We start from the raw sequence: 55,768 nt of genomic DNA, 5'->3' as shown, positions 1-55,768 counted from the left end.
CCATCCTGGCGCTGACCTGGGGCAACGGCAAGGGCGAGCGCCGGCTGTGGTTCGGCCTGTCGTCGGACCACTACCTCGCGCTGCTGTTCGGCCTGCTGCTGCTGGCGCTGGCGCAGGTGCTGCTAGAAGCCGCGCGCGTCGCGGACGAGAACGCCGAGTTTGTATGAGCCCCTCGTCCAGTCGCGCCGCGCTGAACGCGGGCGCACCTGACCGGTCCCCCGAGGGGACGGCGATGCTCGCGGCATTGAGCCGCGAGCACATCGCCACAGGCGGGCCGGCTTGGGGCGGCCCGGCGCTCGGCCCGCAAATCCGCCACCGACTTGCTAGCGAGGTGCGTTGACATGCCCATCATCGTCACCCTCGACGTCATGCTCGCGCGGCGCAAGATGCGCTCGCGCGAGCTGGCCGAGCGCGTGGGCATCACCGAGGCCAACCTGTCGCTGCTCAAGAGCGGCAAGGTGCGCGGCGTTCGCTTCGACACGCTGTCGCGCATCTGCGATGTCCTGCAATGCCAGCCCGGCGACCTGCTGGCCTGGGAACCCGGCCCCGAGCCCGACGGCAGCGACGACCCAGCCTGAGCCGCCGAGCGCCTCTACCCCCTCAACTCACACGCCCTGCCATGCGCCCCTTGCTGCTGTCCGCCCTGCTGCTGCTCGCCAGCACCTCCCAGGCCCAAACGCCGCCCACCGAAACCGTGGTGCTGCCGCCGGTCCGCACCGAACTCAAGCGCGACGGCAGCGCGCTGCCTTATGCGCAGATCAACAGCGTCATCGCCAAGCTGCGCCGCTACGGCGAGGACTTGTTCCGCATGGACTTCAAGGTGGACGCCGAGAAGACCAAGCGCCCCCTGGCCGAGATCCGCATGGCGGTGCGCAGCGACGATGCCGACTACCCGATCAAGCTCGACGCCCAGGGCGGCTTCGAGCTGCCCATCCTGCCCGAGGCCGAGGCCAAGACGGCCGACCTCGCGACCAACGTGGCCAAGGGTGAGATGGCCGTGCGCGGCACGCTGGAGCTGAACGTGACGCCCGAACAGGTGACCATGGCCAAGGTGCGCCAGATCGTGCGCGTGGCCCGCACGTTGCGCGAGGAGATGCTGCCCTGGTACCTGCGCTGGTTGTTCCCGCGCATCGAGGGTGTGCGCGTCTGCAGCGCCACCCCCACCTGGGAGCTGGAATGGCGGGAGGACGGCAAGCTGCTGGGCCTGCCGCTGCCGGCGGCCCAGGGTGAGCGCGACCCGCTGGAGCGCAAGGCCGCCCAGCCCCGCCCCTGCACGCTGCTGACCGGCCAGGAAAGCTGGCCCGACGCCGCCCGCCTGCTGCCGCCGCCCAACAGCCGCGTCAGCGTGAAGCTGCAAGGTTCATGAACCACCGCTGGGCCGCCCGCGCCGTCGTCGCCGCGCTGCATGCGGCGCTGCTGCTGGCGCTGTGGCAGCACCGGCCGGCCCGGCTGGATGACGCGCGAGAACGACGCTCGACGACCGTGCAGCTCATCCTGCCCCGGCGGCCACCGCCGCCGCCGTCCGAGGCCGGCCGCATGCCACCGCCGGCCCGGGCACCGGCCCTCGCCGCCATCGAGCCGCGGCCTTTCAGCATCGAGGCGCCGGCCGCGCCGGAGGCCGAGCGCGTTCCCGCCAGCCCCGCACCGGCCGCGCCCACCCAGCCCGCCGAGCCGCCACGCGCCGCCCTGAGGCTGACGCTGCCACCGGGCTATGCCGCGTCCAGCGCGGCCGCGCGCAACCCGGCGCTCAGCGACCCGCGCAGCAACACGCCGCGGGCGACGCTGGAGGACCGCATTGCCGATGCCACCGGCGGCGCCGGCGCGTGGGTGGAAGAGTCCACCAGCGAGAACCGCCTGCAGTCGGTCGGCGCGCTGGGCGAGTACCGCACCGTCATGCGGCGCGGCAACACCTGCGTGGAAGTGTTCCGCTCCCGCATCGCCGACAACACCGCCTTCAACGGCAACGTGGCCCCGCTGGCGATGCGCATGGTGGGCAAGCCCTACACCTGCAGAGGGCCCGGGCGCTGATCACGCCGCCTGGTTCGCGCGCCGCTGCTCCTGCAACCTCAGCACGCGGCGCTGCACCTTGCCGGTGGTCGTCATGGGCAGCGCGTCGATGAACTCGATGTCCTTCGGGTACTCGTACGGCGCCAGCCGCGCCTTCACGTGGGCCTGCAGCGCCTCGACGAGCGCCGCATCGCCCACGTGCCCGTCGGCCAGCACGACGTAGGCCTTCACCAGCGCGCCGCGCTCCGCATCGGGCTTGGGCACGACGGCCGCATTGGCCACGGCCGGGTGCTTGAGCAGGCAGTTCTCGATCTCGCCGGGGCCGATGCGGTAGCCGGCGCTCTTGAAGACGTCGTCGGCGCGGCCCTCGTACCACAGCGTGCCGTCGGCATCGCTGCGGGCCAGGTCGCCGGTGCGGCACCAGTCGCCGGTGAACTTGGCCTTCGTCGCGACGTCGTTGTTCCAGTAGCCCAGGAAGAACACCGGGTCGGGCGTGCCATGGCGGTCGAACGCGTTGACGGCCACCTCGCCGACCTCGCCCGGCGCGCACTCGCAGCCGTCGCCGTCGATGACGGCCACGCGGTGGCCCGGGTAGGCCCGGCCCATGCTGCCGGGCTTGGCCGGCCACAGCGCCTGGCAGTTGCCGACGACGTAGTTCATCTCGGTCTGGCCGAACATCTCGTTGACGGGCACGCCCAAGGCGTCGCGGCACCAGCTGAACACCGCGTCGCCGACGGCCTCGCCGGCGCTCATCAGCGCGCGCAGCTTCAGGCCATGGCGGCGCGGCCGCGGCTCGGCCTTCATCATGGCCTTGAGTGCGGTCGGGAACAGGAAGGCATGCGTGACGCCGTAGGCCGCCATCAGCTCGAAGGCCTTGGCCGCCGAGAACCGGCCCTGCCACGCGACGATGGGGCGGCCGAAGTACAGCGTGGGCAGCAGCGCGTCCATCAACCCGCCGGTCCAGGCCCAGTCGGCCGGGCTCCAGAAGACGGCGTCGCTCGGCTGGCTGGCGTTGAACGGATCGAAGCCGAACCAGTCCTGGCTGGCGACGAAGCCGCTCAGGTTGCCGATCAGCGCCCGCTGCGGGATCAGGGCGCCCTTGGGGTTGCCGGTGGTGCCGCTGGTGTAGATGAGGATGGCCGGGTCCTCGGCGCGGGTCGCCACGCGCTGGAAGCGCGCGGCCTCAGCCTGCAGCGCCTCCATCCAGCCCAGTTCGTCGCCCTGCACGCTGCACTCGCCGACCACGATGACGCGACGCAGCGCCGGGCACTGGGTCTTGACCTCGCGCAATACCGGCATCGCCTCGCAGGCCGCGATGGCCAGCACGGCGCCGCTGTCCTGCAGCCGGAACTCCAGCGCCTCGGCGCCGAACAGCATCGACAGCGGCATGGCCACCGCGCCGATCTGCTGGAGGGCGATGTGCGCGACGGCCGTCTCGAAGCGCTGCGGCAGCACGATCGCGACGCGGTGGCCGCGCCGCACCCCCTGGGCCAGCAGCGCGTTGGACAGGCGGTTGGCAGCGCGCTGCAGCTGCGCATAGCTGTACGTTGCTCGGCAGCCGCTCTCGCTGTCGAAGTGGATGGCGGTGGCCTTGGGCGTCTCGCGCGCCCAGCGGCCGCAGCAGGCCTCGGCGATGTTGAAGTCGTCCGGCACCTGCCAGCGGAAGGCGGCGTGCAGCGGCTCGTAGCGGTCTTCAGCCATCAGCGCCCCCGATTTGATCGAGGGGCGATGCTAGCCAGCCCGTCCCGGACCGACGTCATGGATTGCCCGCAGGCGTCCGCTCACAACCCCAGCCACGCGGACGGCGACCACATGCTGGGCCGATCGCCATCGGCATAGCGCTCCAGCGCGTCGCCGGTGAGCCGGCAGATGCGCCACTCGGGCATCACGTCGGCCCCCAGCTTCTCGTAGAAGCGGATGGCGTCCTCGTTCCAGTCCAGCACGGTCCAGTCGAAGCGGCCGTACCCACGCTCGCAGGCCAGCCGGGCCAGCTCGATGAGCAGCGCCCGCCCCAGGCCGCTGCGGCGGTGGGCGGGGCGGACGTACAGGTCCTCCAGGTACAGGCCCGGCTTGGACAGGAAGGTCGAGAAGTTCTTGTAGAACAGCGCGAAGGCCACGACCTCGCCGCCCACCTCGCCCACCATGCACTCGGCCACCGGGTCGTCGCCGAACAGGTGCGGCCGCAGGCTGTCGGGCGTCACTTCCAGCAGATGCGTCAGGTTCTCGAACTCGGCCAATTCGCTGATCAACTGGACGATGTCTTTGAGGTCGCGCGGCTCGGCGGCGCGGATGTCGTGGCGGGGTGCGGGCATGATGACCCCATTGTCCGCGGACAACCGTGGCCTACAGTGCGGATATGCCCCATGTCTACCCCCTTCGTCGTCCGCACCGCAGCGAATTTCTGACCCTGCGCGGCCTGCGCCACCATCTGCTGCGCTGGGGCCAGCCCGTGCCGGGACGGCCGCCGCTGGTCATGGTGCACGGCTGGATGGACGTCGGTGCGTCGTTCCAGTTCGTCGTCGACGCTTTTGCCGAGGACCGCGAGGTCATCGCGCTGGACTGGCGCGGCTTCGGCCTGAGCGCCACCACCGGCGCCGACTGCTACTGGTTCCCCGACTACCTCGGCGACCTGGACGCGCTGCTGAACGCCATCAGCCCTGGCGCGCCGGTGGACCTGGTGGGGCACAGCATGGGCGGCAACGTGGCGATGAGCTATGCCGGCGTTCGCCCGCAGCGCATGCGTCGCTTGATCAACCTCGAAGGCTTCGGCATGCCCGACGTCGCCCCTGCTGCCGCGCCCGAGCGCCTGGCGCGCTGGCTGGACGAGCTGAAAGACCCGCCCTCGCTGCGCCCCTACGCGACGCTGGCCGATGTGGCCGAGCGGCTGCGCAAGAACAACCCGCGCCTGGCTGCCGACAAGGCCGCCTGGCTGGCCGGCCACTGGGCGCGCGAGACGCCCGAGGGCTTCCTGCTGAACGCCGACCCCGCCCACAAGCTCGCCAACCCGGTGCTTTACCGCAAGGCCGAGGTGCTGGCCTGCTGGCAGCGCATCGCCGCGCCGGTGCTGTGGGTGGAAGGCAGCGACGACCAGCTGACGCGCTTCTGGGGCACGCGCTTTCCACGCGAGGAATTCGAGGCGCGGCTGGCCGTCGTGCCCGATGTTCAGCGCGTCGTGCTGCAGGACGCCGGCCACATGCTGCATCACGACCAGCCCGCGGCGCTGGCCGAGCATTTGGAACGCTTTCTGTCCTGAGCCCAGTCGACCGCCAGACCGTACGCCGGAAAATCGGGCCCATGGCCCGTCACCCGTCCTCGCGCCCCATTGCCCGCCGGCTGCTGCTGGCCTGGGCGCTGTGCGGCGCCGCCGCGAGCGCGACGGCCGACTGCGGCCGGCCGCTGCAGGTGGCCGTGTCCGACCTGGGCGTCGGCAGCTACCAGGAGCAGGGCCAGATCCGCGGCCTGATCCCGGAGCTGGCACAGGAGCTGGCGGCCCGCAGCGGCTGCCGGCTGGAGCTGGTGTTCCTGCCCCGCGCCCGCGCGCTGCAGGACTTCGACGTCGGCCGCATCGACATCATCACGTCCATGTTGCGCACGCCCGAGCGCGATGCGCTGGGCGTCTACCTGCCCTACGGCTACACCAAGCACGACCTGCTGCTGGCCCCGGAGGCGGCCGCGGGCATCGCCAGCCTGGCCGACCTGATCCGCCGGCCCGAGCTGCGGCTGGGCGTCGTGCGAGGCATACGCACGAACAGCCGCGTCGACCTGCACCTTGAACAACTGCTGGCGACGCGCCGCGCCGAGTACTCATCGGACTTCGCCAACCTCGCCGCCAAGCTGGCCGCCCGGCGCGTGCAGGCGGTCATCATGCCCAACGCGCTGCACATCAAGCTGCGTCGCGATGGCGCGCTGGCGCCCGACATCGCCACCGTCAACATCCCCGAGGCCCGGCCGCAGGTGCTGGGCCTGTACGTGAACCGTGCCGCGGTGCCTGCTGCCGCTGCCGGCCGCCTTGGCGAGCAACTGGCCGCGATGGTCAGGACCGGCTGGGTGCGGCAGGCCTATGTGCGCCACTTCGGCGAGGCCGAGACGCGCCGCATGGAGCTGGCGGCGCTGGAGCGCTAGGGAGGGTCTGCAAACCCCTCCCTAGCCCGCATCCTCATCCAGCCGCCGCATGCGGCGCGCGTAGACGATGACGATGGCGCAGAAGCCCAGCAGCGCGCCCTGCGACGCCAGCCAGAAAGCCAGCGGCCAGCCGAACAGCTCCACGCTGAGCTCGCGTGCGAACACCACCGGCACGAAGGCCACCAGCGCCCAGGCGAGCAGCAGCCCGGCCGTCAGCCGCCGTGTGCGGCGCCAGTAGTCGCTAGTCATTCAGCAGACCCCATTGCTGCAGCATGAAGGTGTTGGTGCGCGCCGCCTCGCGCAGCGCGTCGAAACGGCCCGACGCGCCGCCGTGGCCGGCGGTCATGTTGATGTCGAACAGCACCGGCGCCTTGCCCTGGTTCAACTCGCGCAGCCGGGCCACGTACTTGGCGGCCTCCCAGTACGGCACCTGGCTGTCGTTGATCGCGGTCTTGGCCAGCACCGCGGGGTAGACCGCCGGCTTGAGGTTGTCGTAGGGGCTGTAGGCGCGCATCCAGGCGTACTCGCCGGCCTGGTTGGGGTTGCCCCATTCGATGTATTCCTCGGTGGTCAGCGGCAGGCTGGCGTCCAGCATGGTGTTGATGACATCGACGAAGGGCACCTGCGCGACGACGGCCTTGAAGAGATCGGGCCGCAGGTTGGTGGCCGCCCCCACCAGCAGGCCGCCGGCGCTGCCGCCGTGGATGATGAGCTGGCCGGGTTGCGTGTAGCCCTGCTTCACGAGGGCTTCGGCGCAGGCGACGAAGTCGGTGAAGGTGTTCATCTTCTTCGCCAGCTTGCCGTCCAGATACCACTGCCGGCCGAGGTCGCCGCCGCCACGCACATGCGCGATGGCGTAGATGACGCCGCGGTCCAGCAGCGACAGGCGGCCGCTGCCGAAGCGCGGGTCGCTGGGGTGGCCATAGCTGCCGTAGCCGTACAGCAGCAGCGGCTGCGGGCCGGTGCGCCGCTTGTCCTTGCGCCAGACGAGGCTGACGGGCACCTTGACGCCGTCGGGCGCCGTCGCCCACAGCCGCTCGGTGGCGTAGAGGCTGGCGTCGTAGCCGCCCTGCACCGGCGCCACCTTCAGCAGCTGCAGGTCGCCGGTGGCCAGCTCGGCCTCGTAGGTGCTGGTGGGCGTCGTCAGCGAGTTGTAGGTGAAGCGCACGTGCATCGCATCGAACTCACGCTGGCTGGCCAGCGTGGCGCCATAGGCCAGCTCCTGGAAGGCGATGTCGCGCGGCGCCCCGCCGCCCAGCGGGTAGATGCGCAGCTTGACGGAACCGCCCTCGCGGATCTGCGCCACCGCATGGGTCTTGAACGCCACCGCCTGCTCCACCATCGCGTCGTCGCGGGCGGCAATGAGCTCGCGCGCGCGCGCCAGGCCCTCGGCCGGGACCAGCACGCCGGCCCCCGCCTTCATCGGCAGCCGCAGCAGCCGGAAGTTGACGCCGCGGTCGTTGATGCGCAGCAGCAGCTCGGCGCCGAAGGGCGTGACGGCGTACTCCTGCCCGGCCCGGCGCGGCAGCACCTCGCGCCAGCGGCCCTCCGGCTGCGCGGCGGGCAGCAGGCGCCAGTCCATCGTGTCCTTGGAGCGCGAGCCCAGCATCAGCGTGCGGCCATCCAGCGACTTGGCCAGCATCAGGTTGAACAGCTCGTCCTTCTCCTCGTGCACCAGCGTGTCGGCCGCCGTGCCCAGGCGGTGCCGCCACAGCTGGTGCGAGCGGCGCGCATCGTTGTGGCGGATGTAGAACAGCGTGCGGCTGTCGGCCGCCCACTCGAAGGCGTCGGCGTGCGGCGTGGTCGCGACGACGCGGTCCGCGCCGGTGGCGATGTCGCGCACATGCAGCTCGAAGTCGCGCGCGCCGGTGGCGTCCACGGCGTAGGCCAGCAACTTGTCGTCGGGGCTGACGGACAGGCCGTTCAGGTTGACGAACTTGCGCGTCCTGGCCAGTTCGTTCAGGTCCAGCAGCACCTGCTCGGGCGCGCTGGCGTCATACAGACGCTGCGGCCCCTGTGCGGCGCGACGGACGTACACCGGGTACTGCTGGCCCACGTCGATGCGGCTGACGTACCACCAACGCCCCTGGCGCTGCGGCACACCCTGGTCGCGCTGCTGAACGCGCCCCTTCATCTCCTCAAACAGCTTCTGCTCCGAGGCCGCCAGCGGCTTGAACCAGGCGTCCGCGTAGGCGGCCTCGGCCTGGAGGTGGGCCTGCACGTCGGGCTGGTCCTTCTCGCGCAGCCAGAAGTAGTCGTCGATGCGGCGGTCGCCGTGGATGCTGACGTCGCGGGGCTTCTTGGCGGCGACGGGGGCGGTGGGGGCGTCCTGGGCCTGTGCGGCGCGGGTGGCGCAGATCAGGCTGGTGGCGAGCACGGCCGTGTGGGCCAGCGCGCGCCAGGCGGGCATGGATGGCATGGGCTTGTTTCTCCCGCCGGGCGCCGCCCTCGGCAGCCGACCCCGGCGGCCTGCAGTGTGCCTGCTACGCCCCATGCAAAAATCACGGCCTTTCCCGAACTGCACCGCTGTGCCCGTCATGGACATCGAACACATCAACCAAATCGGCAATTCCCTGGCCGACCTCTCAGCGCGCACCGACGCGCTAAGGGGGTATCTTTGACTTCGATCGCAAAGCACTGCGACTGAACGAAGTCAACGCCGCCCTCGAGAACCCCAACGTCTGGAACGATCCCAAGCGGGCCCAGGAGCTCGGCAAGGAGAAGCGGACGCTGGAGACCGTGGTCGACACGATCACGCACCTGACCACCTCGCTGGCCGACAACGCCGAGCTCTTCGAGATGAGCAAGGAAGAAGGCGACGAGGCCGGCATGCTGGCCATTGAGGCCGATGCGGCCACGCTACAGGCCAAGGTCGAGGAACTCGAGTTCCGCCGCATGTTCAACAACCCGGCCGACCCGAGCAACTGCTTCATCGACATCCAGGCCGGCGCCGGCGGCACCGAGGCCTGCGACTGGGCCGGCATGCTGCTGCGCCAGTACCTGAAGTACTGCGAGCGCAAGGGCTTCAAGGCCACGATGGAAGACGAGACGCCGGGCGACGTGGCCGGCATCAAGAGCGCCACCATCAAGGTGGAAGGCGAGTACGCCTTCGGCCTGCTGCGCACCGAGACCGGCGTGCACCGCCTGGTGCGCAAGAGCCCGTTCGACTCGTCCGGCGGCCGCCACACCTCGTTCGCGTCGCTGTTCGTGTACCCGGAAGTCGACGACTCCATCGAGATCGACATCAACCCGGCCGATGTGCGCACCGACACCTTCCGCGCCAGCGGCGCCGGCGGCCAGCACATCAACAAGACCGACTCGGCGGTGCGCCTGACGCACATCCCGACCGGCATCGTCGTGCAATGCCAGGACGGCCGCAGCCAGCACAGCAACCGCGACGTCGCCTGGCGCCGCCTGCGCTCGCGCCTGTACGACCATGAGATGAAGAAGCGCATGGAAGAACAGCAGAAGCTGGAAGACACCAAGACCGACGTCGGCTGGGGTCACCAGATCCGCTCCTACGTGCTGGACCAGAGCCGCATCAAGGACCTGCGCACCAACTACGAAACCTCGGCGACGCAGAAGGTGCTGGACGGCGATCTCGACCAGTTCATCACCGAGTCGCTCAAGCAAGGCATCTGATGCCACCCGGGCCGCGCTTGCGGCCCTCTTTCTTTCGATTCCCCAAGGAAGCCCCTCATGCGTGAAGGCACCGCTCCCCTGATCCAACGCCTGGACTACCAGCAACCGGCGTTCTGGATCCGCAAGGTCGACCTGAGCTTCGACCTCGACCCCGCCAAGACCATCGTCACGAGCAAGATGCAGGTGGAGCGCAACCGTGCCGTGCCGCACGGCCCGCTGCGCCTGCACGGCGAGGAACTGAACCTGCTGCGCGCCCTCATCAATGGCGCCGGCGTGTCCTTCCGCCAGGAAGGCCATGAACTGGTCATCGACAACCCGCCCGACGAAGACTTCGCGCTGGAGATCCGCAACACGATCTGCCCCGAGAAGAACACCGCGCTCTCCGGCCTGTACACCTCGGGCGGCAGCTTCTTCACGCAGTGCGAGGCCGAGGGCTTCCGCCGCATCACCTACTTCCTGGACCGCCCGGACGTGATGGCCGTCTACACGGTCACGCTGCGCGCCGATGCGACGAAGTACCCGGTGCTGCTGTCCAACGGCAACCTGGTGGACAGCGGCACGCTGGAAGAACCCGGCAACAAGGGCCGCCACTTCGCCGTCTGGCACGACCCCTTCCCCAAGCCCAGCTACCTGTTCGCCGTCGTCGCGGGCGACCTCGTCGCCCGCGAGCAGCGCGTGCGCACCCGCGCCGGCAAGGACCACCTGCTGCAGGTCTACGTGCGCCGGGGCGACCTGGAGAAGACCGAGCACGCGATGAACAGCCTCATCGCCTCCATCGTCTGGGACGAGGCCCGCTTCGGCCTGCCGCTGGACCTGGAGCGCTTCATGGTGGTCGGCGTGTCCGACTTCAACATGGGCGCGATGGAGAACAAGGGCCTGAACATCTTCAACACGGCTGCCCTGCTCGCCTCGCCCGCCACCGCGACCGACGCCGACTTCGCGCGCATCGAGTCCATCGTCGCGCACGAGTACTTCCACAACTGGACCGGCAACCGCGTGACCTGCCGCGACTGGTTCCAGCTGTCGCTCAAGGAGGGCCTGACCGTCTTCCGCGACCAGGAATTCAGCATGGACATGGCCGGCAGCAGCTCCGCCCGCGCCGTCTGCCGCATCCAGGACGTGCGCCAGCTGCGCGCGCTGCAGTTCCCCGAGGACAGCGGCGCCATGGCCCATCCGGTGCGCCCGGACAGCTACAGCGAGATCAACAACTTCTACACCGCCACCGTCTACGAGAAGGGCTCGGAAGTCGTCCGCATGTACCAGACGCTGGTCGGCCGCAAGGGCTTCGAGGCCGGCATGAAGCTGTACTTCGAGCGCCACGACGGCCAGGCCGTGACCTGCGACGACTTCGCGCAGGCCATCGCCGACGCCAACCCCGGCTCGGCGCTCGCCACGCGGCTGGACACCTTCAAGCGCTGGTACTCCCAGGCCGGCACGCCGCGCGTGAAGGCGCACGGCGAGCACGACGCCGCCACCCGCACCTACACGCTGCGCCTAACCCAGCACACGCCCGCCACGCCGGGCCAGCCGACCAAGCTTCCGCAGGTCATCCCCGTCGTCATGGGCCTGCTGGACCGCCACGGCGCCGCGCTGGCACTGAACGCCGCCGGCGACACCGAGACCGTGCTGGTGCTGGACCAGGCCGAGCAGACCTTCGTCTTCGAGAACATCGACGCCGAGCCGGTGCCGTCGCTGCTGCGTGGCTTCTCGGCGCCGGTGGTGCTGGACGACGGCCTCAGCGACGCCGCGCTGCTGGTGCTGATGCGCCACGACAGCGACGCGTTCAACCGCTGGGAGGCCGGCCAGCGGCTGGCACTGAACCGCATCCTCGCCGCACTGCGCGCCGGCCAGCCGCTGGTGCTGAGCAATGCCTTCATCGAGGCCATGCGCGGCGTGCTGAACCACCCCGAGCTGGACGCCGCCTTCAAGGAGCTGGCACTGACGCTGCCGGGCGAGAGCTACATCGCCGAACAGCTGGACGTCGTCGACCCGCAGGCTATCCACGCCGCCGTCATGGCCGCGCAGCGCCAGCTCGCCAGCGCGTTGCGCGACGACTGGACGGCCGCCTTCGAGGCCAACCAGATCGCCGGCGGTTACACGCCCGACCCGGTCTCCAGCGGCAAGCGCGCCCTGGCCAACCTGGCGCTGTCCATGCTGGTGCTGGACGCCCAGGCCACCGGCGACACCGTGTGGCCCGGCAAGGCCTACCAGCGCTTCAAGGACGCGTCCAACATGACGGACCGCCTCGGCGCGCTGGCCGCGCTGGTCAATGCCGGCGCCGAGCTGGCCCAGCCCGCGCTGGAGCGCTTCCACGCGCTGTTCAAGGACGACGCGCTGGTCATCGACAAGTGGTTCGCGCTGCAGGCCCGCGCGCCGGAGAGCGACGGCCGCGTGTTCGCTCGCGCCAAGACGCTGACCAAGCATGCCGACTTCACGCTGAAGAACCCCAACCGCGCGCGCAGCCTGCTCGCCAGCCTGTGCATGTTCAACCCGGCCGCCTTCCACCGCGCCGACGCGGCAGGCTATGTGTTCTGGGCGGAACAGGTGCTGGCCGTGGACGCCATCAACCCGCAGCTGGCCAGCCGCATCGCCCGCGCGATGGACCGCTGGTCGGTGCTGGCCGAGCCCTACCGCAGTGCCGCCCGCGAAGCCGTGGCGCGCGTGGCGGCCAAACCCGATCTGTCCACCGACGTCCGTGAGATCGTCGAGCGGGCCCTCGCATCCGGAAACTAAGCAGCCTCCCATGTCACGACAGACCAGTCTCACCCAATACCTCATCGAGCAGCAGCGCGAGCACGGCCACATCCCGCAGGAACTGCGGCTGCTGATCGAGGTCGTCGCGCGCGCCTGCAAGCGCATCGCCATCGCCGTCAACAAGGGCGCGCTCGGCGGCGTGCTCGGCTCCGCCGGCAGCGAGAACGTGCAGGGCGAAGTCCAGAAGAAGCTGGACATCATCGCCAACGAGGTGCTCATCGAGGCCAATGAATGGGGCGGCCACCTCGCCGCCATGGCCAGCGAGGAGATGGACAGCATCTACGTGGTGCCCAACCGCTACCCGCAGGGCGAGTACCTGTTGCTGTTCGATCCCCTGGACGGCTCCAGCAACATCGACGTCAACGTCTCCATCGGCACCATCTTCAGCGTGCTGCGCAAGGTGGGGCATTCGCGCGGCGTGTCGGAGGAGGACTTCCTGCAGCCCGGCAAGCAGCAGGCCGCCGCGGGCTACTGCGTCTACGGCCCGCAGAGCATGCTGGTGCTGACCGTGGGCGACGGCGTCGCGATGTTCACGCTGGACCGCGAGACCGGCTCCTGGGTGCTGACGCAGGACGAGGTGCGCATTCCCGAGGACACCAAGGAATTCGCGATCAACATGTCCAACATGCGCCACTGGGCGCCGCCGGTGACGCGCTACATCGACGAATGCCTGGCCGGCTCGACCGGCCCCCGAGGCAAGGACTTCAACATGCGCTGGGTGGCCAGCATGGTGGCCGACGTGCACCGCATCCTGACCCGCGGCGGCGTGTTCCTCTACCCCTGGGACCAGCGCGAGCCCGACAAGCCCGGCAAGCTGCGCCTGATGTACGAGGCCAACCCGATGGCCTTCCTGATCGAGCAGGCGGGCGGCGCGGCCGTCAACGGCCGGGACCGCATCATGGACCTGAACCCCACCAAGCTGCACGAGCGCGTGGCGGTGGCGCTGGGGTCGAAAAACGAGGTCGAACGCATCGCGGCCTACCATCGCGAGACAAGCTGAAATTTCCCGCTATAATGGCGGGCTTGACGCGCAGGCAGACAGCCTGTGAGTCCTGGCCGGCATAGCTCAGTTGGTAGAGCAGCGCATTCGTAATGCGAAGGTCGGGGGTTCGACTCCTCTTGCCGGCACCAAATTCACAAGAACAAAGCCCAGCGGTCTCCGCTGGGCTTTGTCGTTTCAGGGGTGCGCTCAGCGCATCACGATCAGCTGGACGCGCCGGTTGGTGCTGCGGCCTTCGCGCGTGTTGTTGTCGGCCAGCGGTGCCGATTCACCGTAGCTGATGGTCGCCATGCGCGCCAGCGGCAGGCCGGCGCGCGACAGGTACAGGCGCACCGCCTCGGCCCGCTTCAGGCCCAGCTGCTGGTTGAGCGCATCGCTGCCGGTTGCGTCGGTGTGACCCTGGATCTCGACGAACACCGGCTGGTTGTCGGCCTTGAGCTTGGCGACGAGTTGATCGAGTTCGCGGCCGGCCTGCTCGGTGAGTTCGGCATGGCCCGAGGTGAACTTGATCTTGTCATCCGTCAACAGCGTGCTCATCAGCAGGCCGGGCGGCGCGGGCAGGTTGTTGGCGGCCTGGGCGCGCGCCGCGGCTTCCTGCTGCAGCGCCTGGATGCGCGCCTCGCTGCCCTTGAGCCGCCCGTCCAGCGCCTTGAGGCCGTCGTCATGGGCCTGCACGCGGCTGCCGAGCCCGTCGACGCCGGCCTGGACTGGCGCGACGGTCTCCTTGACGAAATCCTTGGTGGCGCAGGCGCTCAGCAACAACACGCTGCTGGCGACGATCAGGGGGGAAAGCCTCGACATCGATGGACTCCTGGAGGAATAAAAGCTGCGACTCTAGGCATCGCTGCGGCGCAGACGTACCGAGTTGTGAGCAGGCCGCCCGTCGTTAACCGGCTGCACATACGCCTTACCGTTGCGCCGCAGATGCAACGTGCACTCACCGGCCGGCGCAGGCCGCCGCAGCTTCTTTAGTCACCCTGAAGCTACAGCGGGCACAGTGCGGGCCGTTGCGGCTTTCCTCCGTTCCCATGCCCTCCCTCTCTCCCGCCGGCAGGTCGCCGGCATGAAGATCCTGCTCGTCGAGGATGACCTGGACCTGGGCAACGGCGTTCGCCTGGCGCTGGCCGGCCAGCAGCTGGACGTCGTCTGGGTGCGGCGCCTGACGGACGCGCAAGACGTGCTCGCCCAGGGCCGCTGCGACCTGGTGCTGCTGGACCTCAACCTGCCCGACGGCGACGGCCTGGCACTGCTGCAGGAGCTGCGTCGCGAGCGCCAGACGCTGCCGGTCCTCATCCTGACCGCGCGCGACGCGCTGGAGGACCGCCTGCGCGGGCTGGACGGCGGCGCCGACGACTACCTCGTCAAGCCCTTCGAGCTGGCCGAGCTGCTGTCGCGCGTGCGGGCGCTGGCGCGGCGCAGCTATGGCTTCGATGGCGACACGATCAGCGTGCGCGGCCTCAGCCTGCACGAGCCGACGCGCCGCGTCACCGCGCAGGGCCGCAACGTGGAGCTGTCGCGCACCGAGTATGAGCTGCTGGCGGCGCTGCTCAAGCGCGCCGGTCGCATCGTCACGCGCCATGTGCTGGAGGAGCAGGTGCTGCCCGGGCCCGTCGCCGCGGACAGCAACGTGCTGGATGTGCACATGTCCAACCTGCGCCGCAAGATCGGCGACGGTTTCGTGCGCAACGTGCGCGGCGTGGGCTACATCATCGACATGCCCGACCGCGGTCGGCCCGGCGCCTGACATGGACGCCATACGCCGGCTGCTCCAGCCCTCGCTGCGCGGTCGCCTGCTGCTCGCGCAGCTGCTGATGCTCGTGCTGCTGTGGTGCGCGATGGTGGTGTATTTCGTCTACCAATCGCAGCACGACCAGTCGGAGCTGGCGCTGGACCCGCGCTTCGCGATGATCCTCACGGCCGCCGACCAGCTCGCCGACCGCCCCGACGCGCAGGCCGCCGTGCTCACGCAGATCGACCGCTTCCAGCGCATCACCGAGGGGCTGGAGAGCGAGCCCAACCTGCGGCTGAACCTGCTGGTGCGACGCCGCGACGGGCAGCTGCTTTACGCGTCGCCGGGGCTGCCGCAGGACATCGCCACGCGCACCGCCGGCGACATCGAGAAGGTCAGCGCCGGCGGCCGGCTGTGGCGAGCGCGCACGCTGGCCTCGCCCGACACCGGCATCAGCGTCACGCTGGCCAAGCCCGGCGAGGCCATCAACGTGCTGATCCCGCTGGGCTCGCACGGTTTCCTGGTGCTGCCCCTGCTCATCAGCCTGCCTTTCCTGGCGCTGCCGGCCTGGCTGTCGCTGCGGCTGGCGCTGCGGCCGTGGCGGCGGCTGGCCGCCGAAATCGCGACGCGCGGCCCGCAGGACCTGCAGCCGCTGGCGTTCCGGTCGCGCCACCGCGAACTGCGCCCGCTGGTGGACAGCCTGGACGCGCTGCTGGCCCGCGTGCGCGCGGGCGCCCGGCGCGAGCGCGAGTTCATCGCCGACGCGGCCCATGAACTGCGCACGCCGCTGGCCGCGATGCGCGTCAACGTCGAGGCGCTGCGGGCCTCACCGACCCTGGCCGCCGATCCGGCGCAGCGCCTGCTGCTGGACGGCACGCTGCGCAGCGGCGAGCGCGCGTCCCACGTGGTCGCCCAGCTGCTGGCGTTGATGCGGGCCGACGCACCGCCCTCGCCCACCGGCCCGCAGCGGCTGTCGCTGCGCTCGCTGGCGCAGGACCGGCTGGCGGCCTTCGCCGGCCTGGCCGCGCGCCGCGAGGCCGAGCTGGCGCTGGATGCGCCGCAGGACGTCACGGTGCTGGGCGAGGCGCAAGGCCTGACGTCGCTGCTGGACAACCTCATCGACAACGCGCTCAAGTACGGCCCGCAGGGTGGCAGCGTGACGCTGCGGCTGCTGGCCCACCCCGACGGCGGCGCGCTGCTGGAGGTGCAGGACCAGGGCCCGGGCATCGCGCCAGCGCTGCGCGCGCGCGTGTTCGACCGCTTCTTCCGTGCCGACACGACGGCCCAGAGCGGCAGCGGTCTGGGGCTGTCCATCGTCCGCGCCGTGGCCGATCGCCACGGCGCCACCGTCCAGCTGACGGCGGGCCCTGGCGAGCAAGGCCTTTGCGTGCGCGTGCGCTTCCCCGACTGAGGCGGCGTCAGCCCGCCGAGCCGGGCTCCGACAGGAAGATCTCGACGCGGCGGTTGGCTGCGCGGCCGGCTTCCGTGTCGTTGCTGGCCACCGGCTCGTGCGAGCCGCGCCCCGCCACGCTGACGCGCGCCGACGACACGCCGCGCGCGCCCAGGTAGTCACGCACGGCCAGCGCGCGCTCGCGCGACAGCGGGTCGTTGATCTGGTCGCTGCCGGTGCTGTCGGTGTGGCCCACCACCGTCACGCGCACATTGGGGTCCAGGTTGCGGCCGATCTCGTCCAGTACCGGGCGCATCTGCGGCTTGATGTCGGCCCGGCCGGTGTCGAAGGACACGTCGCTGGGCACGTTCAGCTTGAGGCGGTTGTCGTCGGTGCGCGCCACCTCCACGCCGGTGCCCTGGCTGGCGCGAGCCAGCGCCTCGCGCTTGTCTTCCATGCGCTTGGACCACAGGTTGCCCGCCACCGCACCGACGACGCCACCGATGGCGGCGCTGCGGCCGGCGCTGCCACCGGTGGCCGAGCCGATGACGGCGCCGGCCACGGCGCCGATGCCGGCGCCCTGCGCGGTGCCGCGCTCACGTTCGCTCATGGACGAGCAGCCCGCGGCCAGCAAGGACGCGGCCGCCAGCAGCGCGACGCCGGCACGGCGCGGGGTGAAGAAGAGTGCATTCATGGGGATCTCCTCGATTCAAAGAAAAGGCCGCCGGCGCTGGCTGCGCCGGCGGCCCTGCCTGCAGTGGCGTCAGATCTTGCGCGTCGTGGCGTGCGTGTCCTTGAACGCTTCCTTGGCATCGCCCACGGCCTTCTGGGCCTTGCCCTCGGCCTGCTTCACGGCGCCCTTGACCTGCTGCTCGGTGCTGCCGATGGCTTCGCCCACCTTGCGCTGCGCCTTGCCGGCGATGTCCTTGGCGGTGCCCTTGATCTGGTCGGTGTTCATTGCATGACTCCTTGCGTTGGCCCTTGAGGCGGGATGCCTAAGGGGCTGACTCCAGCGTAGGTGGCGCCGCGCGGGCGCGGGGCCGGCAGCCGCCCCGTCCGCCGGTGGGCGCAGTCCTACGGCACCGCGGCGATGGCCCCGTCCTACGCACGCCGCAGGCCCCGTCCGCCCCGCGGTGGCACCGAAGCCGCCCATGCTCTGCACACCCCAACCTCACGGAGAACATCATGGGCAAATACTTCCTCGCCTGGCTGCTGGGCGTCCCCGGCATCGTGCTGCTGCTGGTCTACCTCTTCTTCCACTGACCGCGAACGGCCCGCGGCCCGACGCGAGTCGGCGCCGCGTGCTTCCCCCCCGGCGCACACAACCAGAAAGGCGGGCCGCACCGCCGCGCCATCCCCGCCGCTGCCGGGCACGCTGCTTGCCCAAATGCCTGCATGACCACCCTGCCCCGCTTCACGGCCCTCGCGATCGCGGCCGCCCTCACTGGCTGCGGCGAAAGCACGCGGCTGCACGACGGCGCCGACGTCGGCCCCAGTCCCACGCTTGTGGAGCCGGTGCAGACCGCGCTGCCCACTGTCAACGTCGCGCCGGCCCGTGCCTGGCAGCGCGGCGAAGGCCCCACGCCCGCGGCGGGGCTGCAGGTGCAGCCCTTTGCCAGCGGGCTGGACCATCCGCGCTGGCTGCATGTGCTGCCCAACGGCGACGTGCTGGTGGCCGAGAGCAATGCGCCGCCGCGGCCGGAGGATGGCCGGGGCATCAAGGCCTGGGTGCAGGCGCAATTCATGAAGCGCGCCGGCGCCGGCGTGCCGAGCGCCAACCGCATCACGCTGCTGCGTGACACCGATGGCGACGGCCGCGCCGATGTGCGCGAGGTGTTCGCGCAAGGCCTGAACTCGCCGTTCGGCATGGCGCTGGTGGGCGAGCGGTTCTTCGTCGCCAACACCGACGCGGTGCTGGAGTTCAGCTACAAGGACGGCCAGACGCAGCTGCAGGGGCCGGGCCGCAAGCTCGTCGACCTGCCCGCCGGCCCGCGCAACCACCACTGGACCAAGAGCCTCATCGCCAGCCCCGACGGGCGGCGGCTGTACGCCACCGTGGGCTCCAACAGCAACGCCGCCGAGCACGGCATGCCGGCCGAGGAAGGCCGCGCGGCGATCTGGGAGATCGCGCTGGCCAGCGGCGCCAAGCGGCTGTTCGCCACCGGGCTGCGCAACCCCAACGGCATGGCCTGGCTGCCCGCGCCGGGCGCCACCACGCCCAGCGTGCTGTGGACCGTGGCCAACGAGCGTGACGAACTGGGCAGCGACCTGGTGCCCGACTATCTGACCTCGGTGCACGACGGCGCCTTCTACGGCTGGCCCTACAGCTGGTACGGCGGCCATGTGGACCCGCGCGTGAAGCCACCGCGGCCGGATCTCGTCGCCCGCGCCATCGCGCCGGACTATGCGCTGGGCGCCCACGTCGCGGCGCTGGGCCTGGCCGCGGCGGGCGCCAGCCGCCTGCCTGCCGCGCTGCCGGGCGCGGCACCCGGCGGCGTGTTCATCGGCCTGCACGGCTCATGGAACCGCAAGCCGGCGTCGGGCTACAAGGTCGTGTACGTGGGCTTCGAGGACGGCCGCCCGCGCGGCCGGCCGGTGGACGTGCTGCAGGGCTTCCTCGGCCCCAGCGGCGAGGCCCGCGGCCGCCCGGTGGGGGTGGCGCTCGACCGGCACGACGGCCTGCTGGTGGCCGACGACGTCGGCAACACCGTCTGGCGCGTGGCGGCCGTTGCCGCCCCGGCCTCGCCTCGCTGAACGCGCCGCCAGCGCCGCGGCTCAGCCGACGCGCTTGCGGCGCTCCACCGCGTCGATCTTCAGCATCTGCCGGTACTTGGTGACGGTGCGCCGCGCCACCACCAGGCCCTGCTGCGCAAGCTGGCGGGTGATCTCGGCATCAGACAGCGGCGCCTGCGGCGGTTCGGCCTCGATGATGTCCCGCACCAGCTCGCGGATGGCCGTGCCCGAGCAGGCACTGCCGTTGGCGCTGGTCATCGCGCGGCTGAAGAAGTACTTCAACTCCAGCACGCCCGCCGGCGTGGCCATGTACTTGTTGTTGGTCACGCGCGAGACGGTGCTCTCGTGGATGCCGCAGGCCTGCGCGATCTCCTTCAGCCCCAGCGGCTTCATCGCCATGGAGCCGTAGTCCAGAAAGGCCTGCTGCCGCTCCACGATGGCCTCGGCCACGTCCAGGATCGTGGAGAAGCGCTGCTCCACGTTGCGCAGTGTCCAGCGCGCCTCCTGCAGATGCTCGCCCAGCGCCGCATTGCCCGGCGTGCGATGGCGCTGGAACAGGCTGGCATAGACCTGGTTGAGCCTCACCTTGGGCACGACGGCCGGGTTCAGCTGCACGGTCCACCGGCCACGCACCTTCTTCACGAGGACGTCGGGCACGACATAGGGCGCATGCGACGCACCCAGACGCCAGCCCGGCCGCGGGTCCAGCCGGCGGATGCGGTTGCAGACGGCCTCCACGCGGGCGGGCGGCTCGCCCAGGTGGCGCGCGAGCGCGGCCGTGTCACGCGCGGCCAGCGCGGGCAGGTGGTCACGCACGATGGTCCGTGCCAGCGCGCGCGTCTCGTCGCAGGCGATCGCGGGCAGCTGCAGCAGCAGGCATTCGCCCACGTCGCGCGCACCCACGCCGGCCGGCTCCAGCGCCTGCACGCGCTTGAGCGCGATCTGCATCTCCTGCAGGTCCGGCGCGGGGTCCAGCCCCGCCACGGCGAGCAGTTCGGTCAGCGGCGTGCGTAGGTAGCCGTCGTCGTCCAGCGACTCCACGATGGCGCGCGCCAGCTGCAGGTCCCGCCCGGGCAGCGGCAGCACGTTGAGCTGCGCGTGCAGGTGCTGGTTGAGCGTGGCCTCGGCGGCCATCAGCGCCAGCAGGTCGGCCTCGCCACCGTCGCCGTGGCGCAACCCGCTGCCGCCGTCGGCCGACCACAGGTCGCGGTCGCTGCCGTCCATGGCGTCCCCCACGTCGGTGGCGCCGGGTGCGAGGTCCACGTCGGCGGGTGCCAACGGCGCCTCCTGCGCGGACTCGGCAGCCAGGCCCATCAGCGCGCCGGGCACCGTCTCGCCGTCCAGCACCGACGCCGTCGGCTGCGACCCTTCGACGACGTCGCCGCCCTCGGCATCGTCCACCTCCAGGAAGGGGTTGCGCCCGAGCGTGTCGCGCAGCATCGCGGCGAAGTCCAGCGACGACATCTGCAGCAGCCGCACGGCATGCTGCAGACGGGGGGACAGCGTCTGGGTCTGTCGATGGTCGACCCGGAGGTCCAGAGATGCCACGTGCGAACTCCTCGTTGCTGCGCGGCCGCGTTGCGGCCCGAGGCCTCATCACGCAACCTCCGTGCCGCCGCGCCCCCCTAGGCCGCTGCCGCCCGCGTCCCTGCGGCAGGCGCCCTCATCGAGCAGGTGCCCTTGAAGGATTTACCGATCCGGGATCGCGCTGGTCGCGGCAGTCGGTAAAGGCTGCCAGCTTTCCCGGCCCGCGGCGCGGTCGCGGCGGGGCGCCGCGGCGGCGCATGGCACGCCGATTGCCACGGGCATGCGGCGAGCCTGTTGCCTCGCTGAAGGAGCCTCCCCATGAAGCCGATCCTTGTCGCCACGCTTGTTGCGTTGGGCGCCCTCGCCACCACCGGTTGCGCCGTCACCAGCGGCCAGAGCACCGTCGGCCAGTACGTCGACGACGCCACCGTGGCCACGCGCGTGAAGGCGCGCTTCGCCGAAGACTCGCAGGTCAGCGCCATGCGCATCCAGGTGGAGGCACTGAAGGGCACCGTGCAGCTGGCCGGCTTCGCGACGTCGCAGGCGGAGAAGGACCGCGCCGGCCAGATCGCCCGCGCGGTACCGGACGTGAAGGAGGTCAGGAACAACATCATCGTCAAGCCCGCCAGCAACTGAGCCAACCCGCCCGCTGCGAGGGCCATGGAGCGGCCGCTGGCCGAAGAAGAACAAGATGGACTCACCTCTCGCTTCGCATCCGATCCCGCGAACCGGCTGGGCGCTGCGCGGGCTGTTCGTGCTGGCGGTCGTCTTCACCGTGCGCGAGGCCCGGCCCCTGCTGGCCCCGGTGCTGATTGCCGTGCTGCTGACGCTGGCGCTGGCGCCCGCCGTGCGCTGGCTGCGGCACCGCGGCGTGCCGGAGATGCTGGGCGCCTTGCTGCTGGTGGTGGCGCTGCTGGGCAGCACCGCGCCGCTGGCGATGAGCCTAGCTCGCCCTGCCGCCGCCTGGTGGGAAGCGGCGCCGACGACGGTGTCGCAGCTGCTGGAGCAGCTGGACAAGCTGCGCGACGCCATCCCCGGCCTGCATCAGCCCGCACCGCGCACGGGCCGAGCCGCCCTGGCGCCCGCCACCGACCCGCTCAAGGAGCGCCTTGCCAGCGAGGGCGTCGCGCTGACGGGCCTGGTGCTGACGCGCGGCCTGGCGTTCGCCGTGTCGGCCTCGGCCACGGTCATCCTGCTGTATTTCCTGCTCGCCTCGCAGCACTGGGTGCTCAGGCGCATCGTGGAGGCCGTGCCGCGCCGGCGCCAGCGCGCGCTGCTGCTGGGCGGCCTGCGCGCCGCGCAGCGCGACATCGGCCACTGGCTGGTCATGGTGGGCATCGTCAACGGCACCGTGGGTCTCATCATGGGCGGCGTGCTGTGGATGCTGGGGATGCCCAACCCGACGATGTGGGCCGTCGTCACCGCGGTGTTCTGCTTCGTGCCCTACATCGGCCCCATGGCGGTGACCGGGTTGCTGCTGCTGGCAGGCCTCAGCACCTTCGACACCGTATCGCAGATCCTGTCGCCCGCGCTGGCATTCGCCTTCGTCCACGGCGTCGAGAGCAACCTCGTCAGCCCGCTCATCGTCGGCCGGCGCCTGGCCCTGAGCCCGGTGGCGGTGTTCCTGTCGGTGATGTTCTGGGGCTGGCTGTGGGGCATTGCCGGCGCGCTGATCGCCGTGCCGGTGCTGATCGCGCTGCGCAGCGTGTGCCGGCGCGTGCGCGGGCTGCGGCTGCTGCGCCGCTTCCTGGAGGGCGAGCAGCACGAAGGCCCGCCCTCGCTGCGTTCGCTGATGCAGCGCTCCGCCGCCGCGCGCCGCCGCTACGGCTAAGGGCCCATGATGGAGCCGGCACGCACGATGCCCCTGATGTCTCGTCGCGATACGCTCGCACCCCGCCCACTGCGCCTGCCTGCGCCGGGTCTGCCACGCCTGCGCCTAGCCATGCCCGTCACCATCCGTTCGCGATTGCTGCTCCTCGTGCTGGCCGTGCTGCTGCCCGGCATGCTGGGCGTGGCCTGGCTGATCGGCAACACCTATGAGGCCGAGCGCGAGGCCCACGAACGCAATCTGCGCGACACGACCAGGGTGCTGTCCCTGCTGGTGGACGGCGAGCTGTCCCGCCGCGCCACCATCGCGCAGGTGCTGGCGCAGTCGACCGAGCTGGATGGCCCCACGCCGCCGGACGCCGAGCGGCGCCTGGCCTTCGAGCAGCAGGCCCGGCGCGCCATGCAGGGCCTGGGCGGCTGGGTGGAGCTGCACGCGCCCGGCCGCCTGCTGCTCAGCACACGACTGCCGCGCAGCGCCGCCGGCATGGCCGCCGACACCCCTGGCCCCGCGCAGCTCAGCGCCTCCGCCGCGATGCGGCCGCTGGCCGAGTCGGCCGGCCCGCTGCCCGAGCTGTACGCGGCCTGGGTGGCGCCCGTGTGGCGCGACGGGCAGCTGCGCTACAACATCGTGGTCACCGTGCGGCCATCCGAGCTGCAGCGCATCGTGCAGGCCCAGGCGGGCTCAGGCTGGATAGGCACCGTCATGGACAACAGCGGCCGCGTCGTCGCCCGCCAGCCCGGCGGCGCGGCCTATGCCGGCCGCATGGCGCGCGATGACCTGCTGGCCCGCATGGCCGAGGCCCGCGAGGGCGGCTTCACGTCCACGTCGCTGGACGGCGTGCCCACGGCGGGCTACTTCAGCACCTCGGCACTGGGCTGGACCTTCCTCAGCGCCATGCCGCGCGAAGCCCTCACCGGCCGCCTGCCGCGCGAGGTGCTGCGCGTGGTGGCCGGCGCGCTGACGCTGGGTGCGCTGGCGCTGGCCGGCGCGCTGTGGGTCGCGCGACGCATCGAGCTCCCCATCAGCACGCTGAAGACGGCCGCTCAGGCGCTGCAGGCCGGCAAGCCGGTCCCCGCAAGCCCGACGGGCATCGTGGAGTGCGACCAGGTGGCCGAGGCACTGGCCAGCGCCGGGCGCGCGATGGCGGGCTCACGCCAGGAGCTGGAGCACGGCGTGGCCCAGGCCGTCGAGCGCACCCGGCTGGTGGAGCAGCGCGGCGCGCAGAGCCAGCGCGTGGAGGCGCTGGGGCGGCTCACCGGCGGCGTGGCGCACGAGTTCAACAACCTGCTGGGCATCATCAGCAACAGCATGCACCTGATGATGCGCCACCCGGCCAGCGCCGAGCTGCAGGGCCCGCTCGCGGCCACGCAGCGCGCGGTGGACAAGGGCAGCCAGCTGACGCAGCACCTGCAGCGGTTCTCGGGCCGGCACCCCGGCGTGCGTGTGCAGCCGCTGTCGCTGGCGCGCTACCTGCCCGACGTGCAGGAGCTGCTGCGCAGCGTGCTGGGCCGGCGCATCGAGGTGCATGTGCAGGTGGCGCCCGACGTGGGCCTCGTGCGCGTGGACGCCAGCGAGCTGGACCTGGCCCTCGTCAACCTTGCCTTGAACGCGCTGGACGCGATGCCCTCGGGCGGCGAGCTGCGCCTGCGCGCCGCCCGCGCGACCGCGCAGGACCGGGACGGGCTAGACCTGCCCCCGGGCGACTACGTGCTGCTGACCGTCGGCGACGACGGCGTGGGCATGGCGCCCGAGCTGGCCGAGCACGCGTTCGAACCCTTCTTCACGACCAAGCCGATCGGCCAGGGCAGCGGCCTGGGGCTGAGCCAGGTGTACGGCTTCGCGACGCAGGCCGGCGGCACCGCGCTGCTGGCCAGCACGCCGGGCCTGGGCACCACCGTGTCGCTGCTGCTGCCGCAGGACCGCCAGGCCGACGACGGCCCGCAGGCGCCCGCCACGCCGGCCGCGCCGCCGGGCATCGCCGGCGCCAGCGTGCTGCTGGTGGAGGACGAGGAGGCGCTGGGCGACGTGACCGCCGCCCTGCTGGCCACGCATGGCGCACGCGTCATGCGCGCCGGCCATGCCGAGGCCGCGCTGCGGCTGCTGGACGCCGGCGCCGGCATCGACATCGTGCTCAGCGACAGCGTCATGCCCGGCGCGCTGGACGGCGTGGGCCTGGCGCGGCGGCTGCGCGAGCAGCGCCCGGCACTGCCCGTGGTGCTCATCACCGGCTTCAGCCACACGCTGGTGGACGACGGCGAGTTCACCGTGCTGCGCAAGCCCTGCCCCCCGGCCGAGCTGCTGGCGGCGTTGCAGGCCGCGCTGGCGACGCGCGCGCCCCGGTAGCGCGCAGGCGGGCACGCCGCCTGCCAGAGGCAGATCGTGCCGGCGTGGCAGACGCCGCCCGGTGCCTTCATCAGCCTCGAAAGGACATCTCCATGAGCAACGACGACATCATCGACACGCTGAACGACCTCATCGAAACCAGCAAGGACGGCGAGTACGGCTTCCGCACCTCGGCCGAGTACCTGCGCGACCCCACGCTGGTCCAGAGCTTCACGACGCGCGCCGAGGAGTGCCGCCAGGCCGCAACCGAGTTGCAGCAACTGGTGCAACGCCTGGGCGGCGACGCCGAGGACGGCGGTACGGCGGCGGGCGCGCTGCACCGCGGCTGGGTGGCCGTGAAGGGCACGCTGGCCGGCTACACGGACAAGGCCATCCTCGAGGAAACCGAGCGCGGCGAGGACAGCGCGCTGGCCAGCTACCGCAAGGCGCTGGACGAAGACCTGCCGGGCGACGTGCGGATGGTGGTGGAGCGCCAGTACGAAGGCGTGAAGCGCAACCACCAGCAGGTGCGTTCGCTGCGCGATGCGGCGCGCGCCGCCGCCTAAACGCCACTTGGCTTGCGGCCGCCGGCCGCTCCCACGCGGGAGCGGCCGGGCAGCCGGCGTCAGCGTGACAGCCGCGCGATGAGCGCGCCCACGGCCAGCGCCGTGGCGATGGCGGCGATGGGATGCTCACGCACCGTCGCTCGCACGCTGGCCGTCCATTCGTCGCCGAGCTGGCGTAGGTCGTCGGCGCGCTGGCCCAGCATGGCGCCGGCGGCCTGCACACCGTCCTGCACGCGCTGCATGGCCGGGCCCGCGGCATCGGCCGCGCGGTCGATGGCCTGGTGCGCGCCCTGCGTGGCACGGTCCAGCACGGCGTGGCCGGCGGCCGCGCCCTTGTCGGCGGCCATCGTGGCAGCCTTTGTGGAGGGCTTCGTTGCGGCGTCATCGACCGCTGCGGTGGCGGGCGTCGCGGGCGACGCGCTGGAGGTGGGGAAAGGGGTGGTCGTGGTGGCCATGGTGATCCTCGTGAATGAACACCGGCCAGCGGCAAACGACGTGCCGCCGACCCCGAATCGCCAAGGCGGGATCATGCCGCCGGGGGCGTGTCAGCCGCCCGCGGCGCGGCCTGCGTCCACCGCCTCGCTTTCCTTGCCCGTGGGCGTCTGCGCGTCCAGGCCGCGGTCGGGCGATTCAGCCACCTGCGGCTGGCCACCGGGCCGCTCGATGAGTTCTTCGATGATGAAGCGGCCGTAGTGCTGCGCACGCTCAGCCCCATGCGCCTGCACGGCGCGCGCGACGTCGGCGGCCTGCGCGTCGCTGCCCACGCGCACCACCAGCCAGTGGTAGCCATGCTCGGCCAGCACCCGGTGCGCGAGGATGAGGTTCATCTCCTGGCCCACCGCGGCGAGGGGGCTTGCGCCGGCGATGTCCGCGTCGATCTGGCGCAGCATCTCGCGGTCGGTATAGCGGCGCACCGCCTCACCGTCCAGCCCCAGGCCGGCCAGCGCCGCGGCGGCCGCCTCCGCAGCCCGGTCATCGGGCAGTGAGACGACCACATGGCCCACGGGCTTGTAGACGCCGAAGCTGTGTTGTGCATCGTGGGGCATGGCGGTCCTTCGCGTGACGTTGCGGTGAGCAGCCCCGGGCAAGCGCCGTGCCGGCCCGCAGGGCGCACGGTCAGCGCGCCGCCGCACGGATGATGCGGTGCACCAGGTGCAGCTTGCGCACGGCCGGCGCCGACAGCACGAAGGGGTAGAAGTCGGCCACGCCCATGCTGCGCGACAGCTCGTTGAGCACGCCGGTCAGTTCCATCCAGCTGTCGACGAGGCGCAGGAAAGCGGGCGCGTCGGCGTCGCCCGTGTCGGCCAGCAGGTCGGGTGAGAAGCGCTCGTAGCTCAGCTCCACGCGCTCGCCGTCCAGGCCGAAGCTGCGCGCGGTGTCCAGCGTGTCGACGAGGTGCAGGTAGTGCGCCCAGGTCTCCGCCCAGTCCTCCCACGGGTGGGCGCTGGCATAGGCACTGACGAAGTGCTGGCCCCAGTCGGCCGGTGGCCCGCCGGCATAGTGGCGCTGCAGTGCGGCGCCGTAGTCCTCGCGGTCGTCGCCGAACAATGCACGCACGGGCGCCAGCCACGGGCCGGGCTCCACCAGAACTTGCCAGTAGTGGTGACCGGTCTCATGGCGCAGATGACCGAGCAGCGTGCGGTAGGGCTCGCCCAGCTCGTGGCGGCGGGCCTCGCGGCGCGCATCATCGGCCTCGGATGCGTCCAGCGTGATGACGCCGTCGGCATGCCCGGTGATGACACCCGGCCCCTCGGCCGGCGGCATCAGCAGGTCGAACGCCAGGCCCGGCCCGCCACCCGCGGGCTTGGGGTCCACCGGCAGGCCCAGCCGGATCAGCGACGACACCAGCCGACGCTTGGCCAGTTCGATGCGGCTCCACCAGACGTCGGCCTGCGGCTGGCTCAGGTCCGGCGCGGTGCGCGTCAGGCGGCAGCAGCGGCACAGCGTGAGGCCGGCGGCCACGTCGTTCGCGTCCAGCAGCCAGTTGCAGGCGGCGGCGGTGTCGAGGTTGGCGCAGCGCGCATAGCGCGCCGCGCGCCGCACGGGCACGCCGGCCTCGCGCCAGGCGGGCAGGCCCGCGCGGGACGGCGCCTGCTCCAGCGCCAGCAGCGCGCCGCGCGCGACGTCGTAGCCCAGCGGCCGCTGGCAGGCCAGGCAGCGGCTGTTGCGAAAGAAGACCGGCCGCCCGCAGACGCAGCTGAACGCGCGCGGCGTGATGGGCGTGGGCAGGGGGGGCGTCGCGGCAACGGTGGGTGTCATTCGGGTCACGGCAGGGTCAGTGGATGGGTCAGCCCAAGCACGACCCGCGCCAGCGCTCAGGCCGGCGGCTTGGCAGCGGCCCGCGACCGCAGCAACGCCATCAGCCGGCACTCCGCATCGCTCAGCCCCTGGCGCGGCGCCGGCCGCGCCGCCCACGGCAGCCCGCGCAGCACGGCGCGGGCCGTCTCGTCGCCCAGCCCCTGTGCAGCGGCCAGAACGCGCGGGTGGATGTAGGCCTTGCGGCAAACCGCGGCGGTGTTGCCCAGGCGGCGCGCCACCGCGGCCACGACCTCCGTCATCCGGCACGGCTGCGCCTGCTGCGCGCAGGCCAGCAGCGTCAGCTCCAGCGCGAGCACGCTGCCATGCCAGGTGCGGAAGTCCTTGGCCGTGACGCGCTCGCCGGCAGCCTGCGCCAGCCAGGCGTTCACGTCGGACGAGTCCACCGGATGGCTCACGCCGTCCTCGTCCACGTAGCGGAAGAGTTCCTGGCCCGGCAGCTCGCGGCAGCGCCGCACGATGCGCGCGACGCGCCGGTCCGCCACGCGCACGTGATGGCGCACGCCGCTCTTGCCGACGAAACTGAGCTCCAGCGCATCGCCCTTCACGCCCGCGTGGCGGTTGCGCAGCGTCGACAGGCCGTAGGAGCCGTTCTCGCGCGCATAGGCCACGTTGCCGATGCGCATCCAGGTCGTGTCCAGCAGCCGCACCAGCGTCGCGAGCACGCGCTCGCGGGTGGGCTCGTCCGGCCCGGCCAGCGCCTGCTGGACCCGCCGGCGCAACGCCGGCAGCGCCCGGCCGAAGCGGCGCAGCGAGTCGAACTTGGTCTGGCCGCGGCCAGCCTGCCAGTCGGCGTGATAGCGGTACTGCTTGCGGCCGCGCGCGTCGCGGCCCGTGGCCTGCAGATGGCCGTCGGCGCGGGCGCTGATCCACACCTGCGTCCACGCCGGCGGAATGGCCAGCTTGCGCACGCGCGCCAGCGTGGCCTCGTCACGCACGCGGCGCCCGCGGGCGTCGACCACATCGAAGCCGCCGTCCTTGCGCGGGCGGCGCGTGAGGCCAGGCTGCGTGTCGCTCGCCCAACGCAGCCCGGCCGGCGTGGGAAGAGAGGAAGCAAGGGCGCTGCACATGCCAGGCCCCTGGCACGCGGCGTGCCGGCGGCGTCAGTCGTTGGGACGCTCGCTGGCCGCGCCCTCGGCGGCGTATTCCTTGAGCCGGTTGTAGAGCGTCTTCAGGCTGATGCCCAGCGCGGCGGCCGTGCGCTCCTTGTGGTGGTTGAAATGACGCAGGGTCGCCAGCATCAGCGCGCGCTCGGCCTCGGCCACGCTGGAGCCGATGGGCAGCGTGATGCTGGGCACCGCAGGCGCGGCAGCCGGCGCTGCGGCGGGCTCCGGCGCCCCGCCCAGCGCGCCCCAGCCGGACACCAGCCCCGCACGGTCGGCACCGGGCAGCCAGGTCTCGTCGATGGTGTCGTCCACGGCCATCACGTAGGCGCGCTGCACGGCGTTGCGCAGCTCCCGCACATTGCCGGGCCAGGGGTAGTCCACCAGCGCCGCCAGCGCGGCCGGCGTGAAGCGGCGCTGCGCCCCCTCCTGTTCGCCGATGGCGGCGAGGAAGTGATTGGCCAGCAGCGGGATGTCGGCCGCACGGTCGCGCAGCGGTGGCAGCTCGATGGGGAAGATGTTGAGGCGGTACAGCAGGTCCTCGCGCAGCCGGCCGCTGGACACCGCCTGGTAGGGCGGGCGGTTGGTGGCCGCGATGATGCGCACATCGGTCTCCTGGCTGGTGGTGGAGCCCACGCGCATGAAGCGCCCGGTCTCCAGCACGCGCAGCAGCTTGACCTGCAGCTCCAGCGGCATCTCGGTGATCTCGTCCAGGAACAGCGTGCCGCCGCTGGCGCGCTCGAAGAAGCCCTGATGCTGGCGCTCGGCGCCGGTGAAGCTGCCCTTCTCGTGGCCGAAGATCTCGCTCTCGATCAGGTTGGGGCTGATGGCGCCGCAGTTGACGGCCAGGAACGGACGCTTGCGGCGGCGGCTCAGGTCGTGCACGGTCTGCGCGACGACCTCCTTGCCGGTGCCGGACTCGCCCGTGATGAACACCGACACGCTGGTGCCGGCCACGCGCGAGATCTGCTGGTAGATGCGCTGCATGGGCGCGCTGCGGCCCCACAGATGGCCGAAATGCCCGGTCTGGGCCAGGTTGGCGGTCAGGTCCTCCACCTCGGCCTGCAGCGCCGCCGGCTTCATGATGCGCGACAGCACGCCCTGCAGCTGCTTGAGGTTGACGGGCTTGATGAGGTAGTCCGCCGCGCCCAGGCGCAGCGCCTGGATGGACGTCTCCAGGTTGGCGTGGCCGGTGCACAGCACGACCTCGGAGTTGGCCACCAGCTTGGGGTCGGCCAGCAGGTCCATGCCGTTGCCGTCGGGCAGGCGCAGGTCCAGCAACATGATGTCGGGCTGCTGCAGCGCGATCTGGCGCCGTGCGTCCCGCAGGTTATGGGCGACGGCGACCGTGAACTGCTCGCCCGCGATCAGCTCGCGCAGCGAGGCGGCTGAATCGTGGTCGTCGTCCACCACCAGGGCATGCGGCATCTGCGTCGGGTCCTTCAAGGTCGGGAACGGTTGGACATGGCTGACATTGTCCTCAGAATCGCCGACGTGCCCGCCCGCTGCCCTCGCTTGCAAGCGCGTCCGTCTGTAGGACGATGCCGCTTGAACGGGGTACATCGCCCGAGCGGCCGCCACTGCACGCCTGCACCGGCACGGTGTCGGCAAGATTTGCCGGCTTGACGCAGGAATGACCGATGCGCGGCCGGCCCGCCGCCGGCCCGCCCCGACGGCCGACGCCGCAGCCTGTGGCAACGCGAGTGCCGGCACATGACTTGCTTTTTTGCCGGCAGCAATCGCTCCTCCCATGCAGGCCGCCCGCCCCTCCCTCCCACACCGCCGCTGGCAGCTCGCCGGGCTTGCATGGATCGCGGCCGCGCTGGGCGCGCTGGCCGCCGCGGCCTGCGGCAGCCTGAACGAGCGCGACCCGCTGTTGCGCCCGCTGCCGCCGCCGCAACTGGCCCAGCGCGTCACGCTGGTGGGGCGCGACGGCCCCGTCGACGCGGCCGCCGAGGCCCGCGACCTGGCCCGCGTGAAGGCCGAGGGCAACGCCCGGCTGTTCGAGCATCACCTGGGCGTGCTGGCCGCCGGCGGCGACGCGCAGCTGCTGCGCGGCAACACCGCCAGGCTGCTGGTGGACGGCCCCGCCACGTTCGCGGCGATGAAGGCCGCCATCGCGGCCGCACGGCAGCGCATCCTCGTGGAGTTCTACATCGTCGAGGACGAGGGCGTCGCCGCCGAGGTGGCCGACCTGCTGCGCGAGAAGGCGGCCGCGGGCGTCAGCGTCGCGCTGATGTACGACAGCGTCGGCTCGCTGGGTACCGCCAGCGCGTTCTTCGACCGACTGCGCGACGGCGGCGTCGCCGTCTGTGCGTTCAACCCCATCAACCCGCTGGAGCGGCCCGGCCATTGGGGGTTGCTGCAGCGCAACCACCGCAAGATGCTGGCCGTGGACAGCGACGTGGCCTTCACTGGCGGCATCAACCTCAGCAACGTCTACGCCGAGGGCTCGTTCGGCAGCGCACGCCGCGTGAAGCCACCACAGGACGTGGAGCACCAGGGCTGGCGCGACACGCAGGTCGAGCTGCGCGGGCCGGTGGTGCCGGCGCTGGCCACCGTGTTCCGCGAGTCCTGGCTGCACCAGGGCTGCGAGGGCGAGCTGCCCCCCGCACCCGCGCCCCGCGTGGCGGCGCCGGGGCAGCGTGTCATCAAGCTGGTGGCGGGCAACCCCGACCACGGGGTCAACCCCACCTACAAGGCGCTGCTCAACGGCATCGATGCGTCGCAGCGCAGCGTGCAGCTGACGATGGCCTACTTCGCGCCCGGCCCCGAACTCATCGAGGCGCTGTGTGACGCCGCCCGGCGCGGCGTGGCGGTGTCGCTGGTGCTGCCGGGTCGCAGCGACGTGAAGATGGTGCTGCACGCCGCCCGCTCGCGCTATGCACAGCTGCTGGACGCGGGGGTGCAGATCCATGAGATGTCGCATGCCGTCATGCACGCCAAGATGGCCGTCATCGACGGCGTGCTCTCCAGCGTGGGCTCCAGCAACCTGGACTGGCGCAGCATCGTCGGCAACAACGAGATGGACGTCATCGTGCTGGGCGACGACTTCGGCGATCAGATGCAGGCGCTGTTCAGGCGGGACGTGGCCGCCTCCGAGCGCATCGACGCCGCCCAGTGGGCGCGCCGCGGCCTCGGGCAGCGCCTGCTGGAGCGCGTTGCGCGCGTCATCGAGCCGCTGCTCTGACTGACGCCGCCAGGGGTGGCACGCCGGTTGCCCCAGGACGCCGTCATTCCCTGTTTGCCGATCAAGGAGTCATGCCATGGCATTCGAAGGCCACGTCCCCGGACTGCAGACCAACCCGCCCGCGCCGCACGGCGATACCGCACGGCAGGCGCTGGCCGCCCTGCCGGCCGGTGACGCGAACCCCGAACCAACGCAGCAACAGCAGCGCACGCGCCGCCCCGGCGGCAGCGCCATGGGCCGGCTGATGCAGCGCAGCCGCACCCGCACTGCAGGCATCCGCTTCGAATGGGCCATGCGCACCTGCGGGCCGGTGCTGCGCGTCGTCGCGACCTGGACCGACCGGCTGGGCCAGCCCCACCACACCTCGTACTCGGTGCAGTGCAACGGCCTGGAGGGCGCGTTGGACCGCGCGATCGCGTCACGCACCTCGTGCGGCGCGCCACTGCCTGACCGCGAAGACTTGCTGCAACGCTTGCGGCAGGAATTCGCGACGGCGCCGCAGGCCATGGCGGCGGCCGGCGCCGTCGCGGCCATCGCCCGCGCCAACACGCCGGCGTAAGCGGCTCCCGGCCGGCATCGGGCCGGGCGGGAGCAGCTTCACAGCCAGTAGATGATGCGTTGCAACCAACGGGGCAGCGGGCGGCTGGGCGTGTAGGTCTGGCGGTACTGGCTGAGCATGGTGGGCCTCTCTTGAATACTGTTAATTTACACAGTATTCGCCATGCAAGGCAAGCGTCTTCCCGGGTGACAGGGGAGTTGGTAGCGATATCATTTCCGCATCATCCCCTGGATACGCCATGAAGATCCCTTGCGGAAAGCCGGTGCTGCGCCGGCCCTCCACGTTGATGGCCGGCCTCGCCGCCGCGCTGGCACTGGCCGGGTGCGCCGGCCTGGCACCTCGCACGCCCGCTTCGGCCGACTGGCTGGCGGCCTGGGGCAGCGCGCAGCTGGCGCAGGCCCCTGCCGCCGGCGCGGCGCCGCTGCGCGACGTCAGCCTGCGGCAGGTGGTGCGCACGACGGTGGCCGGCAGCGCGCTGCGTGTGCGCGTCAGCAACCTGTTCGGGCACGAGCCGCTGGTGCTGGGCGCCGCGAGCGTGGCGCTGCTGCAGCCCGGCACCGAGGGCGGCCGGCCGGTGCTGCAGGCCGCGACGCTGCAGCCCCTGCGTTTTGACGGCCAGCCCGGCCTCACGCTGGCCCCTGGTGCCGAGGCCTGGAGCGACCCGGTCGCGCTGGCGCTGCCGCGCGTGGCGGATGTGGCGGTGCAGCTGCACATCGTGTCGGCCCCCGCCCAGGCGACGGCCCACCCGGGCGCGCGCATCAGCAGCTGGACGCTGCCCGGCAACCACGCGCTCGCCGCCGACTGGCCGGACGCGGCGGCGCGGGACGGCTGGTGGCACCTGGCCGCCGTGGACGTGGCCGGTGCGGCGCCGCAGCCGGTGCTGGTGGCCATCGGCGACTCCATCACCGACGGCTACGGCGTGGCCCCCGGCAGCTATCGGCGCTGGACGGATGCGCTGACACGCCGGCTGGCCGCGCAGGGCAAGGTCGCCGCCGTCGTGAACACTGGCATCGGCGGCAACCGCATCCTGCAGGACGGGCTGGGGCCGCGGCTGATGGGCCGCTTCGACCGCGATGCACTGGCCCGCAGCGGCGTGACGCACGTGATGCTGCTGGAGGGTGTGAATGACCTGGGCAGCAGCCACCGCCAGCGCACGACGACGCCCGAGTCACGCGCGGCGCTGCTGGCCGAGCTGCAGCAAGGCCTCGCGGCGCTGGCCGCGCAGGCCCGCGGGCGCGGCGTGTGCCTGTTCGTCGGCACCGTGATGCCTTACGGCGGCAGCGGCTACTACCAGCCGCAGCCCGAGAACGAGGCCGACCGGCAGGCGCTGAACGCGTGGATGCGCGAGCCGGGCCGCTTCGACGGCGTGGTGGACTTCGACGCGCTGGCCCGCGACCCGGCCCGCCCGTCGCACCTGAAGCGCGAGCTGGACAACGACGGCCTGCACCCGTCCATGGCCGGGTACCAGGCGATGGCGGAAGCGTTCCCGGTCGAGTGGCTGGACCGCCGCTGCAACAAGCAGTGAGTCCCGCGGAATAAAAAGGGGCTCCCGCGAGGGAGCCCTTTTTGTATTGGCTGTTGGGCCCGAGCGCCGGGCCGCCCCAAGCCGGCCCGCGATGACGATGTGCTTGCGGCTCAACGCCGCAAGCATCGCCGTCCCTCGGGTGACAGACCAGACTCGCCCGCGTTCGGCGAGGCGAGCTGGGCGAGGGGCCTCAGAAGCTCGCGCGCAACCCGACCTGGTAAGTCCGGCCCGGCTCGTAGATCGCATACGGCGCGTTGGCGAACTGGAAGTTGGTGCGCTGGCTGCTGCGGGTCACGTTGAAGATGTCGAACGTGGCCTGCAGGTCCTTCTTCCAGCCGATGATCTCGCCAAGGTTCACGCGCGAAGTGAAGTCCACCTGCGCATAGTCCATGCCGTAGAACGCGGCGGCGGTGATGCCGTTCTGGCCCGTGCCGCTGGACTGCGTGCCCTTGGTGAAGTTCTTCGTCACGCGGAAGCCGCCGAACCGGCCTTCGTAGTACGCCGCCAGGTTGTAGGTGTAGGGCGGCACGCCGATGGCCACGTTGGCGCCCGACTGCTTGACCTTGGTGTAGTTGGCGCTGACGCCGAAGCCCTTCAGGTAGGACGTCAGGATCTCCAGCGGCTGCTGCACCGTGAGCTCCAGGCCCTTGATGTTCAGCGCGTCGCTCGTGTTCTGCACCTGCGACAGCACGATGGGGTTGGCGTTGATCTTGGCCAGGTCAGCCGGCGACGGCAGCGCGTCCAGGTCGGCCGGCACGGCCAGGCCCGCGCTCTTGTAGAGGTTGGTGCGCTGGTCGCGGGTCAGGCCGCTGGTCCAGTTGATGCCGTACTGGTTCAAGGTGCTGAACGGCACGTTGAACGTCTTGGTGGCCGTGAAGCCCGTGATGCTCTTCTTGAACCAGGCCAGCGCCACGTAGCCCTCGCGGCCGGTGTACCACTCCAGGCCCAGGTCGGTGTTCTTGGACTGGTAGGGCTTGAGGTCGGGGTTGGTCAGCGTGCCGTTCTGGGCCGAGGGGTCGGTGAAGCTGGCCGTCAGCGCGCGCAGCGACGTGGGGTCGGCGCGCGTGATCGTCTTGGACATGGACGCACGGGCCAGCAGGTCCGGCCGCAGGTTGTAGGCCAGGCTGCCGGACGGCAGGAAGTTGCCGTAGGTCGTCGTCGTCAGGCTCTCGACGACGGACGCGGGGTAGCGGCCGCCGTCGGCCAGGTTCAGCGCGGCGTTGCGCGGGTCGGCCGGCGCGCTCAGCGACGCGAAGGTCTGCGTCGTCGTCGCGTAGCGGGCGCCGGCGTTGTAGCGCAAGTTGTTGCCCAGCAGCTGCGTCTCGCCGTTCACCTCGGCGAAGAGCGACGTGACCTTCTCCTGGAAGTAGCCGGGGTTCACGCCGGTGTTGGTGCCGCCGATGCCGGGCACCGCGGTGTCATGCGCGGCGGCGTAGTTGGCGTCCTTGGCGAAGCGGGCCCAGTCCAGCGCGACGAAGCCGCGCGAGTTGGCCGACAGGTAGCCCGGCACGGCCGCGTTGGGGATGGCCGAGCCGAGGTACTGCAGCGGCGTCGTCGCGCCGGCGGTGTAGCCGGTGCCGTAGCCGGGGTAGTCCGCAGCCGCGGAGCCGGCGGCGCCGGTGCCGTTGCAGCCGTTCTTGTTGGTCGTGTTGGGGCCCGGCAGGAACACGTTGAGGTTGCGGCCGCAGACGATGTTGGACCAGTAGTTGTCGTTGTTCAGCGAGTCGATGCGGCGCGACACGTTGTCGTACGCGCCGCCCACCTTGATGTCGACGATGTCGGCATCGATGTCGAACGCCGCGCGCAGGCCGGACGTGCGCACCTTGCGCTTCTCCTCCTGCACGTTCACGCGGCCGCCGTTCCAGCCGAACGCGGCGGGCGTGTTCAGGATGTCGGTGGCGCCGGTCAGCGTGTTGGTGGCCTTCAACTGCGGCACGCCGCTGCTGTTGTCGTACTCGGTCGTGATGCCCGAGCCCAGCACCGTCTGCAGCAGCACCGTGGGCGACTGGCGATGGAAGTCGCTGCGCGTCACGTTGGCCTGCACGTCCAGGCTGACGCTGTCGCTGAAGCGCAGCTTCATGCCGGGGTTGATGCTGTTGAACTTGGTGTCTTCGGTGTACGGGCGGTACTCCAGGAAGTACTGCGAGTTCGCGAACGTGCCCTTGGTGACGACGCAGCCGTTGGCGCAGTCGCCGTCCACCTTCATGTTGATGGGAATGGCCGAGCCGTTGCGGCCCACCCAGTTGATGTCGGAGCGCTCGAACTCGTTCTTCTTGTGGCCGTGGATCAGGTCCAGGAAGAACTGCGCCGAGCTGTTGGGGCGCGCCTCCAGCGACAGGATGGCGTTCTGGCGGTCGCGGCTGCCCTCGGCCACCATCGCACGGCCCAGACGCGGAATGATGGCGTTGTCGATCTGCGTGATCGTCAGCCCCGGGTTCTTGGCCAGCAGGAAGGCCTCGTTGATGGTGTCGCCCGCCGTCAGGCCGTTGCCCGCGTTGGACGGCACGGCGCCGGGAATGGTCCAGTTGCCGCCGCCGGTGTTGTTGCGCGTGGCGCTGCTGCTCTGCGAGGCCAGCAGGTTGGCGTTGGTCCAGCCGATGGACTCGAAGCCGGTGGTCTTGACCTTGTTGGTGGACCAGGCCACGCCGGCCAGCACGCCGAAGGTGTTGTCCCAGGTGTTGCTGACCAGCGCCGAGCCGCGGTTGCCCCAGCGATCGGCCTGCTGGTTCTTCGTGCCGGTCAGCGTGAACGCGGTGCGCAGGCCCTTCTTGTCGAACGGGCGGGCGCTGCGCATGTCGACGATGCCGGCGGCGCCGCCTTCCAGCATCGAGGCCGTGGGGCTCTTGACGACGGTCACGCGGCTGAACAGTTCGCCCGGCAGGAAGTCCATGTCGACTTCGCGGTTGGCGCTGCCCGAGTCCACGCGGCCGGTGGAGGCCGACGCGACCGGTGCGCCGTTCAGCAGGATGCGCGTGAAATTGGTGCCCAGGCCGCGGATCTGGATCTGCAGGCCCTCGCCGGTGATCTCGCGCGTCAGCGTGACGCCCGGGATGCGCGAGATGGACTCGGCGACGTTGCTGTCCGGGAACTTGCCCATGTCCTCGGCGGTGATGGCGTCGATGAAGCCCACCGAGTTCTTCTTCGCGTTGGCCGCACTCTCCAGCGACGCGCGGATGCCGGTCACCACCACGGTGTCCAGCTTCTGCTGATCGGCGGCCGGCGCGGTCTGCGCGTAGGCCTGGGCGATCAGGCCGGCCAGCAGCGTGGTGCCCAGCGCCAGCTGGCCGGAACGCGCGCGGCGATGGACGCGCGGATTTGTCGTGATCATCAATGTCTCCTTGGTGGTTCTACGACCCTGATACGCGGGCCATCCGACTCGGCAGCTACCAAAATGTTAGCGCGCACATTTTCAATTTACGCGGGCGCATCCGCATGGTCAACAAGGGTGTGTACTAATGTATTAGTGTCTGAATCACCCGGATTCGAGCCGATGCACAGCACTTGGCAGGAAGACAGGTAGCGCTCACAATGACGCATCAACGTCACTTCAACGCGATGCTGGACAACCCCGCCTTCCTGCCCGCCGACACGGCCCACGCCACGCTGGTGGGCCGCGTGTGGCGGCCTGACCTGGGCGGCCCCGCGCTGGTGACGGTGCGGGCCGGCCTGCTGGTGGACCTGTCCGCCCATGCCGCCACGCTGTCGGAACTGCTGGACCGTGCCGACCTGCTGGCGCTCGTCCGCGAGGCGCCGGGCCCGGTGCTGGGGCCCGTGCAGGCCGTGCTGGCCAACGCGCTCGCCGCCACGCCCGACCCCGCCCTGCCCCGCCCGCTGGCACCCTGCGACCTGCAGGCCATCAAGGCCTGCGGCGTGACCTTCGCGGTCAGCCTGCTGGAACGCGTCATCGAGGCGCAGGCCGGCGGCAGCGCCGCACGCGCGCACGACCTGCGCCAGTCGCTGACGGCGACGCTGGGCACCGACCTGTCCAGCATCCGCCCCGGCTCGGCCGCCGCGCAACGCCTGAAGGCCGAATTCACCGCGCGCGGCGCGTGGTCGCCCTACCTGGAGGTGGGCCTGGGGCCCGACGCCGAGGTCTTCACGAAAGCGCAGCCCATGTCGGCCGTGGGCTTCGGCGAAGCCGTGGGCCTGCACCCCGACTCGCAGTGGAACAACCCCGAGCCCGAGGTCGTGCTGGCCGTCAACGGCCGCGCCGAGGTCGTCGGCGCGACGCTGGGCAACGACGTCAACCTGCGCGACATCGAGGGCCGCAGCGCGCTGCTGCTGGGCAAGGCCAAAGACAACAACGGCTCCTGCGCCATCGGCCCGTTCATCCGGCTGTTCGACGACGGCTTCACACTCGACACCGTGCGCGCCGCCACCGTGAGCCTGCGCATCGAGGGCGCGGAGGATGGTTTCCTGCTGGAAGGCGAGAGCCACATGCAGCAGATCAGCCGCGACCCGCTGGAACTGGTGCGCCACGCCTGCGGCCCGCACCACCAGTACCCCGACGGCTTCCTGCTGTTCCTGGGCACGATGTTCTCGCCCATCCAGGACCGCGGCGCACCCGGCGCCGGCTTCACGCACCGGCTGGGCGACGTCGTCACCATCGCCAGCCCCGCGCTGGGCACCCTCGTCAACACCGTGCAGCGCAGCGACGCCATCCCGCCGTGGACCTACGGCGTCGGCGCGCTGCTGCGGCACCTGCGGGGAGGCCGCGCACCGAACTGATCTCTGGTCGGACGCCCGGGCTGGTGGGCGTCCCGTCTCTTGCGGCGGCCCGCCCCGTGCGGAGCCGCCGTTTTTTTGCGGTCCACCGCCGGCCGGCGGGCCGACCGCGTGATTCCCACCTGGGCCATCCGGCACTGATGCATTAGCGTGCCACCCGGAGCACCCGAACCCATCCAAGATGAATTTCACGCTGGACCCCACCCGCCACGCCGCCCCGCAGGTCGTCGAGTCCCTGCGGGCCGCCATCGTTTCGCTGGAACTCGCGCCGGGCCTGGCGCTGGACCGCGCCGAGCTCGCCCAGCAGTTCGGCGTCAGCCAGACGCCCGTGCGCGACGCGCTGATGCGGCTCAGCGAGGAAGGCCTCGTCGTCATCCGCGCGCAGTACACGACGCAGGTCAGCCGCATCGACGTGCCGGCCGCCCGCGAGGCGCACTACCTGCGCCGCTCGGTGGAGATCGAGATCGCGCGGCAGCTGGCGCAGGCCCCAGACGAGGCCGTCATTGCCGGACTGCGCACGCAGCTGTCACTGCAGGCCGAGTTCGCCGAGCGCAAGGACTTCACCGGCTTCATCTCGGCCGACAAGGAGTTCCACCGCCAGATGTACGCGGCCGCCGGCCTGCCGCGGTTGTGGGCGGTGGTGGTGAAGATGTCCGGCCACGTCGACCGGCTGCGCTTGCTGCACTCGCCATTCACCGGCAAGACCGCCTCCATCATGGACGGCCACCAGGCCATCCTGGCCGCCATCGAGGCCGGCGATGCCGACGCCGCACAGCAGGCGGTGCGGGAGCACCTGTCGGGCACGCTGGCGTCGGTGGAGGAGATTCAGCAGAGGTATCCGGAGTACCTCATTCTTTGAAAAAAGGCGCGTGAATGCGGTGTCGGCTTCAGGCTGGCTGCAGTCGTCCCTGCCAGTACAGCCGAGTGGCCGCTCTACATTCCAAGACGGAAATACCGCGGATCAGGCAGCCCTACGCCTGACATGGGGGCGGCTTGGCGGCGCAGCCGGCCAGACTTCCCGTCGATGTATGTTTAGGCCGAACGTCGATATCTTTGTATGAAGTGAGTAACCAAAGACACAAACTTCTCGGTGTCGAGGTAGTAGTTTGGATACGCCTCCCGAATAGACCGAAATGACTCTGCGCCTACGAGAACGACTTGAGCACCCGAGTAGTCGGCCAGCTCTGGGAAAAGCGGGACTTGACGGGACTGAAATGGGAGTAGCCGCTCGTATCGTTGGTACTCCTTTTGCGCAGCATCTGCTTCTTCCTTCGCGAAAGAGAACACCTGTAACCCTGGCTCATCTGGTAAAAGCACCAAAAGAAAGTAACCGGCATTCTTAGCGGTTGGTGTCTCGGTTGCGCGCAGCGCAGCACGATAAGCAGTCAGTTTCTTGGTGACATCGAGTTTTGTGTGCAGCTTCTCGAGTTCGCGTGCGACCAGCCCCCGTGACATATGCGGGGTTCTGCCAAATGCAGGCGTCTCCGTGTACTCGAATGCAACCGATGCCGTTTGGAAGTAGGAGAGCCACATACTCTCACCCTGGCTTGACTTGAGAGCTTGCCCGACTACTGCTCCTACGGTTTCCACTGCAGTCGCCCAAGCATGCTGGACTTGGGAGCGAAGTTGGACTTCGAGCAGTAGATTGTTGTACTCCGATTTGACTTCGCTCTGAAATTTGTAGATCAAGTGAATACCGCGATACCCAGAGGCCTTGGGACTGGCGATGTAGTCGTCTTCCGAAATTAAGATGTGCTTCGACCGACTCTTGTAGAACTTGTCGCGCAAGGTATACACGTCTTCGATCGAAGGGACCACTGCACGACAGCCCCCTATGTCTTGCATCTGCGTCAGGCGCATTGAGTCGCGCGAAAGCTTAGACAAGATTGAGCGTGATCGCTTCAGGCGCTGAACAACCACGGCTTTCAAGCCGAGTCGGTTTACCTTTCCCTTCAAACTCACCGTGATGGTGTTCAGCGGAAAGGCATGAGATGCCCGCCAGTTTCCCAAGACATCCCACGCGGCCTCATCGAACTCGTCGACGCTCTTGGTGGAGGCAAGAGCGCGACCAGCTTTGTCGACAGCGCTTTTGCTGAAGAGTGGTACAGAGTACGACATTGGATTCGTACGGCCTAGCGTCTGAATTCAGTTGCCGCCGGAGGCGGTCCGTTGGAATGAGCGGTCAAGACGCATCTCGACGAACGGTCATTTGGTTCTTGGAGCATCTTGGGAAGCTCCGTGTTCTGATGCCTGCTCGGCCCTTATTCCTATAAAGTTCTTGTCGCCAAGCAGCGTTCTGAGTCGATCATCTACCAAACTGGCAATAATCTTCTCCTGCGCTCGCCAGAGATTTGAAGCTTGATAGCCAAGGAGAATGCATAGCGCAAAAACTCTTGCTAGCGATGTCACATGATCTGTAATTGCCCCGACAAAATAGAGTGCAACCACTATCCCGAGTATGGCACCCACTAATACTGCATTTGGACCAAAGTGTGGTGCCGGCTGATATTTGACTGTCTGGGTCGTGTCCGCTGTGGTGTTTTCGGACAGATGCGAGTTCGAATCCAGCTTCGAGCGAATATCGGCAAGTGTCAAATGCCGAGAAACTACGCCTCCAAGAGCCCCAAATACAGGACACAGGCATAAAAGAGCCAAGTCAAAGTATGTCAGATAGGCAGTCTGAGATAGGTATATAACAATACCCTTCTCTCGATCTCCCGTGCTGCCAAATTGCGCCCAAGCCGGTAGTGCGGTGATCGCGAGGCCAAGTGCGAGGATCAAGCGAGCTTGCATTGTTGGATCTCCCGGCAAAACTTTTATATGTGGCCTAACAGTTTATCAGCGCGTAGTGCCGCATAGCTCCGGCCGCTGCTTCTTAACCACACCAGCCTGGCAAGGGTAAGTTCTTATCGCAAGGAAAATCCCCGGGCATGCCGGAAATCGAAGTCGTTGAGCCGATATCGAAAGCGGTGCTGATCGGTGGCTACTCTGCCAGCCAGAGAAACCTGGCGCAACGGTGGTTATTCCCGCTACCAACGTCTACCTAGCCGCCAGGCCGGCCGGCGCGCTGCGGTGCCGTTCACGGGCGACCGCTCCTACCAACAGCAGACCGCCGAGGCTCGCCCGGCGACTGACAGCATGGCTGCGAAGCAGCCATCCCTCACCTCTCTCACCAGCCCCCAAACCGATGCACCGTCGCCGACCTGAACACCTCGCCTGGCCGCAGCACGGTGCTGGGCCAGTCGGCGCTCACCGGGCGGTTCGGCGAATCCGGGTTGTGCTGGGTTTCCAGGCAGACGCCCGCGCCGCGCGTGTAGCGACGGCCGCCCGGGCTGGTGAGTGAGCCGTCCATCCACGTGCCGGCGTAGAACTGGATCGCCGGCTCGGTCGTGGCGATGTCCATCCAGCGGCCCGACACCGGGTCGGTGAGGCGCGCGGCCGGGTGCGGTGCGCCGTCCAGCGGGTGATCCAGCAGCCAGTTGTGGTCGTAGCCCACGTCGGTACCGATGGCGCGCTCGCGGCGGAAGTCGAACGGCGTGCCGGCCACGCCCGCGTGTCGCAGCGGGATGCCGTTCGCACCGGGCACGGTGTAGCGGCTGGCGTGCAGCGTCAGGCGATGGCCCAGCGCCGCGCCGGACTCGGCGCCGCCGAGGTTGAAGTAGGCGTGCGAGGTGAGGTTGACGACGGTGGGCAGGTCGGTCGTCGCCTCGTAGTCCACGCGCCAGCTCATGTCCGTGCCCAGCGTGTAGCGCACGGCGACATGCATCGTGCCGGGGAAGCCCATCTCGCCGTTCGGGCTCACGCGCTCCAGCAGCAGGCTGACGCTGCCATCGGCACCCACCGGCTGCGGCGTGCCCTGCCACAGCGAGGCGCCGAAGCCGGCCGGGCCGCCGTGCAGGCAGTTGGCGCCGTCGTTGGCGGCGAGGCGGTGGCGCACGCCGTCCAGCTCGAAGCTGGCGCCGGCGATGCGGTTGGCGTAGCGGCCGGCGATGACGCCCAGGTGAGAGCCGGCGCCGGCCAGGTAGGCGCCCAGGTCGGCCAGGCCCAGCACGACGCTGTCGGCGCCGCCGGGCAGCCACAGGCCTGTGACGATGCCGCCCCAGTCCAGCGCCGTCAGCACGAGGCCGCGGCCGTTGTCGAGGCGGTATTCGTGGACGGTGCGGCCGTCAGGCAGGCGGCCGTAGTCGCGCACGGTCACGTGGGGTTCAGTGTTCATCGGACCAGCCCGCGGGCGTTGACGTAGAGGGCGTACAGCGAATGGCTGCTGGCCATGAAGAGGCGGTTGCCCTTGGCGCCGCCGAAGCACAGGTTGGCGCAGCGCTCGGGCAGGTGGATGTGGGCCAGCGGCTGGCCGTCGGCGGCGTAGACGCGCACGCCGTCCAGCCCCGCCGGGTCCACGCCCGGCTGGCCGCCGCCGCCGAAGCCGCACCAGATGCGGCCCTGCGTGTCCAGCGCGATGCCGTCGAAGGCGCCGGGGCCTTGGGCGTCGATGAGCAGGCGCTTGTCGCTGGCCGTTGCGCCATTCACCGCGTAGGTCCAGATCAGCCGGTGCGGCTGCGCGCGGCTCTCCACCACCAGCAGCCGGCCCTCGGGCGTGAAGGCCAGGCCGTTGGGGCCGGCGAGGTCGTCGATGACGCGCTGCAGTTCGCCCGTGCGGGCATCGATGCGGTAGACGCCATGCGGCTGCTCGCGCGGCGCGGGCGCGCCTTCCCAGTCGCCGGAGATGCCGAACTCGGGGTCGGTGAACCAGATCGCGCCGTCCGGCGCGCAGGTGATGTCGTTGGGCGAGTTCAGCGGCTTGCCGTCGAAGCGGTCGGCCAGCACGGTGACGCGGCCGTCGACTTCAGTGCGCGTGATGCGCCGGCCCAGGTGCTCGCAGCTGACGAGGCGGCCCTGCGCGTCGCGCACGTGGCCGTTGGCGTTGCCGCTGGGCTGGCGGAACACGCTGACCTCGCCGCTGCAGTCGTCCCAGCGCAGGATGCGGTCGTTGGGGATGTCCGACACCAGCAGGTAGCGGCCGTCGCCGAACCACACCGGGCCTTCGGCCCACTGCAGGCCGGTGGCCAACTGCTCCACGCAGGCGGAGAACAGCCGCAGCTCGCGGCCCTCGGGCGCGAGGATCTCGAAGGCCGCGTCGGGCAGGCGCGAATTGGGCTGGAAGGGAATGCGCGGGCCGCGCTCGTGGCCGCTCATGCCTGCCCCGCAAACGGGAACGGCCCCAGCACGACGAAGCCGCCGCCCTGGTACTTCACCTCGGGCCGGGTCGGGTCCACCGGCCCCTGCTTCGCCTCGATGGCGGCGCGCCAGGGCTCGGAGCTGTCCTGGGGCTGGTAGCCGACGTGCTTGCCCTGCGTGTTGTCCCACCACGTCGTGCGGTTGTTGCTGGCGCCGTAGACGATGCTGTGGCCGACGATGGGCGCCGTCAGCGCGGCGACGAGCAGGCGCTCCATGTCGTCGTGGCTGAGCCAGCTGGACAGCTGGCGGCGGTCCACCGGCTCGGGCAGGCAGGAGCCGATGCGGATGGTGACGGTCTCCAGCCCGTGGCGGTCGTAGTAGAACTGCGCCAGGTTCTCGCCGAAGGCCTTGGACAGGCCGTAGAAGGTGTCGGGCCGCGGCACGACGTTGGCTTTGATGGTCTCGTCCTGGCCGTAGAAGCCGGTCACGTGGTTGGAACTGGCGAAGACGATGCGCTTCGTTCCCCGCCGGCGCGCCGCTTCGTAGAGGTTGTACGCGCCGACGATGTTGGCCGGCAGCACGGTGCTGAAGGGCTTCTCGATGGACACGCCGCCGAAGTGCAGCACGGCGTCCACGTCCTTCAGCAGCTCGTACATCGCCGCCTCGTCCTCCAGCGGCGCGACGACGACTTCCTCGCCGTCGCCGGCCGGGTCCATCGCCGCAAGGTCGGAGACGCGCAGCGTCTCGCAGTAGCGCTTCATGCGCGGGCGCAGCATGCGGCCCAGCGCGCCGGCAGCGCCGGTCAGCAGAAGGCGCCTGAAGCGCAGTCCGGTCAGTTGTTCCATGGCTGTGTCGGGCCCGGCGTCGGGCCCCGGTGAAGTCGCAGGTCAGCCGCCCGCGCCCAGGCGCAGCGGTGGGCGCAGGCGGGGAGCGGCGTCGGACTGGCGTCGGACCAGTTCGAAATCCATGAGCTCATGCTCGCAGGGCAGAGACTCGCCGGAGCGGCGCGCCTTGATGTGGCGCACCAGCAGGTCCACCGCGGCGCCGGCCATCTCCATGATGGGCTGGCGCACGGTGGTGAGTTCGGGCCAGATCGTCGTGGCCAGCGGGGCGTCGTCGAAGCCGACGACGGTCAGGTCGCTGGGTACGTCCAGGCCCAGGCGGTGGGCGATGGCGACGGTGGCGGCGGCCATGTCGTCGTTGCTGGCGAAGATGGCCGTCGGGCGGCGCTCCTGGGACAGCAGCCCCTCGGCCGCGTCCAGCCCGGAGCGGTAGGTGAACATGCCCTGCGCGACGACCTCTTCCTCCTCGATGTTGAGGCCGGCGTCGCGCATCGCCGCGTGGAAGCCCGCGAGGCGGCGCGAGCTGCTGCTCTGGTAGGGGTCGCCGATGATGAAGCCCAGGCGGTGGTGGCCCAGGTTCAGCAGGTGGCGCGTCATCTCGTAGGCGGCCTGGTAGTCGTCGATGCCGACGGCGCAGACGTCCGCGGGCGGCTGGCCGGCGGAGACGACGACGGCCGGCGTGTCGGTCTCGGCCACCAGCTTGAGCAGCGGCTGCGAGTCGCAGAACGGCGGCGGCAGGATGAGGCCGTCGATGCCGTTGGCGATCATCTCGGCCACCGGCGCCTCCTCGCCGTCACGCGCGGCGTCGCAGCGCTGCACGATGAGCTGCACATGGCGCAGGCTGGCCTTGTTCAGCAGGCCGATGAGGAACTCGTTGAGGTAGCCGGCCGTCGGGTCGATGTAGAGCATGCCGATGCGGATGGGCTCCGAGCCGGCGAGGCGGCGGGCCGCCTGGTTGGGCACGTAGTTCAGCTGCGCGATGGCCGCCTGCACCTTCTCGCGCGTGCCGGGGCGCACGTTCAGCTCCCCGTTCACGACGCGCGACACGGTCATGGGCGACACGCCGGCGAGGCTGGCCACATCGGCGATGGTCGCCACCTTGGTGCTGCGCCCCTGGCGTGCGTTTGGCTTCAATCTGCACCTCGACTCGTCGTTGTTCTTGGCCGCCGCGCGAGCAGTGCGCGGCTGGGGCCGTGATTCTCTACCATGCCCATGGTGGCGCTGCTCAACGCCCGGGCGCGAAACCGAAGCGCAAGGCTTTGTAGGCCGCCAGGTCCTGCGCCGGCGGCGCCACGCCGGCCGGCAGCGGCAGGCCCGACACGGACTGGAAATAGGCGATGCAAGCATCGCGCCACCAGCGCGCCTCGCGGGCCTGCACGGCCAGGTAGGTGGTGACCTCGGCATGGCGCTGCGGGTCGATGTCGGCCTTCAGCGCGGCCCAGCGCCGGCCCATGTCGTCCACCGTCGCGACGCCGCGGCCATAGCGCCAGATCAGCTCGGCCCACAGCGTGCGGCCCGACGGCATGGCGTGGCCCCACGGCAGGTGGTGGAACCACAGCAGCAGCTCGGGCGGCGTGGTGCGCGGGTCGGCCCACTGGCGGGCAATGGCGGGCGCGTACTGGGCCACGGCGTTGCTGCCGGTGGCCGTGCGGTCGAAGCCGATGCCGTCGCGGCCGGCCTTGTGGAAGTAGGTCGGGTTCCAGTCGGCGCGCTCCAGGTTGTTGACCCAGGGGCCGGGGCCGTAGTGGTGCCCGGTGTCCATCAGGTGGTGCAGGCCCAGTGGCGTCATGTAGTCGACGACGGCCTCGCGCGAGGCCAGCATCAGCTCGACGATGGCGTCCCGCGCGGCAGCGCGGCGCGTGAAGGTCTGCGCCACCCAGTCGCGCGCCACCTGGGCGGCGCTCGCATCCGGGTCCCAGGCCAGGCGGCCGAAGGCGTACCAGTTGGCCTGGTCGAACTGCGAACCGCTCCAGTTGCGGTCCGTGCCGATGTTGGCCACACCGGCGATGGCCGTCAGCGGGTGCTGGTTCAGGCGGCCGTCGACGACGCGGGCCACCGTGCCGCCGTGGCCGGTGTCGGCCTTCAGCACCTCCTCGAACAACGAGCCCAGGTACACGAGGTGCGTCGAGAAGCCCAGGTACTCCTTCGTGATCTGCAGCTCCAGCGCCAGCGGCGTCTTCGGCATGGCGCCGAACAGCGGATGGAAGGGCTCGCGCGGCTGGAAGTCGATGGCGCCGTTCTTCACCTGCACGATGACGTTGGGCGCGAACCTGCCGTCCAGCGGCTGGAACTCGGCGTAGGCCTGGGCGGCGCGGTCGGTGGCGTCGGGCGAGTAGACGAAGGCGCGCCACAGCACGACGCCGCCGTGGGGCTGGAGCGCTTCGGCCAGCATGTTGGCGCCGTCGGCGTGGTTGCGGCCGTAGTCCTGCGGGCCGGGCTGGCCCTCGGAGTTGGCCTTGACGAGGAAGCCGCCGAAGTCGGGAATGGCGCGGTAGATCTCGTCGGCCTTGGCCCGCCACCAGGCGCGCACGGCCGGGTCCAGCGGGTCGGCCGTCTTCAGCCCGCCCAGCTCCACCGGCGCCGAGAAGCGCGCCGACAGGTAGACCTTGATGCCGTAGGGCCTGAAGACGCCGGCCAGCGCCGCCGCCTTCGCGAGGTAGGGCGCCGTCAGCGAATCGGCCTTGGCATTGACGTTGTTCAGCACCGTGCCGTTGATGCCCAGCGACGCATTCGCGCGGGCGTAGTCCACGTAGCGCGGGTCCAGGATGTCGGGCAGCTTCCACCAGTCCCACAGCGATGCGCCGGCATAGCCACGCTCGACATGGCGGTCCAGGTTGTCCCAGTGGTTCAGCAGCCGCAGGCCCACCTTGGGCGCGGCGCGCTGGTCCAGCCGGCGCATGTCGGCACCGGTCTGCGCCGCGCGCAGCCACGCGAAGGCGCCGTACAGCAGGCCGCGGTCGGTGTTGGCGGCGATGACGGTCACGTCGGCGCCCTGCAGCGTCTGGCGGCGCAGCGCGTAGCCTTCGTCACCCAGCTCGTCCCACGGCACGTCCAGGCCGGCCGGCGCCTGCGCGCGCGTCGCCAGCACCAGCGCGCCCGGCACGGCGCGTGGCGACAGCGCCGGCGCCCGCCCCGCCAACCCCGCCACGCCGCGGCGCAGTTCGGCCACGGCGGCATCCACCGTGGGCGTGGCCGGCGTGGCCAGCACCAGGCTGCGCGCGCCGGCCTGCAGCTGCGCCTGCGCGGCGCCGCCCAGCGGCCGGTAGCGCAGCCACAGCTCGTAGCCATCCTCGGCCGCCGCCCAGCCGGGCAGCAGGGCCATCAGCAGGGCCAGGCCCAGCGTTCGAAAAATCGTCGTCATCCTGTCTCCAAGGGCGTGCCGTGCTGGTTTGCGCGAAATCCCGGCTTGCGTGAAAGCAAATGGTAGCGCTACATTTGCAACCCGCAAGCCGCCACAAACACGCAGTGCTGCGGTCTTTCCCACGGAGACAACGTCTTGAAACCATCCGCTTCCCGACCAGCCCCGATGTCGCCCCAGCGACAGGGGTTTACCCGGGACATCGCTAGCGCTACCAAACCCACCGGGCGGGCGGCGTGATGGCAGCGGGTGCCGACGCGGCCGTGGGCCGCCAGCGCTGGTGGATCTGCGGGCTGCTGTTCGCGGCGACGACGATCAACTACATCGACCGCAATGCGCTGTCGGTGCTGAAGACCAGCCTGCAGCAGCCGCTGGAAGCCGGCGGCCTGGCGCTGACCGATGCCGACTACGGCTGGATCACCTTCGCGTTCACCGCGGCCTACGCCGCCTTCCCGCCGCTGATCGGTTCGGCCATCGACCGCTTCGGCGTCAAGCGCAGCCTGGCGGTGGCGCTGATCCTGTGGTCGCTGGCATCGGCCGCGCACGGGCTGGTGGCCACGGTGCTGGGCCTGGTGGTCGTGCGTTTCCTGCTGGGCATGGCCGAGGCGGCGCACTTCCCCGCGGCCATCAAGGCCGTGGCAATGTGGTTCCCGCAGCAGGAGCGCGCGCTGGCGACGGGCCTGTTCAACTCGGGCACCGCTTTGGGCATCATCGCGTCGCCCGTCACCGTGTGGCTGGCACTGAACTTCGGCTGGCAGTCGGCGTTCGTTGCCATCGGCGCGGCGGGGTTGGCGTGGCTGGTGTTCTGGCAGCGTGGCTTCCATGCGCCGGAGCAGCATGCCCGGGTGTCGGCCGCGGAACTCGCCCACATCCGCGCCGGCCAGCCGCCCGCCACCGAGGCCGTGCGCCTGCCGTGGACGGCGCTGCTGCGCTACCGCGAGATCTGGCCCTTCCTGCTGGCCAAGATGCTGACCGACCCGGTCTGGTGGTTCTTCCTGTTCTGGCTGCCGTCATACCTCGAGCGCGAGCGCGGCCAGAACCCGCTGAAGAGCGCCGGCCTCGTGGCCCTCATCTACCTGGGCTCCAGCGTGGGCTCCATCTTCGGCGGCTGGCTGTCGGGCCACCTGAACAAACGCGGCTGGCCGGTGGACAAGGCCCGCATGGTGACGATGGGCGTCTTCGCCGCCTGCATGCCGGGCAGCATCGCGGCCTACTGGGCCGACAGCTTTGCCGCCTGCGTGGCGCTGATCGCGCTGGCCACGGCCTGCCACCAGGCGTGGTCGGCCAACCTGCTGACGTCCGCGACGGACCTGTTCCCCACCAAGGTCTCCGGCGCCGTCATCGGCCTGGGCGCCACGGCGGGCGGCATCGGCGGCATGTTCATCGCGCTGCTGACGGCGCTGACCGTGCAGTGGACCGGCACGCAGCAATGGGCCTTCGTCTACGCCGGCGTCATGCACCTGACGAGCTTGGGCCTTTTCTGGCTGTGGTTCCGCGGCCGCTTCGAGCGCGTGGATGTGGACGCCGGCATGGACCTGTCGCGCGCCCACCGCCCGCTGCTGACGGCCGGCAGCCTCGTCGCGCTGGCGGGCGCGGCGCTGGTGTGGCTCATCACGTCGCACTGGGACGCCTGCGTCGCCGCGGCCAAGTTCTCCGGCGCCGCCCAGGCGCTGACCGCTGCCGGTGGCCTCGTCGTCATCGGTGCCCTGCTCCTCCACGCCGGCCGGCCGCACCGCCCGCCGGCAGCCCTGCTTCCTCTGACCTCCTGAAGATGATCACCAACCCCATCCTGCCGGGCTTCCATGCCGACCCCTCCATCTGCCGCGTGCCGGGCACGGACGGCGATGACTACTACATCGCCACCTCCACGTTCGAGTGGTGGCCGGGCGTGCGCATCCATCACTCCAAGGACCTCGTCCACTGGCGCCACCACAGCTATGCCTGCACGCGCACCAGCCAGCTGGACCTGACCGGCCACCCCGACTCCGCCGGCGTCTGGGCGCCCTGCCTGACGTACTCGGGCGGCCAGTTCTGGCTGATCTACACCGACGTGCGCTCCACCATCGGCGCGTTCAAGGACACGCACAACTACCTCATCACGGCGCCCAGCATCGACGGCCCGTGGAGCGAACCCATCTACCTGAACAGCTCGGGCTTCGACCCCAGCCTGTTCCACGACGTGGATGAAAACGGTGCCGTCCGCCACTGGCTGGTCAACCAGCAGTGGACACACTGGCCGGGCAAGAACCACTTCAACGGCATCCTGCTGCAGGAGTACGACCACGACGCGAAGAAGCTCGTCGGCCCGATCAAGAACATCTACGCCGGCACCGACCTGGGCGTCGTCGAAGGCCCGCACATCTACAAGCGCAACGGCTGGTACTACCTGCTGACGGCCGAGGGCGGCACCTTCTACGAGCACGCGGTGACGCTGGCCCGCTCGCGCCAGCTGGACGGCCCCTACGAGACGCTGCCCGGCAACCCGCTGCTGACCGCCTGGCAGAAGAAGACCGACGGCCTGCAGCGCAGCGGCCACGCCAGCCTCGTCGAGACCGCCAACGGCGAATGGTTCATGGCCCACCTGTGCGGCCGCCCGCTGGAGTGGACCGGCCCCAACGCCGCCAACAACCAACCCGAGGACGGCTACGCCGGCCTGCACTGCCCGCTGGGCCGCGAGACGGCGCTGCAGCGCATCCAGTGGCGCGATGACGACTGGCCCGAGGTCGTCGGCGGCAACGGCCAGCAACCCAGCCTGCACGTCGAGGGGCCCAACCTGCCCGCCCACCCCTTCCCGGCCGAGCCGGCCCGCGACGACTTCGACACGCCGGTGTTCAACGGCCACCTGAACTCGCTGCGCAAGCCGTTCGACGAGAGCTGGGCCTCCCTCACCGCCCGCCCCGGCCACCTGCGCCTGACGGGCCGCGAGTCGCTGATGAGCCTGTTCGACCAGAGCCTCGTCGCGCGCCGCCAGCAGCACTTCCACTGCCGCATCGAGACGCGCGTGGACTTCGAGCCCGGCAGCTTCCACCAGATGGCCGGCCTCGTGGCGTACTACAACACGCGCAACCACGCCTACCTGCACGTCACGCGCGACCCGGACAGCAACGCCCGCGTCGTCTACCTGACCGTCAACCGCGACGGCGCCATCAACGGCCCCGCCGCGCCCGTGCCGCTGGCCGATGGCCCGGTGGACCTGGCCGTCGAGTTCAGCCACGACACCTACCAGTTCTCGTTCCGCCAGGGCAGCGCCGCGTGGCAGCCCCTTGGCCCGGCGCTGGACACGGCCATGCTGAGCGACGAGTTCGCGACCCGCTTCCTCAACGGCTTCGCCAACAACTTCGGCTTCACCGGCAACTTCGTCGGCATCGCCTGCCAGGACCTGGCCGGCACGCGCACGACGGCAGACTTCGACTACCTCAGCTACGAAGCCAAGGCCTGATTCCGGACAGACCCTTCAAAGGGCGACCACCTCAGAAAAACCAGAGGAGACACATGAAAAGCCAGCCCTTGTCCTTCATCGAGAAGGCCGGATACAGCTGCGGCGATGCCGCGGCCAACTTCGTCTTCATGACGATGGTGCTGTTCCAGCTGAACTTCTACACGGACGTGTTCGGCCTGTCGGCCAACACGGCCGCGGCCATCCTGCTGTGGCCGCGGCTGTGGGACGCCATCTTCGACCCCGTCATGGGCGTGCTGGCCGACCGCACGAACACCCGCTGGGGCAAGTTCCGCCCCTGGGTGCTGTGGACGACCATTCCCTGGTGCGTCGTCATGATCGCCGCATACACGACGCCCGACCCCAGTTGGGGCTGGAGCACGGGCATGGTCATCGCGTATGCCGGCATCACCAACACGCTGCTGATGACGCTGTACTCGATGAACAACATGCCCTACTCGGCGCTGGGCGGCGTGATGACGGGCGACCTCAACGAGCGCACCAAGCTCAACTCCTACCGCTTCGTGTCGGTCAACGTGGCGCAGTTCATCGTCGGCGGCTTCACGCTGCCGCTGGTGGCCAAGTTCGCGCAAGGCCATGACCGCGCCCACGGCTGGCAGGTCACGATGACGATCTGGGCCGCGCTGTGCCTGGTGCTGTTCCTCATCACCTTCGTCACGACCAAGGAGCGCATCAAGCCCATCGTCGAGACGCAGTCCTCGCCGCGCGAGGACTTCGCCGACCTGCTGAAGAACGGCCCGTGGATCGCGCTGGTGGCCTACACCGTCTTCAACTTCGGCATGCTCACGCTGCGGGGCGGCGCCCACTTCAACTACTACCACCACTACGTCGACAAGGCCGCGATGTTCGACTTCGTGGCCGCCTTCGGCCTGACGACGCCCGACCCCAACGGCACCGGCAGCCTGGCCGACACGCTGGGCTACATCGTGCACGGCACGCGCGACAGCCTGGCCCAGTCCAACGTGGCGGACGTGTTCAACAGCATCATCAACATGGCCGGCTTCGGCACGACGCTGGTCGTCATCATGCTGTCCGCCGGCCTGTCGGCGAAGTACGGCAAGCGCGCCGTCGCGACCGCCGGCTTCGCGCTGTCGACGCTGGCCGCCTGTGCGCTCTACCTGCTGCCGCCCGACGCGGTCTGGCTCATGCTGGGCCTGCACATCCTTGGCGCCGTGTTCTACGCGCCGACCATCGCCGTCATGTGGGCCATGTACGCCGACGCGGCCGACTACTCCGAATGGCAGACCGGCCGGCGCTTCACCGGCATGGTGTTCGCCACCATCGGGTTCTCGCTGAAGTCGGGCCTGGCGCTCGGCTCGGCGGTGTTCCTGTGGTGCCTGGCCGGCTTCTTCGGCTACGACACGCAGCACCCCTCGGCCGCCGGCGCCATCGAGGGCTACCGCGTGATGTCGAGCTTCGGCGTCGGCGCCTGCTTCGCCGCCTGCACGCTGTGCCTGCTGGCCAACAAGCTCAACAAGCAGACCACGCTCCAGATGGCCGATGAACTTGCGCAGCGCCGCCGCCAGGCCGGCGTCGGCGCCGACGATGACGAGCCGCGCCAAGGCACCGTGCCGGCCACCGCCTGACCCCCCACAACCCCTCCCCCATCACCTTTCCCGCAGTCAAGGACCTTGCCATGAGCACCGCCTATTCCGATCTCCCCGTCGTCCAGTACGAAGGCCCCTCGTCCACCAACCCGCTGGCCTACCGCTGGTACGACGCCAAGCGCGTCGTCCTCGGCAAGACGCTGGCCGAGCACCTGCGCCCCGCCGTCTGCTACTGGCACAACTTCTGCTGGAAGGGCGAGGACGTCTTCGGTCTGGGCAACACCGTGTTCCAGCGCCCCTGGTTCAACGAGGCCGACCCGGTCAAGGCCGCCTACATGAAGCTGGACGCCGCGTTCGACTTCTTCGGCAAGCTGGGCCTGCCCTACTGGTGCTTCCATGACCGCGACGTGGCCCCCGAGGGCGCGACGCTGGCCGAGTCCAACCGCATCCTCGACGGCCTGCTGGAAGCCGCCGCCAAGAAGATGCAGGACGGCAAGGTCGGCCTGCTGTGGGGCACGGCCAACCTGTTCTCGCACGGCCGCTTCATGAGCGGCGCGGCCACCAACCCCGACCCCGCCGTCTACGCCTACGCAGCAGCGCAAGTGAAGCACGTGCTGGAGTGGACGAACCGCCTGGGCGGCCAGAACTACGTGCTGTGGGGCGGCCGCGAAGGCTACGAGACGCTGCTCAACACCGACCTCAAGCGCGAGATGGCCAACTACGGCCGCTTCCTGACCTCGGTCGTCGAGCACAAGCACAAGATCGGCTTCAAGGGCACCATCCTCATCGAGCCCAAGCCGCAGGAGCCCACCAAGCACCAGTACGACTACGACAGCGCCACGGTCTACGGCTTCCTGAAGACCTACGGCCTGGAGAACGAGGTCAAGGTCAACATCGAGGTCAACCACGCGACGCTGGCCGGCCACAGCTTCGAGCACGAAGTGGCCACCGCCTGCGCACTGGGCATCTTCGGCTCGCTGGACGCCAACCGCGGTGACGAGCAGCTGGGCTGGGACACCGACCAGTTCCCCAACAACCACGTGCAGCTCGTGCCGGCCATGCTGGAGATGATCCGCGCGGGGGGCTACACCACCGGCGGCACCAACTTCGACGCCAAGGTGCGCCGCCAGTCCATCGACCCCATCGACCAGCTGGAAGGTCACATCGGCGGCATGGACACGATGGCCCGCGCCTTCCTGGCCGCCGCCGCGCTGTACGAGAGCGGCCAGCTGGAGAAGGCCGTGGCCGACCGCTATGCCGGCTGGGAGGGCGACCTGGGCAAGAAGATCACCGGCGGTGCCAGCCTTGATGACTTGGCCAGCATCGTTCACGCACAGGGCATCTCCCCGGCACCGCGCTCCGGCCGCCAAGAGCGCCTGGAAAACATCGTCAACAACTTCGTCTGATCGGGGCCCTGGCCATGTTTCTTGGCATCGACCTCGGCACCTCCGAGATCAAGCTGCTGCTTCTGAACGAGCAGCACCAGATCATCGCCACCACCGGCGTGGCGCTCACCGTGCAGCGGCCGCAGCCGCTGTGGAGTGAGCAGAACCCCGCCGACTGGTGGGCCGCGCTCGATGCCGGCATGGCCAGACTCAAGCAAGACCACGGCGCCGCGCTCGCGCAGGTGCGCGGCATCGGCCTGTCCGGCCAGATGCACGGCGCCGTGACGCTGGACGCGGCCGGCGCGGTGCTGCGCCCGGCCATCCTGTGGAACGACGGCCGCAGCGGCCCGCAGTGCGAGCAGATGATGGCCGCCTGCCCCGAGCTGCCGGCCATCACCGGCAACCTGGCGATGCCCGGCTTCACGGCGCCCAAGCTGGCCTGGATGCGCCAGCACGAACCCGAACTCTTTGGCCGTGTAGCCAAGGTGCTGCTGCCCAAGGACTGGCTGCGCCTGCAGCTGACCGGCGAAGCCGTGAGCGAGATGAGCGACGCCGCCGGCACGCTGTGGCTGGACGTCGCCCGGCGCCGCTGGTCGCCCGTCGCGCTGGAGTTGACCGGCCTGAACGAGAGCCACATGCCGCGCCTGGTCGAAGGCAGCGAAGCCAGCGCGACGCTGAAGGCCGAGCTGTCCGCGCGCTGGGGCCTGCCCGCCGGCATCCCCGTCGCTGGCGGCGGTGGCGACAACGCGGCCAGCGCCGTCGGCATGGGCGTCGTGAAACCCGGCGACGGATTCCTGTCGCTGGGCACGTCCGGCGTCATCTTCCTGTGCAACGAAGCCTTCAGCCCCAACCCGTCTCGTGCAGTACACGCCTTCTGCCATGCGCTGCCCGGCACCTGGCACCAGATGAGCGTCATCCTCAGCGCCGCGAGCGCGCTGCGCTGGGCCACGCTGATGCTGGGCATGC

At 70.4% G+C, this 55,768-nt stretch carries 47 protein-coding genes and 1 tRNA gene (2 of these 48 only partly in view); 27 read left to right on the top strand and 21 right to left on the bottom strand.

Annotated elements, in window-relative coordinates; genetic code table 11:
- The 4 genes from ACG04Q_RS13700 to ACG04Q_RS13685 form a co-directional block, all read left to right on the top strand.
- Window positions 1-167, top strand: partial view of a DUF2975 domain-containing protein gene (locus tag ACG04Q_RS13700; protein WP_394511495.1) — the 3' end only. It extends 382 nt beyond the left edge of the window; only the last 167 of its 549 coding nucleotides appear in the window; its start codon lies off the left edge, out of view; its stop codon occupies window positions 165-167.
- Window positions 168-341: 174 nt separating this feature from the next.
- Entirely contained in the window at window positions 342-578 is a 237-nt protein-coding gene (locus tag ACG04Q_RS13695) for a helix-turn-helix domain-containing protein (protein WP_394511494.1), read from the top strand.
- A 41-nt stretch (window positions 579-619) separates the two neighbouring features.
- A complete protein-coding gene (locus ACG04Q_RS13690) occupies window positions 620-1,366 on the top strand; it encodes a DUF2987 domain-containing protein (RefSeq protein WP_394511493.1) in 747 nt (248 codons plus the stop codon).
- On the top strand, window positions 1,363-2,028 hold the full coding sequence (locus ACG04Q_RS13685) for a hypothetical protein (protein WP_394511492.1): 666 nt from the start codon (window positions 1,363-1,365) through the stop codon (window positions 2,026-2,028). Before ACG04Q_RS13690 ends, ACG04Q_RS13685 begins: the two co-directional genes overlap by 4 nt.
- Here the strand turns inward: ACG04Q_RS13685 and ACG04Q_RS13680 are convergent, their stop codons facing one another.
- Both ACG04Q_RS13680 and ACG04Q_RS13675 read right to left on the bottom strand, forming a co-directional pair.
- Window positions 2,029-3,708, bottom strand: a complete 1,680-nt coding sequence (locus ACG04Q_RS13680; RefSeq protein ID WP_394511491.1) for an acetate--CoA ligase — start codon at window positions 3,706-3,708, stop codon at window positions 2,029-2,031. It abuts the gene before it with no gap.
- Window positions 3,709-3,788: 80 nt separating this feature from the next.
- Window positions 3,789-4,319, bottom strand: a complete 531-nt coding sequence (locus ACG04Q_RS13675; protein WP_394511490.1) for a GNAT family N-acetyltransferase — start codon at window positions 4,317-4,319, stop codon at window positions 3,789-3,791.
- Between the two features lie 44 nt (window positions 4,320-4,363).
- Between ACG04Q_RS13675 and ACG04Q_RS13670 the strand changes: the two genes are divergently transcribed.
- Both ACG04Q_RS13670 and ACG04Q_RS13665 read left to right on the top strand, forming a co-directional pair.
- A complete protein-coding gene (locus ACG04Q_RS13670; RefSeq protein WP_394511489.1) occupies window positions 4,364-5,260 on the top strand; it encodes an alpha/beta fold hydrolase in 897 nt (298 codons plus the stop codon).
- A gap of 41 nt (window positions 5,261-5,301) precedes the next feature.
- Complete coding sequence (locus ACG04Q_RS13665; protein ID WP_394511488.1) at window positions 5,302-6,129, top strand: substrate-binding periplasmic protein; 828 nt, start codon at window positions 5,302-5,304, stop codon at window positions 6,127-6,129.
- A 21-nt stretch (window positions 6,130-6,150) separates the two neighbouring features.
- On the opposite strand, the gene ACG04Q_RS13660 is transcribed toward ACG04Q_RS13665, so the two are convergent.
- A complete protein-coding gene (locus tag ACG04Q_RS13660; RefSeq protein WP_394511487.1) occupies window positions 6,151-6,378 on the bottom strand; it encodes a DUF4212 domain-containing protein in 228 nt (75 codons plus the stop codon).
- Window positions 6,371-8,548 carry a S9 family peptidase gene (locus ACG04Q_RS13655; RefSeq protein ID WP_394511486.1) on the bottom strand — a complete coding sequence of 726 codons (2,178 nt, stop codon included), beginning with the start codon at window positions 8,546-8,548 and terminating at the stop codon, window positions 6,371-6,373. The genes ACG04Q_RS13660 and ACG04Q_RS13655 overlap by 8 nt, the downstream gene beginning before the upstream one ends.
- Window positions 8,549-8,666: 118 nt before the next feature.
- On the opposite strand from ACG04Q_RS13655, the gene prfB reads away from it, so the two are divergent.
- From prfB to ACG04Q_RS13635, 4 genes are all read left to right on the top strand, one after another.
- A protein-coding gene (gene prfB, locus ACG04Q_RS13650; protein WP_394511485.1) for a peptide chain release factor 2 occupies window positions 8,667-9,771 on the top strand; the annotation gives its coding sequence in 2 pieces (ribosomal slippage) (window positions 8,667-8,747 and window positions 8,749-9,771; 1,104 coding nt in all).
- A 57-nt stretch (window positions 9,772-9,828) separates the two neighbouring features.
- A complete protein-coding gene (pepN, locus tag ACG04Q_RS13645; protein ID WP_394511484.1) occupies window positions 9,829-12,504 on the top strand; it encodes an aminopeptidase N in 2,676 nt (891 codons plus the stop codon).
- Window positions 12,505-12,514: 10 nt separating this feature from the next.
- Window positions 12,515-13,525, top strand: coding sequence for a class 1 fructose-bisphosphatase (locus tag ACG04Q_RS13640; RefSeq protein ID WP_394511483.1), 1,011 nt, complete (start codon window positions 12,515-12,517; stop codon window positions 13,523-13,525).
- 55 nt (window positions 13,526-13,580) lie between these two features.
- A tRNA-Thr gene (locus tag ACG04Q_RS13635) sits at window positions 13,581-13,656 on the top strand.
- 58 nt (window positions 13,657-13,714) lie between these two features.
- Here the strand turns inward: ACG04Q_RS13635 and ACG04Q_RS13630 are convergent.
- Window positions 13,715-14,326 carry an OmpA family protein gene (locus ACG04Q_RS13630; protein WP_394511482.1) on the bottom strand — a complete coding sequence of 204 codons (612 nt, stop codon included), beginning with the start codon at window positions 14,324-14,326 and terminating at the stop codon, window positions 13,715-13,717.
- Window positions 14,327-14,588: 262 nt separating this feature from the next.
- Here ACG04Q_RS13630 and ACG04Q_RS13625 point away from each other — a divergent pair, with 262 nt between their 5' ends.
- The gene (locus ACG04Q_RS13625; RefSeq protein ID WP_394511481.1) at window positions 14,589-15,269 is read left to right on the top strand and encodes a response regulator; all 681 of its coding nucleotides are present in this window, start codon (window positions 14,589-14,591) and stop codon (window positions 15,267-15,269) included.
- A 1-nt stretch (window position 15,270) separates the two neighbouring features.
- Complete coding sequence (locus ACG04Q_RS13620; protein WP_394511480.1) at window positions 15,271-16,665, top strand: ATP-binding protein; 1,395 nt, start codon at window positions 15,271-15,273, stop codon at window positions 16,663-16,665.
- Window positions 16,666-16,672: 7 nt separating this feature from the next.
- Here ACG04Q_RS13620 and ACG04Q_RS13615 read toward each other — a convergent pair whose 3' ends face one another.
- Window positions 16,673-17,338, bottom strand: coding sequence for a YiaD family glycine zipper/OmpA-like lipoprotein (locus ACG04Q_RS13615; RefSeq protein WP_394511479.1), 666 nt, complete (start codon window positions 17,336-17,338; stop codon window positions 16,673-16,675).
- A gap of 69 nt (window positions 17,339-17,407) precedes the next feature.
- Complete coding sequence (locus ACG04Q_RS13610) at window positions 17,408-17,602, bottom strand: CsbD family protein (RefSeq protein ID WP_394511478.1); 195 nt, start codon at window positions 17,600-17,602, stop codon at window positions 17,408-17,410.
- Window positions 17,603-18,039: 437 nt separating this feature from the next.
- On the opposite strand from ACG04Q_RS13610, the gene ACG04Q_RS13605 reads away from it, so the two are divergent.
- Window positions 18,040-19,398: a PQQ-dependent sugar dehydrogenase gene (locus ACG04Q_RS13605; protein WP_394511477.1), complete on the top strand. Its 1,359-nt coding sequence runs from the start codon at window positions 18,040-18,042 to the stop codon at window positions 19,396-19,398.
- Window positions 19,399-19,419: 21 nt separating this feature from the next.
- On the opposite strand, the gene rpoN is transcribed toward ACG04Q_RS13605, so the two are convergent.
- Window positions 19,420-20,925 (bottom strand): RNA polymerase factor sigma-54, encoded by a 1,506-nt coding sequence (gene rpoN / locus ACG04Q_RS13600; protein WP_394511476.1) that lies wholly within the window; start codon window positions 20,923-20,925, stop codon window positions 19,420-19,422.
- Window positions 20,926-21,222: 297 nt separating this feature from the next.
- On the opposite strand from rpoN, the gene ACG04Q_RS13595 reads away from it, so the two are divergent.
- The 4 genes from ACG04Q_RS13595 (at window position 21,223) to ACG04Q_RS13580 (ending at window position 25,620) form a co-directional block, all read left to right on the top strand.
- Window positions 21,223-21,540 (top strand): BON domain-containing protein, encoded by a 318-nt coding sequence (locus ACG04Q_RS13595; protein ID WP_394511475.1) that lies wholly within the window; start codon window positions 21,223-21,225, stop codon window positions 21,538-21,540.
- A 55-nt stretch (window positions 21,541-21,595) separates the two neighbouring features.
- A complete protein-coding gene (locus ACG04Q_RS13590) occupies window positions 21,596-22,735 on the top strand; it encodes an AI-2E family transporter (protein ID WP_394511474.1) in 1,140 nt (379 codons plus the stop codon).
- Between the two features lie 111 nt (window positions 22,736-22,846).
- On the top strand, window positions 22,847-25,075 hold the full coding sequence (locus ACG04Q_RS13585) for an ATP-binding protein (protein WP_394511473.1): 2,229 nt from the start codon (window positions 22,847-22,849) through the stop codon (window positions 25,073-25,075).
- Window positions 25,076-25,167: 92 nt separating this feature from the next.
- Window positions 25,168-25,620: a PA2169 family four-helix-bundle protein gene (locus ACG04Q_RS13580; protein WP_394511472.1), complete on the top strand. Its 453-nt coding sequence runs from the start codon at window positions 25,168-25,170 to the stop codon at window positions 25,618-25,620.
- A gap of 59 nt (window positions 25,621-25,679) precedes the next feature.
- On the opposite strand, the gene ACG04Q_RS13575 is transcribed toward ACG04Q_RS13580, so the two are convergent.
- The 5 genes from ACG04Q_RS13575 to ACG04Q_RS13555 all read right to left on the bottom strand — a co-directional run bounded on the left by ACG04Q_RS13575 (window position 25,680) and on the right by ACG04Q_RS13555 (window position 30,467).
- A complete protein-coding gene (locus ACG04Q_RS13575; RefSeq protein WP_394511471.1) occupies window positions 25,680-26,075 on the bottom strand; it encodes a hypothetical protein in 396 nt (131 codons plus the stop codon).
- Window positions 26,076-26,165: 90 nt separating this feature from the next.
- On the bottom strand, window positions 26,166-26,666 hold the full coding sequence (locus ACG04Q_RS13570) for a hypothetical protein (RefSeq protein ID WP_394511470.1): 501 nt from the start codon (window positions 26,664-26,666) through the stop codon (window positions 26,166-26,168).
- Window positions 26,667-26,736: 70 nt separating this feature from the next.
- The gene (locus tag ACG04Q_RS13565; protein WP_394511469.1) at window positions 26,737-27,879 is read right to left on the bottom strand and encodes a zinc-binding metallopeptidase family protein; all 1,143 of its coding nucleotides are present in this window, start codon (window positions 27,877-27,879) and stop codon (window positions 26,737-26,739) included.
- A gap of 56 nt (window positions 27,880-27,935) precedes the next feature.
- Window positions 27,936-29,006: a DNA topoisomerase IB gene (locus tag ACG04Q_RS13560; RefSeq protein ID WP_394511468.1), complete on the bottom strand. Its 1,071-nt coding sequence runs from the start codon at window positions 29,004-29,006 to the stop codon at window positions 27,936-27,938.
- Window positions 29,007-29,039: 33 nt separating this feature from the next.
- Entirely contained in the window at window positions 29,040-30,467 is a 1,428-nt protein-coding gene (locus ACG04Q_RS13555; protein ID WP_394511467.1) for a sigma-54-dependent transcriptional regulator, read from the bottom strand.
- 322 nt (window positions 30,468-30,789) lie between these two features.
- Between ACG04Q_RS13555 and ACG04Q_RS13550 the strand changes: the two genes are divergently transcribed.
- From ACG04Q_RS13550 to ACG04Q_RS13540, 3 genes are all read left to right on the top strand, one after another.
- Complete coding sequence (locus ACG04Q_RS13550; RefSeq protein WP_394511466.1) at window positions 30,790-32,229, top strand: phospholipase D-like domain-containing protein; 1,440 nt, start codon at window positions 30,790-30,792, stop codon at window positions 32,227-32,229.
- A 76-nt stretch (window positions 32,230-32,305) separates the two neighbouring features.
- Window positions 32,306-32,788: a hypothetical protein gene (locus ACG04Q_RS13545; RefSeq protein WP_394511465.1), complete on the top strand. Its 483-nt coding sequence runs from the start codon at window positions 32,306-32,308 to the stop codon at window positions 32,786-32,788.
- Between the two features lie 238 nt (window positions 32,789-33,026).
- The gene (locus ACG04Q_RS13540; protein WP_394511464.1) at window positions 33,027-34,313 is read left to right on the top strand and encodes a GDSL-type esterase/lipase family protein; all 1,287 of its coding nucleotides are present in this window, start codon (window positions 33,027-33,029) and stop codon (window positions 34,311-34,313) included.
- A gap of 190 nt (window positions 34,314-34,503) precedes the next feature.
- On the opposite strand, the gene ACG04Q_RS13535 is transcribed toward ACG04Q_RS13540, so the two are convergent.
- Entirely contained in the window at window positions 34,504-37,641 is a 3,138-nt protein-coding gene (locus ACG04Q_RS13535) for a TonB-dependent receptor (RefSeq protein ID WP_394511463.1), read from the bottom strand.
- 200 nt (window positions 37,642-37,841) lie between these two features.
- Between ACG04Q_RS13535 and ACG04Q_RS13530 the strand changes: the two genes are divergently transcribed.
- Together ACG04Q_RS13530 and ACG04Q_RS13525 are read left to right on the top strand one after the other, a co-directional pair.
- Window positions 37,842-39,041: a fumarylacetoacetate hydrolase family protein gene (locus ACG04Q_RS13530; protein WP_394511462.1), complete on the top strand. Its 1,200-nt coding sequence runs from the start codon at window positions 37,842-37,844 to the stop codon at window positions 39,039-39,041.
- A gap of 178 nt (window positions 39,042-39,219) precedes the next feature.
- A complete protein-coding gene (locus tag ACG04Q_RS13525; protein WP_394511461.1) occupies window positions 39,220-39,897 on the top strand; it encodes a GntR family transcriptional regulator in 678 nt (225 codons plus the stop codon).
- Window positions 39,898-40,070: 173 nt separating this feature from the next.
- Here the strand turns inward: ACG04Q_RS13525 and ACG04Q_RS13520 are convergent, their stop codons facing one another.
- From ACG04Q_RS13520 to ACG04Q_RS13490, 7 genes are all read right to left on the bottom strand, one after another.
- Window positions 40,071-41,156: a RelA/SpoT domain-containing protein gene (locus ACG04Q_RS13520; protein ID WP_394511460.1), complete on the bottom strand. Its 1,086-nt coding sequence runs from the start codon at window positions 41,154-41,156 to the stop codon at window positions 40,071-40,073.
- An 87-nt stretch (window positions 41,157-41,243) separates the two neighbouring features.
- Window positions 41,244-41,819 carry a hypothetical protein gene (locus tag ACG04Q_RS13515; RefSeq protein ID WP_394511459.1) on the bottom strand — a complete coding sequence of 192 codons (576 nt, stop codon included), beginning with the start codon at window positions 41,817-41,819 and terminating at the stop codon, window positions 41,244-41,246.
- A gap of 388 nt (window positions 41,820-42,207) precedes the next feature.
- A complete protein-coding gene (locus ACG04Q_RS13510) occupies window positions 42,208-43,254 on the bottom strand; it encodes an aldose epimerase family protein (RefSeq protein WP_394511458.1) in 1,047 nt (348 codons plus the stop codon).
- Window positions 43,251-44,231, bottom strand: coding sequence for an SMP-30/gluconolactonase/LRE family protein (locus ACG04Q_RS13505; protein WP_394511457.1), 981 nt, complete (start codon window positions 44,229-44,231; stop codon window positions 43,251-43,253). The genes ACG04Q_RS13510 and ACG04Q_RS13505 overlap by 4 nt, the downstream gene beginning before the upstream one ends.
- Window positions 44,228-45,058, bottom strand: a complete 831-nt coding sequence (locus tag ACG04Q_RS13500) for an NAD-dependent epimerase/dehydratase family protein (RefSeq protein WP_394511456.1) — start codon at window positions 45,056-45,058, stop codon at window positions 44,228-44,230. The genes ACG04Q_RS13505 and ACG04Q_RS13500 overlap by 4 nt, the downstream gene beginning before the upstream one ends.
- 42 nt (window positions 45,059-45,100) lie before the next feature.
- Window positions 45,101-46,189, bottom strand: coding sequence for a LacI family DNA-binding transcriptional regulator (locus tag ACG04Q_RS13495; RefSeq protein WP_394511455.1), 1,089 nt, complete (start codon window positions 46,187-46,189; stop codon window positions 45,101-45,103).
- A gap of 91 nt (window positions 46,190-46,280) precedes the next feature.
- The gene (locus tag ACG04Q_RS13490; protein WP_394511454.1) at window positions 46,281-48,416 is read right to left on the bottom strand and encodes an alpha-glucuronidase family glycosyl hydrolase; all 2,136 of its coding nucleotides are present in this window, start codon (window positions 48,414-48,416) and stop codon (window positions 46,281-46,283) included.
- A gap of 236 nt (window positions 48,417-48,652) precedes the next feature.
- On the opposite strand from ACG04Q_RS13490, the gene ACG04Q_RS13485 reads away from it, so the two are divergent.
- The 5 genes in view from ACG04Q_RS13485 to xylB are tightly spaced (at most 53 nt apart) and all read left to right on the top strand, a layout consistent with a single transcriptional unit that may run on beyond the window.
- The gene (locus ACG04Q_RS13485; protein WP_394511453.1) at window positions 48,653-50,182 is read left to right on the top strand and encodes an MFS transporter; all 1,530 of its coding nucleotides are present in this window, start codon (window positions 48,653-48,655) and stop codon (window positions 50,180-50,182) included.
- A gap of 2 nt (window positions 50,183-50,184) precedes the next feature.
- Complete coding sequence (locus ACG04Q_RS13480; protein ID WP_394511452.1) at window positions 50,185-51,852, top strand: glycoside hydrolase family 43 protein; 1,668 nt, start codon at window positions 50,185-50,187, stop codon at window positions 51,850-51,852.
- Window positions 51,853-51,905: 53 nt separating this feature from the next.
- Window positions 51,906-53,456: an MFS transporter gene (locus ACG04Q_RS13475; protein WP_394511451.1), complete on the top strand. Its 1,551-nt coding sequence runs from the start codon at window positions 51,906-51,908 to the stop codon at window positions 53,454-53,456.
- Between the two features lie 50 nt (window positions 53,457-53,506).
- The gene (xylA, locus tag ACG04Q_RS13470; protein ID WP_394511450.1) at window positions 53,507-54,823 is read left to right on the top strand and encodes a xylose isomerase; all 1,317 of its coding nucleotides are present in this window, start codon (window positions 53,507-53,509) and stop codon (window positions 54,821-54,823) included.
- A gap of 14 nt (window positions 54,824-54,837) precedes the next feature.
- Window positions 54,838-55,768: the 5' portion of a xylulokinase gene (xylB, locus tag ACG04Q_RS13465; RefSeq protein WP_394511449.1), read on the top strand. The gene runs 536 nt beyond the window's last position; 931 of the gene's 1,467 nt are visible here — the first part of the coding sequence; its start codon is at window positions 54,838-54,840; its stop codon lies beyond the right edge, outside the window.

It is taken from the genome of Pelomonas lactea, from assembly GCF_043555885.1.
In the GTDB taxonomy this organism is placed as follows: domain Bacteria; phylum Pseudomonadota; class Gammaproteobacteria; order Burkholderiales; family Burkholderiaceae_C; genus Pelomonas; species Pelomonas lactea.
The sequence above is the reverse complement of the archived record's forward strand: the minus strand, read 5'-3'. Positions and strand labels throughout refer to the sequence as shown.

What these genes read in the sequence shown, in the direction of transcription:
- ACG04Q_RS13695 (WP_394511494.1), top strand. Translation starts at nt 342, where the DNA reads ATGCCCATCATCGTCACCCTCGACGTCATGCTCGCGCGGCGCAAGATG.
- ACG04Q_RS13690 (WP_394511493.1), top strand. Translation starts at nt 620, where the DNA reads ATGCGCCCCTTGCTGCTGTCCGCCCTGCTGCTGCTCGCCAGCACCTCC.
- ACG04Q_RS13685 (WP_394511492.1), top strand. Translation starts at nt 1,363, where the DNA reads ATGAACCACCGCTGGGCCGCCCGCGCCGTCGTCGCCGCGCTGCATGCG.
- ACG04Q_RS13680 (WP_394511491.1), bottom strand. Translation starts at nt 3,708, where the DNA reads ATGGCTGAAGACCGCTACGAGCCGCTGCACGCCGCCTTCCGCTGGCAG.
- ACG04Q_RS13675 (WP_394511490.1), bottom strand. Translation starts at nt 4,319, where the DNA reads ATGCCCGCACCCCGCCACGACATCCGCGCCGCCGAGCCGCGCGACCTC.
- ACG04Q_RS13670 (WP_394511489.1), top strand. Translation starts at nt 4,364, where the DNA reads ATGCCCCATGTCTACCCCCTTCGTCGTCCGCACCGCAGCGAATTTCTG.
- ACG04Q_RS13665 (WP_394511488.1), top strand. Translation starts at nt 5,302, where the DNA reads ATGGCCCGTCACCCGTCCTCGCGCCCCATTGCCCGCCGGCTGCTGCTG.
- ACG04Q_RS13660 (WP_394511487.1), bottom strand. Translation starts at nt 6,378, where the DNA reads ATGACTAGCGACTACTGGCGCCGCACACGGCGGCTGACGGCCGGGCTG.
- ACG04Q_RS13655 (WP_394511486.1), bottom strand. Translation starts at nt 8,548, where the DNA reads ATGCCATCCATGCCCGCCTGGCGCGCGCTGGCCCACACGGCCGTGCTC.
- pepN (WP_394511484.1), top strand. Translation starts at nt 9,829, where the DNA reads ATGCGTGAAGGCACCGCTCCCCTGATCCAACGCCTGGACTACCAGCAA.
- ACG04Q_RS13640 (WP_394511483.1), top strand. Translation starts at nt 12,515, where the DNA reads ATGTCACGACAGACCAGTCTCACCCAATACCTCATCGAGCAGCAGCGC.
- ACG04Q_RS13630 (WP_394511482.1), bottom strand. Translation starts at nt 14,326, where the DNA reads ATGTCGAGGCTTTCCCCCCTGATCGTCGCCAGCAGCGTGTTGTTGCTG.
- ACG04Q_RS13625 (WP_394511481.1), top strand. Translation starts at nt 14,589, where the DNA reads ATGAAGATCCTGCTCGTCGAGGATGACCTGGACCTGGGCAACGGCGTT.
- ACG04Q_RS13620 (WP_394511480.1), top strand. Translation starts at nt 15,271, where the DNA reads ATGGACGCCATACGCCGGCTGCTCCAGCCCTCGCTGCGCGGTCGCCTG.
- ACG04Q_RS13615 (WP_394511479.1), bottom strand. Translation starts at nt 17,338, where the DNA reads ATGAATGCACTCTTCTTCACCCCGCGCCGTGCCGGCGTCGCGCTGCTG.
- ACG04Q_RS13610 (WP_394511478.1), bottom strand. Translation starts at nt 17,602, where the DNA reads ATGAACACCGACCAGATCAAGGGCACCGCCAAGGACATCGCCGGCAAG.
- ACG04Q_RS13605 (WP_394511477.1), top strand. Translation starts at nt 18,040, where the DNA reads ATGACCACCCTGCCCCGCTTCACGGCCCTCGCGATCGCGGCCGCCCTC.
- ACG04Q_RS13595 (WP_394511475.1), top strand. Translation starts at nt 21,223, where the DNA reads ATGAAGCCGATCCTTGTCGCCACGCTTGTTGCGTTGGGCGCCCTCGCC.
- ACG04Q_RS13590 (WP_394511474.1), top strand. Translation starts at nt 21,596, where the DNA reads ATGGACTCACCTCTCGCTTCGCATCCGATCCCGCGAACCGGCTGGGCG.
- ACG04Q_RS13585 (WP_394511473.1), top strand. Translation starts at nt 22,847, where the DNA reads ATGCCCGTCACCATCCGTTCGCGATTGCTGCTCCTCGTGCTGGCCGTG.
- ACG04Q_RS13580 (WP_394511472.1), top strand. Translation starts at nt 25,168, where the DNA reads ATGAGCAACGACGACATCATCGACACGCTGAACGACCTCATCGAAACC.
- ACG04Q_RS13575 (WP_394511471.1), bottom strand. Translation starts at nt 26,075, where the DNA reads ATGGCCACCACGACCACCCCTTTCCCCACCTCCAGCGCGTCGCCCGCG.
- ACG04Q_RS13570 (WP_394511470.1), bottom strand. Translation starts at nt 26,666, where the DNA reads ATGCCCCACGATGCACAACACAGCTTCGGCGTCTACAAGCCCGTGGGC.
- ACG04Q_RS13565 (WP_394511469.1), bottom strand. Translation starts at nt 27,879, where the DNA reads ATGACACCCACCGTTGCCGCGACGCCCCCCCTGCCCACGCCCATCACG.
- ACG04Q_RS13560 (WP_394511468.1), bottom strand. Translation starts at nt 29,006, where the DNA reads ATGTGCAGCGCCCTTGCTTCCTCTCTTCCCACGCCGGCCGGGCTGCGT.
- ACG04Q_RS13555 (WP_394511467.1), bottom strand. Translation starts at nt 30,467, where the DNA reads ATGCCGCATGCCCTGGTGGTGGACGACGACCACGATTCAGCCGCCTCG.
- ACG04Q_RS13550 (WP_394511466.1), top strand. Translation starts at nt 30,790, where the DNA reads ATGCAGGCCGCCCGCCCCTCCCTCCCACACCGCCGCTGGCAGCTCGCC.
- ACG04Q_RS13545 (WP_394511465.1), top strand. Translation starts at nt 32,306, where the DNA reads ATGGCATTCGAAGGCCACGTCCCCGGACTGCAGACCAACCCGCCCGCG.
- ACG04Q_RS13540 (WP_394511464.1), top strand. Translation starts at nt 33,027, where the DNA reads ATGAAGATCCCTTGCGGAAAGCCGGTGCTGCGCCGGCCCTCCACGTTG.
- ACG04Q_RS13535 (WP_394511463.1), bottom strand. Translation starts at nt 37,641, where the DNA reads ATGATCACGACAAATCCGCGCGTCCATCGCCGCGCGCGTTCCGGCCAG.
- ACG04Q_RS13530 (WP_394511462.1), top strand. Translation starts at nt 37,842, where the DNA reads ATGACGCATCAACGTCACTTCAACGCGATGCTGGACAACCCCGCCTTC.
- ACG04Q_RS13525 (WP_394511461.1), top strand. Translation starts at nt 39,220, where the DNA reads ATGAATTTCACGCTGGACCCCACCCGCCACGCCGCCCCGCAGGTCGTC.
- ACG04Q_RS13520 (WP_394511460.1), bottom strand. Translation starts at nt 41,156, where the DNA reads ATGTCGTACTCTGTACCACTCTTCAGCAAAAGCGCTGTCGACAAAGCT.
- ACG04Q_RS13510 (WP_394511458.1), bottom strand. Translation starts at nt 43,254, where the DNA reads ATGAACACTGAACCCCACGTGACCGTGCGCGACTACGGCCGCCTGCCT.
- ACG04Q_RS13505 (WP_394511457.1), bottom strand. Translation starts at nt 44,231, where the DNA reads ATGAGCGGCCACGAGCGCGGCCCGCGCATTCCCTTCCAGCCCAATTCG.
- ACG04Q_RS13500 (WP_394511456.1), bottom strand. Translation starts at nt 45,058, where the DNA reads ATGGAACAACTGACCGGACTGCGCTTCAGGCGCCTTCTGCTGACCGGC.
- ACG04Q_RS13490 (WP_394511454.1), bottom strand. Translation starts at nt 48,416, where the DNA reads ATGACGACGATTTTTCGAACGCTGGGCCTGGCCCTGCTGATGGCCCTG.
- ACG04Q_RS13485 (WP_394511453.1), top strand. Translation starts at nt 48,653, where the DNA reads ATGGCAGCGGGTGCCGACGCGGCCGTGGGCCGCCAGCGCTGGTGGATC.
- ACG04Q_RS13480 (WP_394511452.1), top strand. Translation starts at nt 50,185, where the DNA reads ATGATCACCAACCCCATCCTGCCGGGCTTCCATGCCGACCCCTCCATC.
- ACG04Q_RS13475 (WP_394511451.1), top strand. Translation starts at nt 51,906, where the DNA reads ATGAAAAGCCAGCCCTTGTCCTTCATCGAGAAGGCCGGATACAGCTGC.
- xylA (WP_394511450.1), top strand. Translation starts at nt 53,507, where the DNA reads ATGAGCACCGCCTATTCCGATCTCCCCGTCGTCCAGTACGAAGGCCCC.